The sequence below is a fragment of the Morganella psychrotolerans genome (genome assembly GCF_001676055.1).
GTDB lineage: Bacteria > Pseudomonadota > Gammaproteobacteria > Enterobacterales > Enterobacteriaceae > Morganella > Morganella psychrotolerans_B.
The window spans coordinates 57,672-115,342 of record NZ_LZEX01000012.1 but is presented as its reverse complement, the minus strand read 5'-3'; the positions used below and the strand labels follow the sequence as shown (position 1 = coordinate 115,342).

51 protein-coding genes, 6 tRNA genes and 3 pseudogenes (2 of these 60 cut by a window edge) are annotated in these 57,671 nt (G+C 49.1%); 25 read left to right on the top strand and 35 right to left on the bottom strand.

Going from position 1 to position 57,671, the window contains the following annotated elements; genetic code table 11:
• Positions 1-815 carry the 5' end (the start) of a bifunctional 2',3'-cyclic-nucleotide 2'-phosphodiesterase/3'-nucleotidase gene (locus AYY17_RS09050; RefSeq protein ID WP_067423103.1) on the bottom strand. The gene continues 1,138 nt to the left of window position 1, outside the view, so the window shows 815 of its 1,953 coding nt (coding positions 1-815); it begins with the start codon at positions 813-815; the stop codon falls past the left edge of the window.
• Between the two features lie 240 nt (positions 816-1,055).
• Here AYY17_RS09050 and modF point away from each other — a divergent pair, with 240 nt between their 5' ends.
• The 3 genes from modF (at position 1,056) to gpmA (ending at position 4,504) form a co-directional block, all read left to right on the top strand.
• Positions 1,056-2,507 (top strand): molybdate ABC transporter ATP-binding protein ModF, encoded by a 1,452-nt coding sequence (gene modF / locus AYY17_RS09045; RefSeq protein ID WP_067423101.1) that lies wholly within the window; start codon positions 1,056-1,058, stop codon positions 2,505-2,507.
• A 189-nt stretch (positions 2,508-2,696) separates the two neighbouring features.
• Positions 2,697-3,515: a CPBP family intramembrane glutamic endopeptidase gene (locus AYY17_RS09040; protein WP_067423099.1), complete on the top strand. Its 819-nt coding sequence runs from the start codon at positions 2,697-2,699 to the stop codon at positions 3,513-3,515.
• A 236-nt stretch (positions 3,516-3,751) separates the two neighbouring features.
• Positions 3,752-4,504: a 2,3-diphosphoglycerate-dependent phosphoglycerate mutase gene (gene gpmA, locus AYY17_RS09035; protein WP_067405483.1), complete on the top strand. Its 753-nt coding sequence runs from the start codon at positions 3,752-3,754 to the stop codon at positions 4,502-4,504.
• A gap of 71 nt (positions 4,505-4,575) precedes the next feature.
• Here gpmA and aroG read toward each other — a convergent pair whose 3' ends face one another.
• From aroG to pnuC, 3 genes are all read right to left on the bottom strand, one after another.
• Complete coding sequence (gene aroG / locus AYY17_RS09030; RefSeq protein WP_067405486.1) at positions 4,576-5,628, bottom strand: 3-deoxy-7-phosphoheptulonate synthase AroG; 1,053 nt, start codon at positions 5,626-5,628, stop codon at positions 4,576-4,578.
• A 197-nt stretch (positions 5,629-5,825) separates the two neighbouring features.
• Positions 5,826-6,755 (bottom strand): DUF808 domain-containing protein, encoded by a 930-nt coding sequence (locus AYY17_RS09025; RefSeq protein WP_067423097.1) that lies wholly within the window; start codon positions 6,753-6,755, stop codon positions 5,826-5,828.
• A gap of 170 nt (positions 6,756-6,925) precedes the next feature.
• Positions 6,926-7,627: a nicotinamide riboside transporter PnuC gene (gene pnuC, locus AYY17_RS09020; protein WP_067423095.1), complete on the bottom strand. Its 702-nt coding sequence runs from the start codon at positions 7,625-7,627 to the stop codon at positions 6,926-6,928.
• 226 nt (positions 7,628-7,853) lie between these two features.
• Here pnuC and AYY17_RS09015 point away from each other — a divergent pair, with 226 nt between their 5' ends.
• Positions 7,854-8,720, top strand: a complete 867-nt coding sequence (locus AYY17_RS09015) for an aminoglycoside 6-adenylyltransferase (protein WP_067423093.1) — start codon at positions 7,854-7,856, stop codon at positions 8,718-8,720.
• A gap of 67 nt (positions 8,721-8,787) precedes the next feature.
• On the opposite strand, the gene AYY17_RS09010 is transcribed toward AYY17_RS09015, so the two are convergent.
• The 10 genes from AYY17_RS09010 to AYY17_RS08965 form a co-directional block, all read right to left on the bottom strand.
• Positions 8,788-8,863, bottom strand: a tRNA-Lys gene (locus AYY17_RS09010).
• 165 nt (positions 8,864-9,028) lie between these two features.
• Positions 9,029-9,820: a cell division protein CpoB gene (gene cpoB / locus AYY17_RS09005; RefSeq protein WP_067423091.1), complete on the bottom strand. Its 792-nt coding sequence runs from the start codon at positions 9,818-9,820 to the stop codon at positions 9,029-9,031.
• A 9-nt stretch (positions 9,821-9,829) separates the two neighbouring features.
• Complete coding sequence (gene pal, locus AYY17_RS09000) at positions 9,830-10,324, bottom strand: peptidoglycan-associated lipoprotein Pal (protein WP_067370330.1); 495 nt, start codon at positions 10,322-10,324, stop codon at positions 9,830-9,832.
• A gap of 42 nt (positions 10,325-10,366) precedes the next feature.
• Complete coding sequence (gene tolB / locus AYY17_RS08995) at positions 10,367-11,659, bottom strand: Tol-Pal system beta propeller repeat protein TolB (protein ID WP_067400293.1); 1,293 nt, start codon at positions 11,657-11,659, stop codon at positions 10,367-10,369.
• 126 nt (positions 11,660-11,785) lie between these two features.
• Positions 11,786-12,871: a cell envelope integrity protein TolA gene (tolA, locus tag AYY17_RS08990; RefSeq protein ID WP_067423089.1), complete on the bottom strand. Its 1,086-nt coding sequence runs from the start codon at positions 12,869-12,871 to the stop codon at positions 11,786-11,788.
• 46 nt (positions 12,872-12,917) lie between these two features.
• Entirely contained in the window at positions 12,918-13,343 is a 426-nt protein-coding gene (gene tolR, locus AYY17_RS08985) for a colicin uptake protein TolR (protein WP_067423087.1), read from the bottom strand.
• Positions 13,344-13,357: 14 nt separating this feature from the next.
• On the bottom strand, positions 13,358-14,044 hold the full coding sequence (gene tolQ, locus AYY17_RS08980) for a Tol-Pal system protein TolQ (RefSeq protein WP_067400286.1): 687 nt from the start codon (positions 14,042-14,044) through the stop codon (positions 13,358-13,360).
• The gene (ybgC, locus tag AYY17_RS08975) at positions 14,041-14,433 is read right to left on the bottom strand and encodes a tol-pal system-associated acyl-CoA thioesterase (RefSeq protein WP_067400283.1); all 393 of its coding nucleotides are present in this window, start codon (positions 14,431-14,433) and stop codon (positions 14,041-14,043) included. The genes tolQ and ybgC overlap by 4 nt, the downstream gene beginning before the upstream one ends.
• 428 nt (positions 14,434-14,861) lie before the next feature.
• The gene (locus tag AYY17_RS08970) at positions 14,862-15,269 is read right to left on the bottom strand and encodes a hypothetical protein (RefSeq protein ID WP_067423085.1); all 408 of its coding nucleotides are present in this window, start codon (positions 15,267-15,269) and stop codon (positions 14,862-14,864) included.
• A complete protein-coding gene (locus AYY17_RS08965; RefSeq protein WP_067423083.1) occupies positions 15,256-16,644 on the bottom strand; it encodes an MFS transporter in 1,389 nt (462 codons plus the stop codon). The genes AYY17_RS08970 and AYY17_RS08965 overlap by 14 nt, the downstream gene beginning before the upstream one ends.
• A 91-nt stretch (positions 16,645-16,735) precedes the next feature.
• Between AYY17_RS08965 and AYY17_RS08960 the strand changes: the two genes are divergently transcribed.
• A complete protein-coding gene (locus tag AYY17_RS08960; protein WP_067423528.1) occupies positions 16,736-17,629 on the top strand; it encodes a LysR family transcriptional regulator in 894 nt (297 codons plus the stop codon).
• A 57-nt stretch (positions 17,630-17,686) separates the two neighbouring features.
• On the opposite strand, the gene ybgE is transcribed toward AYY17_RS08960, so the two are convergent.
• The 12 genes and pseudogenes from ybgE to sdhC form a co-directional block, all read right to left on the bottom strand.
• Positions 17,687-17,971 carry a cyd operon protein YbgE gene (ybgE, locus tag AYY17_RS08955; protein ID WP_067400276.1) on the bottom strand — a complete coding sequence of 95 codons (285 nt, stop codon included), beginning with the start codon at positions 17,969-17,971 and terminating at the stop codon, positions 17,687-17,689.
• Between the two features lie 5 nt (positions 17,972-17,976).
• Positions 17,977-18,084, bottom strand: a complete 108-nt coding sequence (gene cydX / locus AYY17_RS08950; RefSeq protein WP_067400274.1) for a cytochrome bd-I oxidase subunit CydX — start codon at positions 18,082-18,084, stop codon at positions 17,977-17,979.
• A 13-nt stretch (positions 18,085-18,097) separates the two neighbouring features.
• Positions 18,098-19,240 carry a cytochrome d ubiquinol oxidase subunit II gene (cydB, locus tag AYY17_RS08945; protein ID WP_067423081.1) on the bottom strand — a complete coding sequence of 381 codons (1,143 nt, stop codon included), beginning with the start codon at positions 19,238-19,240 and terminating at the stop codon, positions 18,098-18,100.
• A gap of 14 nt (positions 19,241-19,254) precedes the next feature.
• Complete coding sequence (gene cydA, locus AYY17_RS08940; RefSeq protein ID WP_067423079.1) at positions 19,255-20,817, bottom strand: cytochrome ubiquinol oxidase subunit I; 1,563 nt, start codon at positions 20,815-20,817, stop codon at positions 19,255-19,257.
• An 823-nt stretch (positions 20,818-21,640) separates the two neighbouring features.
• Positions 21,641-22,513, bottom strand: coding sequence for a succinate--CoA ligase subunit alpha (sucD, locus tag AYY17_RS08935; protein WP_067423077.1), 873 nt, complete (start codon positions 22,511-22,513; stop codon positions 21,641-21,643).
• Positions 22,513-23,679: an ADP-forming succinate--CoA ligase subunit beta gene (gene sucC, locus AYY17_RS08930; RefSeq protein WP_067423075.1), complete on the bottom strand. Its 1,167-nt coding sequence runs from the start codon at positions 23,677-23,679 to the stop codon at positions 22,513-22,515. Before sucC ends, sucD begins: the two co-directional genes overlap by 1 nt.
• Positions 23,680-23,846: 167 nt before the next feature.
• Complete coding sequence (gene odhB / locus AYY17_RS08925) at positions 23,847-25,058, bottom strand: 2-oxoglutarate dehydrogenase complex dihydrolipoyllysine-residue succinyltransferase (RefSeq protein WP_067423073.1); 1,212 nt, start codon at positions 25,056-25,058, stop codon at positions 23,847-23,849.
• Complete coding sequence (gene sucA, locus AYY17_RS08920) at positions 25,055-27,877, bottom strand: 2-oxoglutarate dehydrogenase E1 component (protein WP_067423071.1); 2,823 nt, start codon at positions 27,875-27,877, stop codon at positions 25,055-25,057. The genes odhB and sucA overlap by 4 nt, the downstream gene beginning before the upstream one ends.
• A 524-nt stretch (positions 27,878-28,401) precedes the next feature.
• Positions 28,402-29,119, bottom strand: a pseudogene (locus AYY17_RS08915) (succinate dehydrogenase iron-sulfur subunit).
• Positions 29,120-29,153: 34 nt separating this feature from the next.
• Entirely contained in the window at positions 29,154-30,920 is a 1,767-nt protein-coding gene (sdhA, locus tag AYY17_RS08910) for a succinate dehydrogenase flavoprotein subunit (protein ID WP_067400254.1), read from the bottom strand.
• A complete protein-coding gene (sdhD, locus tag AYY17_RS08905; protein WP_067400251.1) occupies positions 30,921-31,280 on the bottom strand; it encodes a succinate dehydrogenase membrane anchor subunit in 360 nt (119 codons plus the stop codon).
• The gene (gene sdhC, locus AYY17_RS08900) at positions 31,274-31,663 is read right to left on the bottom strand and encodes a succinate dehydrogenase cytochrome b556 subunit (RefSeq protein WP_067423525.1); all 390 of its coding nucleotides are present in this window, start codon (positions 31,661-31,663) and stop codon (positions 31,274-31,276) included. The genes sdhD and sdhC overlap by 7 nt, the downstream gene beginning before the upstream one ends.
• A gap of 661 nt (positions 31,664-32,324) precedes the next feature.
• Here sdhC and AYY17_RS08895 point away from each other — a divergent pair.
• Positions 32,325-33,614 (top strand): citrate synthase, encoded by a 1,290-nt coding sequence (locus AYY17_RS08895; RefSeq protein WP_067423066.1) that lies wholly within the window; start codon positions 32,325-32,327, stop codon positions 33,612-33,614.
• Between the two features lie 74 nt (positions 33,615-33,688).
• On the opposite strand, the gene AYY17_RS08890 is transcribed toward AYY17_RS08895, so the two are convergent.
• Positions 33,689-34,453 (bottom strand): AraC family transcriptional regulator, encoded by a 765-nt coding sequence (locus AYY17_RS08890; RefSeq protein WP_067423523.1) that lies wholly within the window; start codon positions 34,451-34,453, stop codon positions 33,689-33,691.
• Between the two features lie 105 nt (positions 34,454-34,558).
• Between AYY17_RS08890 and AYY17_RS08885 the strand changes: the two genes are divergently transcribed.
• Positions 34,559-35,704, top strand: coding sequence for a multidrug effflux MFS transporter (locus tag AYY17_RS08885; RefSeq protein WP_067423061.1), 1,146 nt, complete (start codon positions 34,559-34,561; stop codon positions 35,702-35,704).
• A gap of 52 nt (positions 35,705-35,756) precedes the next feature.
• Here the strand turns inward: AYY17_RS08885 and AYY17_RS08880 are convergent, their stop codons facing one another.
• The 4 genes from AYY17_RS08880 to seqA form a co-directional block, all read right to left on the bottom strand.
• Positions 35,757-36,500 (bottom strand): type 2 GTP cyclohydrolase I, encoded by a 744-nt coding sequence (locus AYY17_RS08880; protein WP_067423057.1) that lies wholly within the window; start codon positions 36,498-36,500, stop codon positions 35,757-35,759.
• A 132-nt stretch (positions 36,501-36,632) separates the two neighbouring features.
• Positions 36,633-36,845 carry a YbfA family protein gene (locus AYY17_RS08875; RefSeq protein ID WP_067400241.1) on the bottom strand — a complete coding sequence of 71 codons (213 nt, stop codon included), beginning with the start codon at positions 36,843-36,845 and terminating at the stop codon, positions 36,633-36,635.
• 372 nt (positions 36,846-37,217) lie between these two features.
• Positions 37,218-38,858 carry a phosphoglucomutase (alpha-D-glucose-1,6-bisphosphate-dependent) gene (gene pgm, locus AYY17_RS08870; RefSeq protein WP_067423052.1) on the bottom strand — a complete coding sequence of 547 codons (1,641 nt, stop codon included), beginning with the start codon at positions 38,856-38,858 and terminating at the stop codon, positions 37,218-37,220.
• Between the two features lie 76 nt (positions 38,859-38,934).
• Positions 38,935-39,495, bottom strand: a complete 561-nt coding sequence (gene seqA / locus AYY17_RS08865; RefSeq protein WP_067423050.1) for a replication initiation negative regulator SeqA — start codon at positions 39,493-39,495, stop codon at positions 38,935-38,937.
• 259 nt (positions 39,496-39,754) lie between these two features.
• Between seqA and AYY17_RS08860 the strand changes: the two genes are divergently transcribed.
• Positions 39,755-40,534, top strand: a complete 780-nt coding sequence (locus AYY17_RS08860; protein WP_067423048.1) for an alpha/beta fold hydrolase — start codon at positions 39,755-39,757, stop codon at positions 40,532-40,534.
• Positions 40,535-40,550: 16 nt separating this feature from the next.
• Here the strand turns inward: AYY17_RS08860 and AYY17_RS08855 are convergent, their stop codons facing one another.
• The gene (locus AYY17_RS08855) at positions 40,551-40,805 is read right to left on the bottom strand and encodes a hypothetical protein (protein ID WP_067423521.1); all 255 of its coding nucleotides are present in this window, start codon (positions 40,803-40,805) and stop codon (positions 40,551-40,553) included.
• A 309-nt stretch (positions 40,806-41,114) separates the two neighbouring features.
• On the opposite strand from AYY17_RS08855, the gene ybfE reads away from it, so the two are divergent.
• From ybfE to fur, 3 genes are all read left to right on the top strand, one after another.
• Positions 41,115-41,408, top strand: a complete 294-nt coding sequence (ybfE, locus tag AYY17_RS08850) for a LexA regulated protein (RefSeq protein WP_067400306.1) — start codon at positions 41,115-41,117, stop codon at positions 41,406-41,408.
• Between the two features lie 163 nt (positions 41,409-41,571).
• Complete coding sequence (gene fldA / locus AYY17_RS08845; RefSeq protein WP_067400230.1) at positions 41,572-42,102, top strand: flavodoxin FldA; 531 nt, start codon at positions 41,572-41,574, stop codon at positions 42,100-42,102.
• Between the two features lie 180 nt (positions 42,103-42,282).
• Positions 42,283-42,729, top strand: coding sequence for a ferric iron uptake transcriptional regulator (fur, locus tag AYY17_RS08840; protein WP_067400227.1), 447 nt, complete (start codon positions 42,283-42,285; stop codon positions 42,727-42,729).
• Positions 42,730-42,819: 90 nt separating this feature from the next.
• Here the strand turns inward: fur and glnS are convergent, their stop codons facing one another.
• Together glnS and nagE are read right to left on the bottom strand one after the other, a co-directional pair.
• A complete protein-coding gene (gene glnS / locus AYY17_RS08835; RefSeq protein ID WP_067423045.1) occupies positions 42,820-44,487 on the bottom strand; it encodes a glutamine--tRNA ligase in 1,668 nt (555 codons plus the stop codon).
• A gap of 173 nt (positions 44,488-44,660) precedes the next feature.
• A pseudogene (gene nagE, locus AYY17_RS08830) lies at positions 44,661-46,655 on the bottom strand (N-acetylglucosamine-specific PTS transporter subunit IIBC).
• 544 nt (positions 46,656-47,199) lie between these two features.
• Between nagE and nagB the strand changes: the two are divergent.
• The 9 genes from nagB (at position 47,200) to AYY17_RS08785 (ending at position 51,140) form a co-directional block, all read left to right on the top strand.
• A complete protein-coding gene (gene nagB / locus AYY17_RS08825) occupies positions 47,200-48,006 on the top strand; it encodes a glucosamine-6-phosphate deaminase (RefSeq protein WP_067423043.1) in 807 nt (268 codons plus the stop codon).
• A 43-nt stretch (positions 48,007-48,049) separates the two neighbouring features.
• The gene (nagA, locus tag AYY17_RS08820) at positions 48,050-49,213 is read left to right on the top strand and encodes an N-acetylglucosamine-6-phosphate deacetylase (RefSeq protein WP_067423041.1); all 1,164 of its coding nucleotides are present in this window, start codon (positions 48,050-48,052) and stop codon (positions 49,211-49,213) included.
• Between the two features lie 13 nt (positions 49,214-49,226).
• The gene (gene nagC / locus AYY17_RS08815; protein ID WP_067423039.1) at positions 49,227-50,462 is read left to right on the top strand and encodes a DNA-binding transcriptional regulator NagC; all 1,236 of its coding nucleotides are present in this window, start codon (positions 49,227-49,229) and stop codon (positions 50,460-50,462) included.
• An 86-nt stretch (positions 50,463-50,548) separates the two neighbouring features.
• Positions 50,549-50,671 carry a hypothetical protein gene (locus AYY17_RS22530; RefSeq protein WP_268873018.1) on the top strand — a complete coding sequence of 41 codons (123 nt, stop codon included), beginning with the start codon at positions 50,549-50,551 and terminating at the stop codon, positions 50,669-50,671.
• A tRNA-Met gene (locus AYY17_RS08805) sits at positions 50,662-50,738 on the top strand. Before AYY17_RS22530 ends, AYY17_RS08805 begins: the two co-directional genes overlap by 10 nt.
• 7 nt (positions 50,739-50,745) lie before the next feature.
• A tRNA-Leu gene (locus tag AYY17_RS08800) sits at positions 50,746-50,830 on the top strand.
• A gap of 38 nt (positions 50,831-50,868) precedes the next feature.
• Positions 50,869-50,943, top strand: a tRNA-Gln gene (locus tag AYY17_RS08795).
• Between the two features lie 40 nt (positions 50,944-50,983).
• Positions 50,984-51,060 (top strand) — tRNA-Met (locus AYY17_RS08790).
• A 5-nt stretch (positions 51,061-51,065) separates the two neighbouring features.
• Positions 51,066-51,140, top strand: a tRNA-Gln gene (locus AYY17_RS08785).
• 234 nt (positions 51,141-51,374) lie between these two features.
• Here AYY17_RS08785 and ubiF read toward each other — a convergent pair.
• The gene (gene ubiF, locus AYY17_RS08780; RefSeq protein WP_067423037.1) at positions 51,375-52,556 is read right to left on the bottom strand and encodes a 3-demethoxyubiquinol 3-hydroxylase; all 1,182 of its coding nucleotides are present in this window, start codon (positions 52,554-52,556) and stop codon (positions 51,375-51,377) included.
• A 204-nt stretch (positions 52,557-52,760) separates the two neighbouring features.
• On the opposite strand from ubiF, the gene miaB reads away from it, so the two are divergent.
• The 5 genes and pseudogenes from miaB to lnt all read left to right on the top strand — a co-directional run.
• Complete coding sequence (gene miaB, locus AYY17_RS08775) at positions 52,761-54,200, top strand: tRNA (N6-isopentenyl adenosine(37)-C2)-methylthiotransferase MiaB (protein WP_067423035.1); 1,440 nt, start codon at positions 52,761-52,763, stop codon at positions 54,198-54,200.
• A 51-nt stretch (positions 54,201-54,251) separates the two neighbouring features.
• Complete coding sequence (locus tag AYY17_RS08770; protein ID WP_067423033.1) at positions 54,252-55,334, top strand: PhoH family protein; 1,083 nt, start codon at positions 54,252-54,254, stop codon at positions 55,332-55,334.
• Positions 55,327-55,795: pseudogene (ybeY, locus tag AYY17_RS08765) on the top strand (rRNA maturation RNase YbeY). Before AYY17_RS08770 ends, ybeY begins: the two are co-directional and overlap by 8 nt.
• A gap of 70 nt (positions 55,796-55,865) precedes the next feature.
• Complete coding sequence (gene corC / locus AYY17_RS08760; protein ID WP_067423031.1) at positions 55,866-56,756, top strand: CNNM family magnesium/cobalt transport protein CorC; 891 nt, start codon at positions 55,866-55,868, stop codon at positions 56,754-56,756.
• A protein-coding gene (gene lnt / locus AYY17_RS08755) for an apolipoprotein N-acyltransferase (RefSeq protein WP_067423029.1) crosses the window boundary here: on the top strand, positions 56,753-57,671 show its 5' portion. Its footprint extends 635 nt past the window's final position; only the first 919 of its 1,554 coding nucleotides appear in the window; its start codon is at positions 56,753-56,755; its stop codon lies off the right edge, out of view. Before corC ends, lnt begins: the two co-directional genes overlap by 4 nt.

Sequence of the window (57,671 nt, the reverse complement as noted above, 5' to 3'; positions counted from 1 at the left end):
ATATCCGCAAAATCTTTCCCGGGGAATACCCCGTGAGAATGCCCGAACATAATGGCATTAATCCCCGGGATTTCGCTGAGATAATAAACCGAATTTTCTGCCATTGCTTTATAGGGCTCCTGCGAGAAGCCCGAATGCGGAATAGCAACGATAATATCCGCACCTTCCGCTTTCATTTGCGGGACTAATTTTTTAGCTGTTTCGGTAATATCATTAACCTGTACTTTTCCTTCCAGGTTTGCTTTATCCCAGATAAGAATTTGCGGCGGTACAAACCCGATATAGCCTATTTTCAGCGTATGCTCTTTTCCGTCACGGTCTTTTACCGGCGTATCAACAATAATATAAGGCGTAAATACATTCTTACCGGTTTTTGCATCAATCACATTGGCATTTACATACGGAAAGTCTGCGCCACTAATGGCTTTTTTCAGATAATCCAATCCGAAATTAAATTCGTGGTTACCAAAGTTACCGACCGTATATCCCATGGTATTCATTAACTTATGAGCCGGATGCGCTTCACCCTTATTCAGCCCTTTATTTACCATGTAATCTGCCAGCGGACTGCCCTGAATTAAATCCCCGTTATCCACTAATACCGAGTTAATAACTTCATTTTTTGCCGCTTTAATCAGCCCGGCGGTGCGCACTAACCCGAACTGTTCTGTCGGCTTGTCTTTAAAATAATCAAAATCAATTAAATTACTATGAATATCAGAGGTTTCCATCACTCGTAAATCTACTGTCGCGGCATTTACTGTACCGCTGACAAACAGCGCTAATACCGAATATTTCAATGTATTCCTGACCATAACATCCTCTTTCGGTTAACTGAGATAGTTTTTATCTGTGCCCGCCCGTTATTTTATTTTCAGAACATAGTGTCTTTTCCTGACCAAAAAGTATAACAAAAACAAAATACTGAATGATGATGATTCTGTGAGGAAGGTCTGCTTTTTATGATACGAAATGCAACGCCCGCGCCATCCCTTGACATCCCTCACGGTTCCGCTTATTTCTGGATGATAATTAATCTAATAAGGCCGACTGCTATGACACACCTGCGCATCACACAAGGGATCTTCCGCACAGGACCCGATTCTTCACTTTCCGTTCCGTCACTATACCTGGAGCGTGGTCAGCACCATGCTTTTATCGGTGCTAACGGCAGCGGAAAATCGACATTTGCACAGGCGCTGACCCGGGAGCTTGTGCTGCTTTCCGGGGAAATGACGTCTGCGTTTATCCATCCCGTCCGCGTGGCATTTGATACATTACAGACACTTGTTGATGATGAATGGAACCGTAATAATACCGATCTTATCGATAATAATGAGGCTGATAACGGGCGCACAACCGCAGATATAATTCAGTTGCTGCACAAAGATGATACACGCTGCCTGGCGCTGGCATCACAGTTTGGTATAACTGATCGCCTCACACGGCGCTTTAAATATCTTTCCACCGGCGAAACCCGCAAAGTTCTGCTGTGTCAGGCGCTGATGTCTGAACCGGATCTGCTGGTGCTTGATGAGCCTTATGACGGGCTGGATGCCGGTTCACGCATAATGCTCAGTGACATGCTTGCCACACTTGCACAAACCGGGCTGACCATCATTCTTATTCTTAACCGGTTCAGCGATATTCCGGACTTTATTACCCGCGCCGGGTTACTCGCAAACAGTGAATTGTCTGAACCGCAGGCATTGTCTGATGTTTTACAATCCCAACTGAGTCACAGTGAACAAAATGAACATCTCACACTGCCGGAGCGGGATAACCAGGCGACAGAGCGGCTCTCATCTGATCTTGCACGGGTTATTCTGAATCACGGCACCGTCAGTTATAACGATAAGCCGATTCTGCGCGATTTGACCTGGCAGGTACTGCCCGCAGAGCACTGGCAGATTACCGGCGAAAACGGCGCTGGAAAATCCACCCTGCTCAGCCTCATCACCGGCGATCACCCGCAGGGATACAGCAATGACCTGACACTGTTTGGCCGCCGCCGCGGCAGTGGTGAAACCGTGTGGGATATCAAACAGCATATCGGTTATGTCAGTAATAGTGTTCATCTGGGCTACCGCGTCAGTATTAATGTGCGCAATACGATTATTTCCGGCTTCTTCGATTCCGTCGGCCTGTATCAGAAACCCTCTGACCGGCAGATAAAACTGGCGGATGACTGGCTCGTCCTGCTCGGACTGATGTCGGTGAGCGAAAGCCCGTTTCACAGCCTGTCGTGGGGACAACAGCGGCTGGTGCTGATAGCACGCGCGCTGGTAAAACATCCGGCCCTGCTGATCCTCGATGAGCCGTTACAGGGGCTGGATGCACTTAATCGTCTGCTGGTTCTGCGCTTTATCGATATCATGATAAGCCGTGGTGATACTCAACTGTTGTTTGTCAGTCATCACAGTGAAGATACCCCCGCCTGCATTAACCGGCGGCTGGCGTTTATACCTGAGAATAATCACTACCGTTATGAAATCAATGAGGTATAACTCACTCATCAAACGGATGCTTTATTTCTTACCTTAAAAAAACATCCGTTATTTTCTTTTTTTTAATCAATTAATTATTAAGAATAATCTTAACCGGTCACTATTCTGCCGCTTTTTTTGCTGGTGTCCGGCCTCTGACTCTTTTACCCTGATGGCCCTTTTTAATCTTCTGATGTCCGACGGATATTCATGACCTGGTTTTTACTCATTTTATCTCTGCTTTTATTACAATTTAACCGGACGCTGTCACTGGCTGCCCTGCTTGCCACCACGGTCAGTGCGCTGTTTACCGGGGTGATGGACTGGCGCGCATTAATGACGCTCTGGGGTATTATTGCCATTGCAATCATCTACCCGCGCACCCATCAGCATCCGTGGCTGCGCAGGGGTCTTGCATTACTGGTTACTGCTATCGCCGCCGGTCTTATATTTCACCTGTTTCCGGGATTTCATAATCTGCATTATCTGCAACCCACACAGGCAGGACCGCACAGTGCGCCGTTTTCTTTCTGGCTCAATGCCGATAAAGCCCTGGTTCCGTTTGTTCTTCTGATTATCATCCCGCAGCTGTTTGTGACCACACCACAGAAGCGGGTGACACGCTTGCACTGGATCCTGCTGGTACTCTCTGTTCCGGCACTTCTGCTGCTGGCAACGGCCCTGGGCGGATTAGGGTTTGAGCTGCATTTTCCGGACTGGCTGCCGGTTTTTATCGTGGCGAATCTCTTTTTGGTTTCACTGGCAGAAGAAGCACTGTTCCGTGGTGCGCTCCAGCAGGTGCTCTCCCGCCGGTTGCCGCCGTATGCCGCGCTGTTTATTGCTGCCGCTGTTTTCGGGCTGGTGCATATCGCCGGAGGGCCGCTGCTGGTCGTGTTTGCCGCACTTGCCGGGGTAATTTACGGACTCGCCTGGATGTGGAGCGGACGACTGTGGGTTGCAACACTGTTTCATTTCGGCCTGAACCTGTGCCATTTGCTGTTTTTTACCTACCCGTTCAGGATTGGCTGAAAAAACCGTTTTCCTCCGGCTATTATACTTTGCGCAAACATTTATAGCGGAATCGATTCAGTTATAGTATACAATAGAGAGAAAACAGGACGGAAAGGTTGCTGTCAGCGCACTGCCCACAAAATTACTGTGCGGAAAATTTGCCGAAAGGCGGTACAGACCAATATAATGGGCAACGTGTCAGATCCGCTTCAATTCTGAAACCCTCTATTTGAAACACGACAGGAGTTTACGCTATGGCAGTAACTAAACTGGTGCTTGTACGTCACGGTGAAAGTGAGTGGAACAAAGAGAACCGCTTTACCGGCTGGACGGATGTTGAGTTATCTGAAAAAGGCCGTGCAGAAGCACAGGAAGCCGGTCAGTTACTCAAAAAAGAAGGCTTCTCTTTTGATTTCGCCTATACCTCTGTACTGAAACGTGCGATTCACACCCTGTGGAATATTCTGGACCAGGTTAATCAGCAATGGCTGCCGGTTGAGAAAAGCTGGAAACTGAATGAACGCCATTACGGCGCATTGCAGGGTCTGGATAAAGCGGAAACTGCCGCCAAATATGGTGATGAGCAGGTGAAATTATGGCGTCGTGGTTTTGCTATCACCCCACCGGCACTGGAAAAAAGTGATGAACGCTTCCCGGGCCACGATCCGCGCTATGCAGCACTGGCTGAAAGCGAACTGCCTGCAACAGAAAGCCTCGCCATCACTATCGATCGCGTGATCCCTTACTGGACTGATATTATCAAACCACGTGTTGCATCAGGTGAAAAAGTCATCGTTGCCGCACACGGTAACTCCCTGCGTGCGCTGGTAAAATATCTGGATAACATGAGTGAAGATGAAATTCTGGAACTCAATATCCCGACTGCTGTACCGCTGGTGTATGAGTTTGATGAAAACATGAAACCTATCCGCCGCTACTACCTGGGTGACCAGGATGCGATTGCTGCTAAAGCTGCCGCAGTGGCTAATCAGGGTAAAGCGAAGTAAGTTTTCTCTTCTCTGAGATATAAAAAAACCCTGACACTTCAACTGTCAGGGTTTTTTGTATGCCGGATATATTATTTACGGCGGGCTTTTACCGCATCCGCAAGTTGTTTAAGCAGGATTTCAGTATCTTCCCAGCCGATGCAGGCATCGGTAACACTCTTGCCGTACACCAGCGGTGCATCACCTTCGAGATTCTGATTACCTTCTGTCAGATGGCTTTCCACCATCACGCCCATAATCGCTTTTTCGCCCCCGGCAATCTGCTGCGCCACATCTGTACTGACATTCATCTGGCGCTGATACTGCTTGCTGCTGTTTGCGTGGCTAAAATCAATCATAATGCGCGGAGCCAGACCGGCTTGTGCTAATCCGTCTTTTACAATACTGACATCTTCCGCGCTGTAGTTCGGTTTTTTACCGCCGCGCAGGATAATGTGACAGTCGCCGTTACCCGTGGTATTCACAATTGCCGAGTGACCCCATTTGGTGACGGAGAGGAAACAGTGTGGTGAACCGGCGGCATTGATAGCGTCAATCGCGACTTTAATGGTGCCGTCCGTCCCGTTTTTAAACCCGACCGGACAAGAGAGCCCGGACGCCAGCTCGCGGTGAACCTGTGATTCAGTGGTACGCGCGCCGATAGCGCCCCAGCTCATCAAATCTGCCAGGTATTGCGGGGTGATCATATCCAGGAACTCACCCGCTGCCGGCAATCCTTTGTCATTAATATCAAGCAGCAGTTTGCGCGCAATGCGCAGGCCGTCATTGATAGCAAAGGAGTGGTCAAGATGCGGATCGTTAATCAGCCCTTTCCAGCCGACTGTCGTGCGTGGTTTTTCAAAATAAACACGCATAACAATTTCCAGCTCACCTTTCAGTGAATTACGCAGCGTCAGCAGACGATCTGCATATTCAGCGGCCGCTTTCGGGTCGTGAATAGAGCACGGTCCGATAACAACCAACAGGCGGTCATCCCGCCCTTCCAGTATTTCATGAATCGCGTGACGGGTCTGGCGAACGGTTGCAGCGGCAGTCATCGTCGCGGGAAACGACTCCAGTAACGCCACTGGTGGTAATAATTCCCGAATTTCTTTTATTTTTACATCATCGTTCTGATAGTTCATAACCCGTCTCTTCCGCTGTCCTGTGTGTTTATTGTGGTAATTTTAATCTAACCGCTCGTCAACAAGCTGTAAACAATTAGCTGCGCAGGAAACGAAATTAATTTTTCGCCCCGAAAATATTCAGATTAACAGGACAAACCGTTATTAAACAGAACGAAAACAGCGGCTTTATCAGCCGCTGCGGGTGAAAGGGTTCTTTATGACGCTAACCTGGTTCTGATCCGTTGAATCATCGTGATCAGCAAAACAATAATCATACCGGCGATAAGACCGAATACTAAATTAACGACCGGCGGGGTCATAAAGTGAATAAATCCGCCAAATGCCGGGAGATCAGCCCCCGTCAGGGCAAGCTTTTCGATCCAGTTATAAATAACCGGAATGCCATGGGTTAAAATACCCCCGCCGACCATAAACATGGCTGCCGTTCCCACCACAGAGAGTGTTTTCATCAGATAAGGCGTGGAGCTTATCAGAAAATTGCCTGTTTTCTTCAGAACTGCCATGCTCTTTTTCTGTAAATAAAATCCCAGGTCATCCAGTTTGACAATACCCGCCACCAGACCATACACCCCGACCGTCATAATGACCGCGATCACCGAAAGCACCACAACCTGATTGATAAAAGCGGATGTCGCGACAATGCCTAATGTGATGGCTATAATTTCTGCTGATAACACAAAATCCGTGCGTATCGCGCCTTTAACTTTACGTTTTTCAAATTCAGCTAATTCTTCCGGCGTCTGTAGTGTTTCGGCTTCTGCTGCATCCTGATCCTCATCCGCAGGCGTGTGCAAAAACTTATGTGCCAGTTTTTCTGCACCTTCAAAACATAAAAAAGCACCGCCGACCATCAGCAACGGGGTTACCGCCCACGGAGCAAAGGCATTAATCAGCAGCGCCAGCGGTACCAGGATCAGTTTATTGAGAAAAGACCCTTTGGCAACCGCCCAGACCACCGGTATTTCGCGCTCTGCGCGCACGCCGGTGACCTGCTGGGCATTCAGTGCCAGATCATCACCCAGCACGCCGGACGTCTTTTTGGCGGCCATTTTGGTCATGACAGAAACATCATCTAAAACGGCTGCAATATCATCAAGTAATGCGAGTAAGCTTCCACCTGCCACAGAAATATCCTTTTATACCCTTATTCATTCAAACTGCAGGTGTGTTGGCTGCGCAAAGCCCGCCGCCTTCCTGCATCCTGAATGACGTTGGTATATAGCTAAGTAATGGGTATCTGATAATAACCAGATACCCATCATTATAATTATTAGTTATCAGTCTGAAAATAAATTCAGCGTTTTTTCGCCGCTTTGATCCACATTCTTGAACCATTCAGCGCCACACCCAGTAAAATGATGTATTCCAGTGACAAGGCATATACCCCCTGCAGGTAATAAATCACCACACTGATAATGTTAATCACCACCCACAGCAGCCAGTTTTCCACCAGTTTGCGGGTCATCAGGATCATTGCCGCCACAGAGAGCACGGTCATTGTCGCATCCCAGAACGGGAAAGCATCCGGCGGCAGTACCGGCATAGCAAGGTTCGCTCCCGCCATATTCAGCATGCTGACCATACTCTGTGCCAGCCGGGTAAACACAGGATCAATAAAGCGGGCAAGCAATAAGATAGCGACCAGGCACACCACCGCCAGCACACCGGTTTTCAGCGGCGACATCCAGCGGATTTTCAGTTCCGCTTCGGCGTTGTCATTACGCCGGCTCCAGGCATACCAGCCATAGACGTTGGCAGCAAAAAAGAAGATTTGTAACAGTAAGTTGGCATAGAGCTGGATCTGAAAGAAAATCACCGCAAATAATGTGACGTTAATCAGACCAAACAGGTAGTTGATTGTTTTTTCCAGACTTGCCAGCCAGATACACAGCAACCCGGCAACCGCACCAACCGCTTCAATCCATGATAATGCATACGCTTCGTCTTTACCGAGCGGGATCACCATGAGAATATTATTGATATCAAAAAATTCCATTCCGCCACCTTATCTTAGGTATTTACCCTGTTGTTTGCAGATTTTAAGCCCACACACGTTTAGTTTAGTGTGTGTTTTTCTGTCACTTCAATGATGAATATCTCATGATAACAAATTTCGTTTAATATAATAAACATAGTAACGTTTTTTTAACCTTATTACTCCCGTTACGTTTAATTATGACGTACTATCAGCCCGAATATTAATTATATAAATGAGATGCGCAATGGAATCAATTGAGCAAATTCTGAACAACATTATCTCTTTTGCCCTTTTGGATCCCCGTATTGATGCGGTTATTGTGACCGGTTCAATGGCCGGAACCAATCAGGCAGACCGTTTTTCTGATATTAATACCGAATTGATTGGCAGTAATTATCAGGAATTAATACAGGATGACCGTTGGTTATATCGGTTCGGAAATCCGTTGATCATACAAAAAACACACGATACGGCCCGCCCGGCATGTCAGGTGCTGTATGAAAAAGGCCGTAAAGTCGATTTTATCCTGGCCGGACGTGAACGCATTGCACAGATGGTATCTCACGGGCTGGATCCTGTTTATCAGCGGGGTTATGCCGTTTTGCTGGATAAAACCGGGATCACCGGTAAATTACCAAACCATGCTGATCCTGCGACGATCATCAGCGTGCCCGGTGAAGAAATCTTTATGGCAAACTGGCAAAATTTCTGGCTGGAAGCGCCTCAGGTGCCGGTTTACTATCTGCGTAATGATTTGTGGAGTGCCCGTCTGCGGAATGTGGCGATGAAACAAAAGCTGGTGATGCTGCTGGAGTGGCATGTGCTGCTCAGAGAGAGCGAAACGCCACGTGTTTGGTACAAAGGGGAGCATCTCAGCCGCTGGCTGCCACCGGGCCTTTACGGGCGTTTTATGGCAACTCTGGATAATCAGGATCGGATGCATGCCGCCCGGGCCTATATGGCGATGCTTACGCTCTATCGCGATGTCGCATTGCAGGTGATTAAAGCACACCGGTTTGAAATTGATATTACATTAGCGGATAAGGTTATTGCGCTGGTTGCTGACAGACTGAATGCAGATGATTTATTAGCGCCGGTCACTGAAAAATAACAGGAAGCTGAAAATGACCTCCGGTGTCATACCGGGGGAGGAAAAACAGTGGGGAATAACAATTCGATGGTGGGGCGTACAAGATTCGAACTTGTGACCAATTGATTAAAAGTCAACTGCTCTACCGACTGAGCTAACGCCCCATACTCTCTGTCCAACGGCACGGTATATTACTGATTTATCCGTCAGGTGCAATGATTATTTCAAAAAAACTTGTTCAAACGCTTACAATTCACTCACTTAGCCCCGTTTGAGACATATTTTCTCAGTGCGGGGCTATTTTATGAACAACGGTACTGCCTGCCCGGTTATAAACCAGACAATTTTTTCTCAGCCAGTTTCGCGCCGCTTGAACCGGGATATTTCGCGATAACCTGCTGATAGATGGCTTTTGCCTTCGCTTTATCCCCTTTCTCCTGCATGATCAATCCGACTTTATAGAAGGATTCACCTGCTTTCTGAGATTTCGGCCAGTTTTTTACCACAGAAGCAAAGTACGCCACAGCGTCATCTTTTTTGCCTTTGTTGTAATTCATCTGACCTAACCAATAATTGGCATTAGGAAGATAACTCGACTTTGGGTAGCTTTGAATAAAACTCTGAAATGCGCCGATTGCACCATCGTAATCTTTGGTGTTCATCGCCATATTCACCGCGGCATTATAGTCATCTTTCTCATTGCCCTTACTTGCAGCAGCATCAGGTGCAGAGGTATCCGCAGGTACAGCGGCAGACGCAGAATCACCACCTGCAGATGATCCGCTGTCTGTTGATGCACCATTCGATGTGCCGCCGGAAAGAGTATCCAGCTGTGAGAAAAGTTCGCGTTGGCGCTCCGTCAACTGATTCAGTAAATACTGACTTTCCTGGATTTGCCCGCGCAGTGTATCGATATCGCGCTGGTTATCCATGACTTGTTGCTGGAGTTGAGTTAATAGCTGACCATGCGCATTGGAAATACGCTCGAGCTGTACGAGGCGGTCATCAGTGGAGCCTGAGCCGATATTGATGATGGGTGCCTGAGCAATAGCGGCCCAGGGGGCCGCTACACCTATCAATAACGACAGACTCACCATCAGGCGTCTGAAGTTACTTTTCATGTATATCTCTTAGTATACCAGTACTGCGCGACGATTTTTCGCGTAGTCAGCTTCGGTGTGACCCAGAACTGCTGGTTTTTCTTTACCGTAAGAAACGATAGAGATTTGTTCACCGTTCACGCCTTTACCCTGCAGATACATCTTAGCAGCGTTAGCACGACGTTCGCCCAGTGCGATGTTGTATTCCGGAGTACCACGCTCATCCGCATGACCTTCAACAGTCACTTTGTAAGACGGGTTGTTACGCAGGAATGCAGCGTGTGCGTCCAGCAGCTGTTGGAATTCAGGAGAAATGTCGTATTTGTCGAAACCGAAGTATACGATATTGTTGTTCTGAAGTTCCTGAAGTTGCTGGCGAGCCAGATCTTCAGCTGACATACCAGTGTTTGCGCTATTGTCGACAGTGCCCGCATCAGCCTGGTCGTTTTTGTTAGAACTACATGCAGCGACGGCCAGAACAGGTAAAGCTATCATCAGCCCTTTAAGCACTTTGTTAAGTTGCATCTCTTTGATCCTTTTATAATTTGCCATACATATTTTAATGCATCACAGATACGGCGACCAGGCAGGGAATTTAACCTGTCCGTCAGTCGCCGGAAGACGCGCTTTGAAACGCCCGTCGGTCGAAACCAGCTGCAATATAGTTCCCATACCTTGCGAGGAGCTATAAATAACCATAGTGCCGTTTGGTGCGATACTTGGCGTTTCATCTAGGAACGTATCCGTTAAAATCTGGAAATTGTTCGCTACTAGATCTTGTTTGGCGATATGCTGTTTCCCGCCGCCTGAACTGACCATTACCAGGAAACTACCGTCAGAACTGACGTCGCCGTTCTGGTTCTGAGTCCCATCCCAAGTCAGACGTTCGGGGGCACCGCCATTAATATTGACCTTATAGATTTGCGGACGGCCAGCCTGGTCAGATGTAAAGGCTAACGTCTGGCTGTCCGGCATCCATGAAGGCTCAGTATTATTACTACGACCATCTGTTACCTGACGCATCTGGCCTGAGCCGAGATCCATCACATACAGATTCAGACTACCGGATTTCGATAACGCAAATGCCAGTTTAGAACCATCCGGTGAAAATGCCGGTGCACCATTGTGACGCGGGAATGAAGCAACCTGGCGAACATTTCCGCTGGACAGGTTCTGGATAACCAGTGCTGAGCTTCCGCTTTCAAAGGTAACATACGCAATTTTTTCACCATCCGGTGACCATGCCGGAGACATCAGAGGCTCCGGTGAACGGTGAACCGTGAACTGGTTGTAACCGTCATAGTCAGACACGCGCAGCTCATAACGATAGCCGCCGCCGTTCTTCACTACCACATATGCGATACGCGTGCGGAATGCGCCACGGATACCGGTTAATTTCTCAAAAACTTCATCACTGGCAGTATGAGCTGCATAGCGCAACCACTGCTTTGTTACTTTAAACTGGTTCTGAGCAAGCACACTGCCCGGCGCACCAGAGGTATCAACTAACTGGTAGCTCACCAGATAATTACCGTCAGCACCCGGCTGAACCTGACCGACAACAACGGCATCAATACCCAGTGCTGTCCAGGATTCCGGAACCACTTCTGACGCGGTTCCCGGTAACTGAGGCATACGGGCCGGGTCAATCGGATTAAATTTTCCGCTGTTACGTAAATCAGCCGCAACAATGGCACCAATCTCTTCAGGTGCACTACCGCCACCCGCCATCTGGAAAGGCACAACACCAATAGGACGCGCTGAATCAACACCCTGTGTTATCTCGATACGAACTTCAGCCTGAGCAACTGCCGCCCACAGCATCAGAAAACCGAGCATATATTTAACTGCCTGCTTCATTTTCTCTCCCTTGTTGCGCCAATGCCCGCGTGAAATAGGTATTTTAACAAACGTTCATAACCAAAACCAGATACCACAGTAAAAACTATAACCTGATATATCGGGTTACTCACGCTGTATTACAGCTTATTCAGGCTTAAAGTCCAGTTTGGTATTCTTAAACTGCTGCCAGACCGATTTACTCGGCGGAGCAGGAATACGTGCCTGTTTAGCAGCCGCGAGAGCTGCCTGACATAAACCGTCATCACCACCAACCGCATTTACACTGATAAGAGTCCCCTTATCAGTAATATTAATTTCCAGCGTACAGGTTTTACCGCGGTACATATCCGCATTATAGAACTTCGCCTGAATCGCTAACCGGACCTGTGCGATATAACCGTTCATATCACCATCCGAGTTTGTTCCGCTCTTCTTGCCACCACCCTGACCGGCAGCGGATGCGCCGCCGCTTTCTGTTCCCGGGGCGTTGGATGCCAGTCCGCCGAGGAGGTCATCCACTTCATTGGCCTGTTTTTTCGCTGCGGCCTTGGCTGCTTTTTCTTTAGCTGCTTTTTCTTTGGCGGCTTTTTCTGCTTTAGCGGCTTCAGCTTTAGCTGCTTCTGCTTTTGTGGCTTCTGCTTTAGCGGCCTTTTCCTGAGCTGCTTTTTCAGCTTTCGCCTTTTCTTCTTCTGCTGCTTGCTGTGCAGCTGCTTTTTCATCTGACTTTTTCTTCGCCAGCGCCTGCTCTTTTATCAGGTTTTCTTTTTCAGCCTGCGCTTTGGCGGCGGCTGCTTCTGCAATTTTTTGCTCTTCTTTCGCTTTTTTCAGTGCGTCCTGAGCCTGCTTTTGCTGTTCTTCAGCTTCTTTTTTCTGATCGTCAACTTTTTGCTCAGTTTTCAGACGTTCTTCTTCAATCGCTTTTAATCGTTCCTGCTCGCGCGCCTCTTTCTGGCGTAATTCTTCTTCCTGCTGCTTCTCTTTTTTCTCGCGCTGCGCCTGAGCCTGTTTTGCGTTTGCCTGTTGTTGTTGCTGCTGATTGAAATTTTCAACCATCGCGTTCGGATCAACCATAATAGCGTCAATCACCTGCCCGCCTTCACCGCCGCCCGTCAATCCCGATTTGGTAACAAATGATCCCCAAATCACCAGCGCAACCAGCAGAAGGTGCAACACAACAGATGTGATGACAGAACGATTTAATTTATCTTTACGCTCTTTCAGCTTTCTCACGCTTAATTCCCTAACACACTGAGTGAAAACAACGGCATAACAAACCTTACATCGGTTTCGTCATCAGACCTACAGATTTCACTCCGGCCTGTTTCAGAATATTCAGACCATTAATAATCTCTTCATAAGGCACATCTTTGGCACCGCCGACCAGGAAAATCGTTTTCGGATCTTCCGCCAGGCGTGCTTTTGCCTCCGCAATAATTTGTTCTTCCGGCAGTAATTCCAGGCGATCCTGTTTTACCACCAGGGTATATTGCCCTACTCCTGATACTTCCAGAATAATCGGTGGATTATCATTGGTCGATACCGCCTGAGAATCGGAGGCATCAGGGAGATCCACTTCCACACTTGAACTGATTATCGGCGCCGTTGCCATGAAGATAAGCAACAACACGAGTAACACGTCCAGTAAAGGAACAATGTTAATTTCAGATTTCAGCTCCCGCCTGCGTCTGCGTTGACGTGCCATAGTAATCTCCTGCCTTATTTCTTATCAGCAGATGCAAACGCCTGACGGTGTAAAATCCCCAGAAACTCTTCGCTGAAGTTATCGTAGTTCTGTTCTAATTTATTCACACGGTTATTCAGACGGTTGTAAGCCATTACCGCAGGGATTGCCGCAAACAAACCAATTGCGGTTGCAATCAGTGCTTCTGCAATACCCGGTGCCACCATCTGTAATGTTGCCTGTTTTACCGCACCTAATGCGATAAAGGCGTGCATAATTCCCCAGACTGTCCCGAACAGACCGATATACGGGCTGATGGAGCCGACAGTTCCCAGGAATGGAATATTATTTTCCAGGTTTTCCATTTCACGGTTCATCGAGATACGCATTGCACGCGCAGCACCGGTTTCAACCGCTTCCGGTGAGTGTACATTTGCCTGATGCAGGCGGGCGAACTCTTTAAAGCCGGAGTGGAAAATCTGTTCTGTGCCGCTTAATTCGTCACGACGCGCCTGGCTCTCTTTATACAGACGGGACAATTCGATACCTGACCAGAATTTGTCTTCAAACGCTTCCGCTTCACGCGTCGCGGCATTCAGGATTTTAGTCCGCTGAATAATAATCGCCCACGATGCAACAGAAAAGCCCAGCAATACCAGCATGATAAATTGCACGAGGTAACTTGCTTTCAGGAATAAATCCCAGATATTCATGTCAGTCACTGCTTAAACTCCGCGACAATAGACTCGGGAAGCGCTATCGGCTTCATTAAAGAAATATTCACGCAGGCGACAAGTACCTCTGCGCGACATAAAAGAGTTCCGTTTTTATGCATAAGTGTTTGCGTAAATGTCAGGGACGCGCGGCGAATCTCTGTAATCGCGCTCTGTACCTCTAACAGGTCGTCTAACCTTGCCGGATGATGATAATCGATAGTTAATCTGCGGACTACAAATCCAATCTGTTCTTCCAGCAGTCGCTGCTGGTGAAAGCCCCGTGCCCGTAACATTTCAGTTCTGGCCCGCTCAAAAAACGCAGCATACTGCCCGTGGTACACAACACCACCGGCATCAGTATCTTCGTAGTAAATCCGTATTGGCCAACTAAACATTGAATATCCCGCAACTAACTCTTATCAGCAGACTTGCCCTGCAAACTATACGTGAAGACCAAACGTATTGAAAATGCTTAGTACGTAAAGATAAGAAAAGCCCGTTTGTCCGCGCGCTAATCATACTCGCCTTTATGCAACACGCAAGCTCATTCAGAGGTTGCCGTGAAAAAATATTTTGTTACGAATTACAACACGTTAGCAGCGTTACTTTTGCCTTTCAGTGCTATCATTAAACACTTATTAAAAGACATTTATCCTCACTAATACGCAAAAATCCGGATAATTCCGGATTTTTATGCTACCGATTTATTTACCCGATATTCTAACTTATTGTAATATCTTAAATAAAATCCGTTTATCTTTATTTTATAAAAACGGTTTTTTTATCCTGTATTACGGGTCAAAATACCCGGAACTTACGCCGGTTATGATACCAGCGGTGTTTCGTGCAGATAATGCCACTGCCACATTTCGTCATTATTTTTAGTCAGGATCACCACAGAACGTCGTACGGTAGTCACCCCGGAGAAGTGCTGAGTTTCAAGATAACGCATAACGAGTGTATTTTCTGTCCGCCGGACACACTCATAATCTGACGTTTCTATCGGCGTACCCTGTTTTTGTCCCTGCATCCGGGTAAATACCGCCACCACGGTGTCATGATCAGCAACCGCCCCGCTAATCCCTGTCATAGAGAAATCACCGGTAAAATGCGTCAGTAAAGTGTGCAGTGCTGCTTTACCTTCCTCACCCGGTGTGGTGAAAACCTGATAAATCAGTTCGTGAACAATATTGATACTATTAACAGCCTGCTGAATGTCAGGATGGTTCATGAGATGTCTCCGTGGCAGAGTCTGCCGGTTTTAATGATGTGCGGTAGCGTACGCGGCATAAAAAAATAAGCGGGATAAGCCCGGCCACTGCCGCACACAGGAATGTCATTTTAAATGCGTTTTCCGGGATGATGATATTCAGGGTCTGATACAGCGTCATTAATAGTGCCGCACCGATGCTGAATACGATTTGCCGGTTAATATTCCAGATAACACTGGCTTTGGTCAGCTGTGCATCGCGAAAATCATACAGCGCCGTGGTCTGGGCGCAGTTAGCAGCTATCCCGCCGCCGGTTCCGGTAAGAAGATAGATAAGACCAATAAACCAGAGTGGTGTATTCACATCAGTCAGGGCAAACAGGGCTATCCCGCCGCTGTGCAATAACAGGCTGATGAAAAAGAGCCGCCCTGCGCCGGCTTTATTGTAAAGCGCTCCGCTGACCAGCATCGACACCAGCGCTCCCGCGGCATACAGCAGCATAAAGGCACCGGTGACGCCGGTTGTCAGGTTCAGAACCGTTGTCAGGTAAAAAATAGCCAGAATATTTACCCCGGTAAACACACCGGGCACCGCATAATAGACAGCGACAGATAACCACAACCGGGTATTTTTCAGCAGAGAAAGGTCAATAATCGCCTGCGGATCCCGTTGGTAATGGCGATAATAGAGCCGCGCACTCAGCAACATCAGTGCCGCAAGTGCCAGCGCACCACTGATATTGTGATACTCACCATAGAGTGACAGCGCAATCAGCAGCGATGCCAGCACAATACTGACCAGCAAAAGCCCTTTGAGATCCGGCGCCGGGCATGTGGCTGTTTTCGGCTCCTTTATCCAGCACCACGCCAGCAGCGCTGTAAGCAGTGCAAACGGCGCATTGACATAAAACACCGGACGCCAGCCGGCCACATCAACTATCAATCCGCCCAGCATCGGTGATAACGCCGGGGCAATCAGAGCGATCATCATAATAATAGTGGAAATTTTACTGCGCTCATGTCCCTGAAAATACTGAAACGTCAGGGACTGCCCGACAGGGATCAGCAATCCGCCTGCCACCCCCTGCAAAAACCGCCAGGTGATCAGAGATGAAAAAGAATCCGCCCCGCCCGCCAGTACAGCAGTGACTGCAAACAGCAGCATCGAGAAGGTCATCAGTTCGCGGATCCCGAAACGGTCAGCCAGCCAGCGGCTCAGCGGAATGATCAGGGTCAGCCCGAGAATATAGCTGTTCGCCACCCAGGTAACGGAAAGCGATGAAACCTGCAACGATTCCGCTATAGCCGGTAATGTAATGGCAGACATAAAAATGTTGATGCAATCAATAAAAAAGCCCAGTAAAAAAATCAGGGCGACGCGATAACGATAGGTCATAGTTTCCTCCGGTCAGCAGTGTAAAAGTTGTTGACCTGCGGCGTCTATGCGTCAATATAAACAATATTGTTTGATCAAATTAAACAAACTTATGCTGACATCTGTTGAAAAAATTAATACCTTTATATATGTAGTGGATACCGGGTCATTCACCCGTGCGGCAACCCGCCTGAATTTAAGCAAGTCGATGGTGAGCCTGCATATCAAGGCTCTGGAAACAGAGCTGAACACCACACTGCTACACCGGACAACGCGCCAGTTTACCCTGACGGAGTCCGGTCACGCGCTGTATCAGCAGTTCAGGCCGCTGTTACAACAGTTTGATAATGCGCTTGATGCCGTAATGGCGGGTACGACTCAGCCACAGGGCACCCTGCGTTTCAGTGCCACAGCCGAATTCGGCGGGCAATTTCTGCTGCCGCAGCTTCCGGCATTCCGGATGCAGTATCCGCTTATCCAGCTGGATTACCGGGTCGATCATACTCTGAGTGATTTGATTGCCCAGAAACTGGATGTGGTGCTCAGGCTCGGCACACTGAGCGACAGCGGGCTGCGTTACCGCAGGCTGGCTGATTTTCCGGTGTGCTATGTGGCAACACCGGACTTTATCGACCGCTATCAGGTAACGGATAACAGCGATCCCGCTTTACTACCGTTTATCGCCAACAGTAATTTGTTAAGTCAGAGCGCCTGGCGTCAGCATCTGCCGGCCCCGGACAATACCGCGTTTGTGTCCAATTCTATTCAGGCTATCCGCACCATGACACTGGCACATCAGGGATACAGCCTGCTGCCGGTCTGGTATATAAGAGAGCAATTGATGCAGGAAGAATTAGTGCCGGTCTTCAGACAGCGGGATATGCCGGATCAAAGCATCAATATGGTATTCCCGCCTGCAGCACATCTGCCACAGAAGGTGCGGGTATTTATCGACTATTTTGTCGGCTATTTCAGTGAGAATGCAGAACAGTTGCGCTATCCGTGAGACAGACAAAAAAAAAGCCGTTCAGATGAACGGCTTTTTTAATGAAAAACGACTTTATCAGATAAAAAAGTGATAAAGGCCGTAAGCCAGGATCACAATGGCGGGAATGGGATGAAAGATAATCTTCCAGACTGCGCGTTTCGGATGAAAAGCAGTGCCGAAAACTGCACCGCTGCATACGGCCCAGATCATCAGCAGCCCCTGCCAGATTTGCAGTGAACTGGTATTCGCCGCAAAACGCGACGGATCCCAAATCACACAAAATGCCAGCCCCAGCGCCATGATGAGGACAAGGGCCCGTAAGGGACCCTTATCCAGTAGTTGGTAAGATTTATCCAACATACGTCTTATTCGCCTGACGCGGCTTTGTCTTCGTGGTGCTCAATGGCCAGTGCTGCAATAATTGCGACACTACATGCCAGGAGCGTTCCGAGGATCCATGCAAAATACCACATATGCGTCTGCTCCTTAGTACAGTGAATGTTTGTTGTCTTCGATGAAGGATTTATCCAGGCGACCCGCCATCTTCACGTAACACCAGATGGTGTACAGAAGAACAGTTGGTACAAAGATAATCGCAACAACAGTCATTACCTGAAGGGTAAACAGGCTGGATGTTGCATCCCACATAGTCAGACTGACGTTCGGATCAATGCTTGAAGGCATGATGAACGGGAACATGGCTGTACCACAAGTCAGGATCACCCCGGCAATAGTCAGTGCAGAGAATACGAACGCAAATGCACCTTTATCCAGACGGGTGAACAGAACCACCAGCAGAGGAGAAACCAGACCGATAGCCGGCAGGATCCACAGGATTGGATGCGCTGTAAAGTTCGCCATCCATGCGCCCGCTTCCTGAACCACTTCTTTCGTTACCGGGTTGGAAGGACCGAAATGATCCAGGTCAGATACGACACGGAAACCATCGATACCGCCCCACATCAGCCACGCACCGGCCACTGCGAACAGAACAAATGTCAGCAATGCGGTAATAGTGGTTGCTTTGCGCACACGCAGGTGTAAATCACCGGTGGTACGCATCTGCAGGTAAGTTCCGCCGTGAGCCACAATCATCATCAGACTGATTAAGCCGGCTAACAGACCATACGGGTTCAGAAGACCGAAGAAGCTCCCTGCATAAGAGACCTGCAGATAAGAGTTAACTTCAACCGGCACACCCTGTAACAGGTTACCGAACGCCACACCGATGACTAATGACGGAACGAAACTGCCGATAAAGATACCCCAGTCCCACATACCGCGCCATTTTGGTGATTCCAGTTTTGAACGATAGTCAAAACCGACCGGACGGAAGAATAATGCCGCCAGGACCAGAATCATTGCGATATAAAAGCCGGAGAATGCAGCAGCATAGACCATCGGCCATGCAGCAAACAGTGCGCCACCTGCGGTGATCAACCATACCTGGTTGCCGTCCCAGTGCGGTGCTATCGCATTAATCATGATACGACGTTCCGTATCATCTCTGCCGATAACCCGCAACAGAACACCCACACCCATATCAAAACCATCAGTTACAGTGAAGCCAATCAGCAGCACGCCGATCAGTATCCACCATACAAACCGTAATATTTCATAATCAAACATAAGTGGGCTCCTGTTTACTTAGCGTCTTGCGCCGGTAACGTTTCAAAGTGATAACGGCCGGTTTTTAAGCTGCTTGGACCAAGACGTGCAAACTTAAACATCAGGAACATTTCAGCAATCAGGAATAATGTGTACAGACCGCAGATCAGCGCCATAGAGAACAGAATGTCTCCGGCTGCCAGATTCGACGTTGCGTATGCTGTTGGTAATACTTCACCCACAGCCCATGGCTGACGGCCATATTCAGCAACGAACCAGCCTGCTTCAACACCAATCCATGGTAACGGAAGGCTCAGCAGTGATGCACGCAGCAACCATTTGGATTTACCAACACGGTTACGCAGAACACTCAGGAACGACAGACCCAGCACGATAAGCATCAGACCACCTGCGGCAACCATAAGACGGAATGCCCAGAACAGTGGTGCAACGCGCGGAATAGAGTCTTTTGCCGCCTGTTTAATCTGCTCTTCTGATGCATTACTGACATCATCAGTGTAGCGCTTAAGCAGTAAACCATAACCGAGATCTTTTTTGCTCTGATTGAATGCATCACGCACAGCAGCATCAGTATTACCCTGACGCAGTTGCTGTAACAGATCATAAGCCGTCATACCATTACGGATACGGACTTCATGCTGCACCATCAGGTCACGCAGACCAATCACCGGTGTATCAATTGAGCGGGTCGAGATAATCCCCAGCATATACGGGATTTCAATAGAGAAACTGTTCTCCATTTTGTCCTGGTTAGGGAATGCGATCACGTTAAATGAAGCCGGAGGCGGCTGAGTATGCCATTCGCCTTCAATCGCCGCCAGCTTGGTTTTCTGCACGTCACCCATTTCATAACCGGACTCATCGCCCAGAACAATAACGGATAACACAGCAGCGATACCAAAGCTTGCCGCAATAGCGAAAGAACGTTTTGCAAAAGCAAAATCGCGGCCTTTCAGCATATACCAGGCACTGATAGACAGGACAAAAACAGCACCTGTACAGTAACCTGCGGCAACGGTGTGCACGAATTTAACCTGTGCAACCGGGTTGAGAACCAGCTCAGAGAAACTCAGCATTTCCATACGCATGGTTTCAAAGTTGAAATCAGATGCAATAGGGTTCTGCATCCAGCCGTTCGCAACCAAAATCCACAGCGCAGAGAAGTTAGAACCAATAGCCACTAACCAGGTTACCATCAGATGCTGTTTCTTACTGAGACGATCCCAGCCGAAGAAGAACAGACCAACAAATGTGGATTCGAGGAAGAATGCCATCAGACCTTCGATTGCCAGAGGCGCACCGAAGATATCACCAACATAGTGAGAGTAGTATGACCAGTTAGTCCCGAACTGGAACTCCATAGTCAGACCTGTAGCAACACCCAGGGCAAAGTTAATACCAAATAACTTACCCCAGAACTTTGTCATATCTTTATAGATTTGCTTACCGGACAGGACATACACCGTTTCCATGATCGCTAACATAAAGGACATACCTAACGTTAGCGGTACAAATAAAAAGTGATACATCGCTGTTAAGGCAAACTGTAATCTCGACAGTTCGACAATATCAAACATCTTGACTCCTTGCTCCTAGCAGGAAGACACCGACATGCGGCAACCCAAGCTTTCCTGAAGAAAGAAAGCAACATAACTACCAGCAATAAATGCCTCTAAATGCAATAACAAATTAGTAACAAAAAAAAACACCTAAATAGACACCCTAATAATAGTACGCTTATATTTGCACACAATAAACCGCTTTTGCGTGATTCAGATTGGAATTCTGATGATATATCAAATAATGCACATGGTAGTCGTTTTCGGCTATTTTGATCTGAACCAACTTAAACAAATTCCGAAAATAACACCAGTGCAATAGATTGATTTATGTCAATTTTCCAAGCCAATGTTAAACAATATCGTACATATATTGTTTGCGTTACTTTATTGTTAAAGTAATGTTCACGCAAATATAACCAAACTGAAAAATAACAATAATAAACGCACTTTTAATTAACGTTTTATTTTCATTAAAATTCCTGGTTAATTCCATTACCGGGGTAATTCAATAATAAATAAATTATCACTAAAACTGTTATTGCTCTTTTGTATTAAGATACTAATCCGTCCATTTAGGACGATAAAAACAAGTATAAATCAATATGATAAAAAACGCCCTTTTATACCTGAGACTGTTTGTGTTGTAAACGACACAACCGAGGTTCTGAGATAATTGAGAAAATGACTGAAAGTAACAAGAACAACCGAAGGGGATCAGGACAAGTCATAAAACGATTAAAAAAGTACCGACTCCCCTTCCCGGGGGGCAGATCAAAAAACAACCTGAACCTCTATTTCACGGTTCAGGTTGCAGTATAATAAATGGTCAGGTACGCAATTACTTATTAAGAATAGCTTTCACTGCCTCACCGATATCAGCCAGGCTGCGGACTGTTTTCACACCGGCAGCTTCGAGAGCGGCAAATTTTTCATCTGCAGTTCCCTTCCCGCCGGCAATAATCGCTCCGGCGTGCCCCATTCGTTTGCCTTTAGGTGCAGTTACGCCTGCGATATAAGCGACAACCGGTTTCGTGACGCTCTCTTTAATAAAGGCAGCAGCTTCCTCTTCCGCACTGCCGCCGATTTCACCGATCATCACAATAGCTTCTGTCTGCGGATCATTCTGGAACATGCGCAGGATATCAATAAAGTTAGATCCCGGAATCGGGTCGCCACCGATCCCCACACAGGTAGACTGCCCCAAACCGGCATCCGTCGTCTGTTTTACCGCTTCATACGTCAGTGTACCGGAACGGGACACTATGCCCACTTTGCCCGGCAGATGGATATGACCCGGCATAATCCCGATTTTGCACTGTCCCGGAGTAATAACACCCGGACAGTTCGGACCGATCATCCGGACACCCGCTTCATCCAGCTTCACTTTGACCGTCAGCATATCCAGGGTCGGGATCCCTTCGGTAATAGTAATAATCAGCTTAATACCGGCATCAATGGCTTCCAGAATGGAGTCTTTGCAAAAGGGTGCCGGTACATAAATAACCGATGCGGTCGCACCTGTGCTCTCTACCGCTTCACGTACAGTATTAAAGACCGGCAGGCCTAAATGAGTGGTGCCACCTTTACCCGGTGTCACACCACCGACCATTTTGGTGCCGTAGGCAATCGCCTGTTCAGAGTGGAAAGTCCCCTGGCTGCCTGTAAATCCCTGACAGATAACCTTGGTATTTTTATCGATTAAAATAGACATTATTTCGCTCCCACTGCTGCAACAACACGTTCCGCAGCATCCGTCAGGCTGGTTGCCGCAATAATATTCAATCCGCTTTTCGCCAGTTTTTCAGCGCCCAGCTCTGCATTATTACCTTCCAGACGCACAACAACCGGCACATTGACACCAACGTCTTCAACCGCGCCGATAATACCGTCTGCAATCAGGTCACAGCGGACGATTCCGCCGAAAATATTAACAAATACCGCTTTAACATTTTCATCGGACAAAATAATTTTAAAGGCTTCTGTAACGCGCTCTTTGGTCGCGCCGCCGCCGACATCCAGGAAGTTAGCCGGCTCGCCGCCGTGCAATTTAACAATATCCATGGTGCCCATTGCAAGACCTGCGCCATTCACCATACAGCCGATATTGCCGTCCAGCGCGACATAGTTCAGTTCCCACTGCGCAGCCTGTGCTTCACGGGCATCTTCCTGAGACGGATCATGCATTTCACGCAGTTCCGGCTGGCGGTACAGTGCGTTACCGTCAACGCCTAATTTACCATCAAGGCAGATAAGCTGCTCATCTGAGGTGATAACCAGCGGGTTTATCTCCGCCATCGCGAGATCCCGCTCCAGGAACAGCGTCGCTAATCCCATAAATACGTTAGTAAACTGGTTAACTAACTTTCCGGTTAAGCCCAGTTTAAATGCCAGCTCACGCCCCTGATACGGCATAGGACCTGTCAGCGGGTCAATCACCGCTTTATGGATAAGCTCAGGTGTTTCGTGAGCCACCGTTTCAATCTCAACGCCGCCTTCCGTTGACGCCATAAAGACCACACGACGCGAACTACGATCAACAACCGCGCCCAGATAGAGCTCTTTAGCGATATCTGTCGCACTTTCCACCAGTATCTGATGAACCGGCTGACCCAGCGCATCTGTCTGATAGGTTACAAGGCGCTTGCCTAGCCACAGCTCGGCAAATGCACGAATTTCTTCTTTGGTTTTTACCAGTTTCACGCCACCCGCTTTACCGCGGCCTCCGGCATGAACCTGACATTTGACGACCCACGGACCGCCGCCTATTTTTGATGCTGCTTCTTCTGCTTCACGGGGTGTGGAGCAGGCGTAGCCTGCCGGTGCAGGTAATCCATACCGCGTGAAAAGTTGTTTTGCCTGATACTCGTGTAAATTCATGATGTTCTATCCATTATTTTGTCTGATGAGAGCGGACTCTCTTATTGTTGTTGCCTGGATAGCGCCGGTTTCCCGGCGCAGGGACACAGATTCACTAATGCGAGTTCAGCCGGGCGGGTTTTAGCGCGATGCCGCCCGGATGAGTTAAAGCTCAAAAATAAAGAACACTACACGTCAAGCAGTAAACGGGTCGGGTCTTCTAACATCTCTTTAATAGTCACAAGGAACCCGACGGATTCCCGCCCGTCAATCAGACGATGGTCATAAGAAAGAGCCAGATACATCATCGGCAGGATAACCACCTGACCATCGACGGCCATCGGGCGATCTTTAATAGCATGCATCCCCAGAATCGCACTCTGCGGCGGGTTGATGATCGGCGTTGACATCAGTGAACCAAACACACCACCATTGGTGATGGTAAAGTTACCGCCGGTCAGATCTTCCACTGTCAGCTTACCGTTCTGACCTTTAACAGCCAGTTCTTTGATGCGTTTTTCAATCTCAGCCATGCTCAGCGCATCAGCATCACGCAATACCGGTGTAACCAGCCCGCGCGGTGTGGAGACCGCAATACTGATATCGAAATAGTTGTGATACACAACATCAGTGCCATCAATAGATGCGTTCACTTCCGGATAACGTTTCAGCGCTTCAACCACGGCTTTCACATAGAACGACATAAAGCCCAGGCGCACACCATGGCGTTTTTCAAACGATTCGCCGTACTGCTTGCGCAGATCCATCACCGGTTTCATGCTGAGTTCGTTAAAGGTTGTCAGCATTGCAGTACTGTTTTTCGCTTCCAGCAGACGCTCCGCCACACGCTTACGCAGACGCGTCATCGGCACACGTTTTTCACTGCGGTGTGACAATGCAGCCTGAGAAACCGGCTCAACAGCCGCGCTATCAACACCTTTCGGCTGTTGTGCCAGATGTTTTTCCACATCTTCGCGGGTCAGACGACCGCCGACACCACTGCCGGCAATATCGGCGGCATTCATGCCGTGCTCAGCAATCAGACGGCGGACAGCCGGGCTTAATGCATCATTTGATTCTTCATCCAGCCCGGCATTCTGACGCTGCGCCGGAGTGGACTGCACTTTTTCTTTCACTTCAGCCGGTAAGCCGGTGCTGTCGCCAAGACGGATACGCCCCAGCAACTGTTTAGACAGCACTGTCGCGCCTTCGTCTTCCAGCACGGCTTCCAGAATACCGGCATCAGAGGCGGGTACTTCCAGCACCACTTTGTCTGTTTCAATTTCCACCAGCACTTCATCACGTTCAACACGGTCACCCGGTTTTTTGTGCCACGTTGCAACAGTGGCATCGGCGACAGACTCGGGGAGCTCGGGAACCAGAATTTCTATGCTACTCATTTCTTATCCTTAGTTGATTCAACGTTCAGTGCATCATTCACCAGATCTTGTTGTTGCTGCTGGTGAACAGACGTATAGCCCACGGCCGGAGATGCCGAGGCCGGACGACCCGCGTAGCGCAGTGCTGCACCTGCCGGGATCGCCTCACGGAAATTATGCTGGCAGCAGTACCAGGCACCCTGATTCAGCGGCTCTTCCTGGCACCAGATGAAATTCTTCACATGCGCAAACGGCGCGAGAATTTCATGAATATCGTCATGCGGGAACGGATAGAGCTGCTCGATACGGATCAGCGCAACATCTGTCTGATTATTTTTCCGGCGCTGCTCTAATAAATCGTAATAGACTTTACCGGAACACAGCACCACTCGCTTAACATCCGCAGGATTGAGCTTATCGACTTCATTAATAACCGCTTCAAAGCGGCCTTCGGCTAACTCTTCCAGAGAAGAAACCGCCAGCGGATGACGTAACAGTGATTTCGGTGACATAACAATCAGCGGACGGCGCATACCGCGCAGTGCCTGACGGCGGAGCATGTGATAAACCTGCGCCGGTGTTGACGGAATGCACACCTGCATATTCTGCTCTGCACAAAGTTGCAGATAGCGTTCCAGGCGGGCACTGGAGTGCTCCGGTCCCTGACCTTCGTAGCCGTGCGGCAGTAACATCACCAGCCCGCACATTCTGCCCCACTTCTGTTCGCCGGAGCTGATGAACTGGTCAATAACAACCTGCGCCACGTTGGCAAAGTCACCGAACTGGGCTTCCCAGATAGTCAGACCACGCGGATCTGTTGTTGCATAGCCATATTCAAAGGCCAGAACCGCTTCTTCAGACAGAACCGAGTCCCAGACATTAAAGCGCCCCTGAGCATTATGAACATTCATTAACGGCACATAACAAGAGCCGTTGGCCTGATTATGGATGACCGCATGGCGATGGAAGAAGGTTCCGCGCCCGGCATCTTCACCGGACAGGCGGACAGGCACACCTTCATCTGCCAATGTGGCATACGCCAGAGTTTCAGCGCCGCCCCAGTCAAATAATTTTTTCCCTTCCGCCATCTCTGCGCGGTCAGTATAAATTTTCTCAACACGTGGGTGCATCTGCACTTCTTCCGGCACGGTACTGATACGACGGGCCAGATCCTGCAAACGTTTCAGTTCGACTTTATTGGCGTAATCGTCATTCCAGTCATGATTAAGGTACGGCTCCCACGTCAGAGACGCTTTACCGATTTCACGCCACTCTTCAACCACACAGTCTCCGCGATCCATAGCATCACGGTACATATTGACCATTTCAGTCACATCACCGGCGGTCACAATGCCTTCTTCAATCAGTCTGTCGCCGTAGATTTTACGCGGCGTCGGGTGCTGTTTGATTTTCTGGTACATCATCGGCTGGGTTGCACTCGGCTCATCCGCTTCGTTGTGCCCGTGACGACGGTAACAGACCAGATCAATCATGACATCGCGGTTAAAGGTATTACGGAAATCCAACGCCAGACGGGTAACAAATGCCACTGATTCCGGGTCATCCGCATTCACATGGAAAATCGGTGACTGCACCATTTTCATTACATCAGTACAGTATTCGGTGGAACGGGTATCTTTCGGGTTCGAGGTAGTGAAACCAATCTGGTTATTGATAACAATACGGACTGTTCCGCCCACTTCATAACCGCGCGCCTGTGACATATTCAGGGTTTCCTGAACAACCCCCTGACCAGACACCGCAGAGTCACCGTGAATGGTAATCGGCAGTACCATTTTACTCAGGCTTTGCGGGAGGCGGTCGCGACGGGCACGAACAGAACCGATAACCACCGGACTGACAATTTCAAGATGAGACGGGTTAAATGCCAGTGCCAGATGAACCTGTGCGCCTTCTGTGGCGAAATCAGAGGAGAAACCCTGATGATATTTCACGTCACCGGTGCCCAGATGGTCTTTGTGCTTACCGGCAAATTCATCAAACAGGTCTGCCGGTTTTTTACCGAACAGATTAATCAGCACGTTCAGGCGACCACGGTGCGCCATTCCCAGAACGACCTCACGGGTATCCTGTTTACCGGCATGGCGGATAAGATCTTTGAGCATAGGAATGAGGGAATCCCCGCCTTCCAGAGAGAAACGTTTTGCTCCCGGGAATTTTGCCCCGAGATAACGCTCCATCCCTTCAGCCGCGGTCAGATCTGACAGAAAACGCCGTTTTTCATCCGCACTGAACTGCTTGCTGACAACCACGGATTCCAGGCGCTGCTGGAGCCAGCGTTTCTCTTCGGTATTCGTGATATGCATGTATTCGACGCCGACAGCGCCGCAATAAATACGTTTTAATTCGTCGTACAGCTCACTCAGCTTCATGGTCTCACGACCAACAGCAAATGAACCGATATTAAAGGTTTCGTCAAAATCAGCTTTGGTCAGATTATGGAATGCAGGATCCAGATCCGGAACCGGCTCCTGTTTCCACAGACCGAGCGGATCGAGATCTGCATTCTGATGACCACGGAAACGGAATGCGTTAATAAGCTGGAGAACTTTAACTTGCTTGGAATCCATCGCCGGATCGCTGACGGAGGTATTATAGCGGGTTGAATCTTTCGCCAGACGACGGAAATAGTCGCGGGTTTGCGAGTGAGGTTGTTCTGTAACATCCGCTTTCGGCAGTGAATCGAAAATTACCCGCCAACTTTCATCGACGGAGGATGGATCTTTCAGATAGTCTTCATAGATGTCTTCTATGTAAGCCTGGTTTTCTCCAGCCAGAAAGCTGGAATCCAGCCAGTCCTTCAGTGCGCCGTTCTGCATTGTGATCCCTTAAGCTTAGAGCTTTATCCCCTTTATCTTCCGGGCTGCAATGTACCGGCTGCGCTGCATGTCCGGAAAACATATAACGATATGTTCTGCGGATTGTCTCGTCTGCCGCCTGCACCCTGAATGACGTTGGGTATAGTTTTCGCCGTGATAACTAATACCGCGATATAGTGCGGTGCGTAATGGATTCCCGGGTCGTGCGTGTGCATCTTCTGTTCTGAGTATCCCTGAGGAACCTTTAGCAACGGCTGGCCGTTGCTGAAAATCCCTGTGATGTCTATTACCATACTTACATTTGAATCAAAAAACTCACATCTTAATCACAATTAACTACATTTTTTTCCGCATCTAACACTTACTGCGATAGATTATACCTATTGTTACACGTTGGTAAAAGATGCCTGACAACAGGCATCTTATTATTATCAACCATTTATACCCTTATTCATTCAAACTGCAGGTTCGTTGGTTTCGCTCTGCCTGCATCTTGAATGACGTTGGGTATAAACAAAATAAAATTATGCACTGCGTTTAAGTAACATTGATTTAATATGCCCGATTGCTTTTGTCGGATTCAGTCCTTTCGGACAAACACTGACGCAATTCATGATGCCGTGACAGCGGAAAACACTGAACGCATCACTGATATCATCAAGACGGGATTCTGTCTCAGTATCACGGCTGTCAATCAGAAAACGGTACGCAGCTAATAAACCGGCAGGGCCGACAAATTTATCCGGATTCCACCAGAACGACGGGCAGGATGTTGAGCAGCAGGCACACAGAATGCATTCATACAGACCATCCAGCTTTTCACGCTGCACCGGTGACTGTAAGTGCTCACGCGCAGGCGGGTTTTTGCTGTCATTAATCAGATACGGACGAATTTTTTCATATTGTGCATAAAACTGCCCCATATCCACCACAAGGTCACGCACAACCGGCAGACCAGGCAGCGGGCGGATCACCACTTTTTTTGCCGCCTTTCATCAATACTGACAGTGGCGTGATACAAGCCAGACCGTTTTTGCCGTTCATGTTGATCCCGTCCGAACCACACACACCTTCACGGCAGGAACGGCGGAATGACAGAGTCGGGTCCTGCTCTTTCAACTGGATTAACGCATCCAGCACCATCATGTCGCGACCTTCTTCCACATCCAATTGATAATTCTGCATGTGAGGTGCGTTATCAACATCCGGGTTATAGCGATAAACTGAAAATTCAACATTCATAGTATTCTCTCCGCAATTGCCTTATCACCACACATCAGTAAGTCCGAATTTTCGGCGGGAACGGATCACGCAACTTAGGTTGCATATTCACCGCACGGCGTGTCATGGTTTCGGATTGCGGCAGATACAGGGAATGACACAGCCAGTTCGCATCATCGCGATCCGGATAGTCAAAACGGCTGTGCGCGCCACGGCTTTCAGTACGGAAATTTGCGGCCACCGCTGTGGAATAGGCTGTTTCCATCAGGTTATCCAGCTCCAGGCACTCAATACGCTGGGTATTGAATTCAGAGGAAGTATCATCCAGACGCGCATATTGCAGACGCTCTTTGATGGTCTTCAGCTCTTCCAGCCCTTTCGCCATAGCATCCCCTTCACGGAATACCGAGAAATTATTCTGCATGCATGATTGCAGTGCTTTGCGGATCTCAACAGGATCTTCACCGGAACGGGTATTGTTCCAGCGGTTCATGCGGGTCAGCGCTTCTTCCACATCTGACTCTGCGGCATCGCGCATAGCGCCCTGCTCCAGAATCGACTCTTTCAGATGCAGACCGGCAGAACGACCAAACACCACAAGATCAAGCAATGAGTTTCCGCCGAGGCGGTTTGCACCGTGAACAGAAACACAGGCAATTTCACCGACAGCAAACAGACCCGGAACCAGTACATCCTCACCCTGTTCATTGACTGTCAGCACCTGACCGGTAACCTTGGTCGGGATGCCGCCCATCATATAGTGACAGGTAGGAATGACCGGGATAGGCTCCTTCACCGGATCAACATGCGCAAATGTCCGTGACAGTTCGAGAATACCCGGCAGGCGGGATTCCAGAACATCTTTACCCAGATGGTCGAGTTTCAGTTTGGCGTGCGGACCCCACGGGCCATCACAACCACGGCCTTCGCGGATTTCGATCATAATGGAACGGGCGACAACATCACGGCCGGCAAGATCTTTGGCATTCGGCGCATAACGCTCCATAAAGCGTTCACCGTCTTTATTGAGCAGATACCCGCCCTCACCACGGCACCCTTCTGTGACCAGTACCCCGGCACCGGCAATCCCGGTCGGGTGGAACTGCCACATTTCCATATCCTGCAACGGCACCCCGGCGCGGACTGCCATACCAACACCATCACCGGTATTAATATGAGCATTGGTTGTGGACTGATAAATACGTCCTGCGCCACCGGTCGCCAGAATCGTCGCTTTCGCTTTGAAATAAACAACTTCACCGGTTTCAATACAGATAGCGGTCGTGCCCATAATGGCGCCATCCTGGTTTTTCACCAGATCAAGGGCATACCATTCGGAAAAAATAGTGGTGTGATTTTTCAGGTTCTGCTGATAAAGCGTGTGTAACAGTGCATGACCAGTACGGTCAGCGGCAGCCGCGGTACGCGCCGCCTGTTCACCGCCGAAATCACGGGATTGCCCGCCGAACGGACGCTGATAAATCGTGCCGTCATCCAGACGGGAGAACGGCAGCCCCATGTGCTCAAGTTCCAGAACCGCTTCCGGCCCGGTTTTACACATGTACTCGATAGCGTCCTGGTCGCCGATATAATCCGACCCTTTCACCGTGTCATACATGTGCCATTCCCAGTTATCAGGATGGGTATTTCCCAGCGCAACCGTAATACCGCCCTGGGCAGATACCGTATGAGAACGGGTCGGGAAAACTTTGGATAGCAACGCACAAGACAGGCCGGACTGCGAAATTTGCAGGGCTGCGCGCATACCTGCGCCACCCGCGCCGATTACAACGGCATCAAACTCTCTGACAGGTAAGCTCATTTATACACCCCACACGATGATTGAACCGTAAATGACATAGGATAATAGTGCAATAATAACAATGAATTGCAGTATTAATCGCAGGCTCAGGCACTTAACGTAATCCGTCAGTACCTGCCATAATCCGACCCACGCATGGGCAAGAATGGCTATCAGTGTCAGTGTAGTGAAAACCTGAGTGAATGAAGAGGCAAAAAAGCCGCGCCAGACTTCATAAGTAATATCAGCGGTAAACGCGACAAAACCGATGATGTAGAATACATAAAGCGTAATCACAATGGCGCTGGCACGCAGAATTAACCAATCCTGAATACCGCTGCGACCCAGCGTGGTTGCACTGTTTTTTGAATTTGTCACCATACCAGAACCCCCGCCAACACAGCTAAAATCACAGCCAGAACCATGGAAATCTTCGCGGATGAAATACCGGCAGCCAGTGTTTCATCAACAAAACCAAAATCCATTAACATGTGACGAATGCCCCCACAGATGTGGTAAGCCAGTGCGGTGAGAATGCCCCAGAGGATAAATTTCGCGAAAAAACCACTCATAATATCAGCGGCTTCTCTGAAACCTTCCGGTGATGACAGCGACAGCCCTAACAGCCACAGCAGAATCGCTACAGCAATGAAAGTGATGACGCCGGAGGCACGGTGTAAGATTGAAGCGATTGCAGTAATCGGAAAATGGATCGTCTGCAAGTCTAAATTGACAGGTCGTTGTTTTTTCACAATTTTGCCCACACAGCTTTTTATTATTTTTCCTTCCTCCGGACCGGGGCGGAAATCAGACAGCGCAGGGAAAGTACGAAAAACACTTAAGTAAAATACACATCCGTAATGTTTTACAAAAGTAATCATTCAGTTACGCTGGGTGCTCCTGCTTCGGGGTATTCCGGAGACCTTGGGGCAGTATATTGGCTTCACAATATGATTACAATTCCCATACAAAATGTTTGGTCAGATTTAGCCAGAACAGTGAATAAGATCACGGTTCACACAATAAAAACGTCCATTATTATTACTTGTGACATTCTGACAACAATTGACTTACATCTTGTGGTTAAATGTGAATATTAAAACGACGGGTACCGGCAAGAAAGACTTCCCGTAAGTGCAAACTTATGCAAAAGTGTTATCTGCAAAAATAACCCGGCATCTTGCCACACAACATTATTTTTATCGCAGCACAATGCTTCATTAACAATCTGATAACCAACAGCGCGCCGTACCGGATAACGTAACACCAGGTAGGGTATCCTCAGGACAGAGGCTGCTGTAATTATCGAAATGATTGTATGCCCAACGTCATTCAGTATGCAGGCAGGCTGACCGTAGCCAACGAACCTGCAGGTTGAATGAATAAGGGTATAAAATAAATAATAAATGCGCTAAGGAGACCTACATGTCTAATATAAAGGCGGAGCTGACAATCAACGGTATCAAGGTAACTGATCTCGATGTCCTGACTCCTACCCTCGGTCAGTCTGTGATCGATGTCAGGGCGCTGGGCAACCAGGGTTACTATACCTTTGATCCCGGCTTCACCTCCACCGCGTCATGTGAATCAAAAATTACATATATCGATGGTGATGAAGGTATCCTGTTACACCGCGGCTTCCCGATTGAAGAGCTGGCGATGAAATCTGATTACCTGGAAGTGTGCTATATCCTGCTGTACGGCGAAGCACCTGACCAGAAAGAGTATGAAACGTTTAAAGAGACGGTAAAACGTCACACCATGATCCATGAGCAAATCACCCGCTTATTTAACGGGTTCCGCCGTGACTCTCACCCGATGGCCGTTCTGTGCGGTGTTACCGGGGCGCTGGCGGCGTTTTACCATGACTCTCTGGATGTAAACAACCCGCGTCACCGTGAAATTGCCGCTTACCGCCTGCTGTCCAAAATGCCGACTGTTGCTGCAATGTGCTATAAATATTCAACCGGTCAGCCATTTGTTTATCCTAAGAATAATCTCTCCTACGCCGCTAATTTCCTGCGCATGATGTTTGCCACACCTTGTGAAGAGTATGTGGTCAATCCGGTGCTGGAACGCGCGATGGACAGAATTCTTATTCTGCACGCGGATCATGAACAAAATGCATCCACATCAACGGTACGGACCGCCGGTTCTTCCGGTGCCAACCCGTTTGCCTGTATCGCTGCCGGTATCGCATCCCTTTGGGGACCTGCACACGGCGGGGCAAACGAGGCCTGCCTGCGCATGCTGGAAGAGATCCAGACAGTGGAGCACATTCCTGCCTTTATTGAGCGTGCGAAAGATAAAAATGACTCTTTCCGCCTGATGGGCTTTGGTCACCGCGTGTATAAAAATCATGACCCGCGTGCCAAAGTAATGCGTGAAACCTGCCATGAAGTCCTCAACGAGCTGGGGCTGAATGACAGCCTGCTGGAAGTGGCGATGGAGCTTGAGCGTATCGCACTGAACGACCCGTACTTTATTGAGAAAAAACTTTACCCGAATGTGGATTTCTATTCAGGTATCATTCTGAAAGCACTGGGTATTCCGTCAAATATGTTCACGGTGATTTTTGCTATCGGACGCACCATCGGCTGGATTGCCCACTGGAGTGAGATGCACGACGACGGTATCAAGATCGCCCGTCCGCGTCAGCTCTATACCGGCTACACTGAGCGCCCGTTTGAGTCTAAAGTTAAAAACCGTCAATAATAGCAACAAGACAAAAATACCGCTGATAAAACCCTCTTTGGAGGGTTTTTTATTCATAATTCTCTTATTTCTATTCATTTACCCATATAATCGCCGGGCGTTTTCCCTGTCATTCCCCTGAAGAATGAAACAAACGCACTGTCACTGGTAAAGCCCAGTTCCTGAGCGATATAGCTGTAACGGTACTTTTTAGCCAATAGTTCAACAGATTTAATCAATCTCCACTGCTGACGCCACTGCTGATAACTAAGCCCGGTTTCGCGCCGGAAAATCCGTGTAATGGTTTTTTCACCCGCGCCACAGCGACCCGCCAGTTCATTCAGCGGCGGCGGTAATGTGTGTATATCCAGCCCGCTCAGCCGCCTGTCTGCCGGTAACGGCAACCGCATCGGCTCCCGTCCGGCAAGCGCCAGTTCATCAAGAAATACAGCCAGTAAATGACGCAAACGAGGCTGCGCCCAGTCACTGTCAAACGCCAGTTGTGCAAACAAGAACAGAATTTCCCGCAGTAACGGCGAAATATCCATAATTTCACAGGTTGCCGGTAATTGTGCGCTAAGCTGTGCATCCGGATAGAGTGAGCGGTAGCCCACCGCCTCAAACATCTGCACACGGTGCGGCATTGCCGGCGGGATCCACGCAACCCGTGTCGGTGGCAACACAGATAACGTATTCGTCAGCGTGATCCGGATAGCGCCCCGCTCCGTAAACAGAAATTGTCCCCGCTGATGCTGATGAAAACCGGAGTCATGCTGTGCCGCCATTTCAGCCGCGATGCCGACAAGCGGTGCTGCATGCAGATCAGCATTAAACGGGTCATGTTGTTTCAGCCACGCCATATTGTCCCTTTTGATGAATAAACTGTCCTTATTATTATAATAAGACATCTATCCTTTTGCTAATCTCTGCTCCGCTCATTTCAGTGACAACAAAAGGAAACCAAAATGACAATACAAAAACCGGCATTAGCCCTGATGGTTGCGCTGATGATGTTCCCGCAAATAGCAGAAACGATTTACAGCCCGGCACTGACGGATATTGCACAGGGCTTCAGCATCAGCGCGGCACAGGCGGGACAAACATTATCACTGTACTTCTTTGCCTTTGCCGCCGGTGTGGTCACCTGGGGGCGTTTATGTGATACCGCCGGACGCAGACGTACCATGCTGAGCGGATTAGTGCTCTATGCAGCAGCGTCGGTCGGCGCTGTCTTCACACAGGAGTTCAGTATATTGCTGATACTGCGGATGCTGTCCGCATTCGGCGCTGCGGTAGGCTCTGTCGGCACACAAACCATAATGCGCGACAGTTACCGGGGTGATGAACTGGCAAACGTATTTTCCGTTATGGGAATTGCGCTGGCCATCAGCCCGGCGCTGGGAATGTTCAGCGGTGCGGTACTCACCGGTTTTGCGGGTTATCAGGGGGTATTTTCCGGGCTGGCGTTACTGGCGCTCATCCTGCTGGCATGGACCGCTGTTACATTACCGGAAACCCGCCCGGCTCACGTTACACTGATTTCCCTGCAGGAAACGGCAGCCCGGATGCTGAGTGATCGGTTTATTCTGCGCAATGTGTTATTAATCGCTTTCCTGAATATCAGCCTGTTCAGCTATTACCAGTTAGCTCCGTTCTGTTTCAGCAAGCTGGGATTCACGCAGCAGGAATTCGGCTACAGCGGATTACTCATGGCGGCAGGTGTGGCCGTCGGCTCTGCCACTAACCGGATATTGCTCAAACGCGGATGGCACAGTCATTCTCTGATCCGCCTGGCGTCAGTCATTGGTATTATCAGTGCAGCCGCAGTCTGGCTGCTGCAAAATACTATCCTGTTTGTTCTGCCGGTGACCGGTGTTGTTACCGCTTACGGGATTGCGGTCCCGAATATCCTCGCAAATGTGTTACAGGATTACCGGGATCGTGCAGGCACCGCCGGTGCATTGCTGGGACTGATGTATTATCTGCTGATTGGCGCAGGCCTGGCACTTTCCGGGTTCATCCAGCACCTCGGATGGACGTTATTTCTTTGTGCCGCCGGGACACTGCTTTGTGCGCCACGCAAGGCTGTTCAGGTAACGCAGGCCGGGTAATACACAACAAAAAGCCGATCATCTGATCGGCTGAATATTACTGACTGAATAGTTACGCCGGATTCGGAATATCCACAAATATCACATCCAGCCCTTTTTCATTTTTCAGCCACTCACCGAGTGCGCGGATCCCGCCACGTTCCGTGGCATGATGTCCGGCGGCAAAGAAATGCAGCCCCATTTCACGGGCAATATGAATAGTCTGCTCCGAAACCTCACCGGTTACGAAACCATCCACACCTGCGTCTGCCGCCATCTGAATAAAGCTCTGACCACCGCCGGTGCACCATGCCAGCTTTTTAATCTGTGCCGGGGCATTATCCCCGCAATGCAGAATCTCACGACCTAACCCCTGCTGTAACCGCTGTGCCAGCGCTTCTCCGGTCACAGGTACAGAAAATTCACCGCAGGGAACTAATTGATCCAGTTGTCCCGTTACCGTTACGCCCATCAAATCAGCTAATTGCGCGTTATTACCGAGCACCGGATGCCCGTCCAGCGGCAGGTGGTAACCGTATAAATTGATATCATTACACAACAGTGTTTTGATCCGGCGCTGTTTCATACCACGGATAGCAACGGGTTCATTTTTCCAGAAATAGCCATGATGTACCAAAACAGTGTCTGCATTCAGCCGGACAGCTTCATCCAGCAGCGCCTGGCATGCGGTCACACCGGTAACAATGCGTTTTACCGTTTTCCGCCCTTCAACCTGTAACCCGTTAGGGGCATAATCCTGATACTCATGAACGGCGAGTTTTTCATTAATAATCTGTTCTAATTCAAGATGATTCATGCTTTTTATCCTGTCCTGACGAATAGGTTTACCATACCTGTCACAGAAAATAATAGCAATTTACAGATAAAAAAACGCCCCGCGATAATATCGCCGGGCGCCTCTTTGCTGCCGCCGGTTAATCTGCCGGTATCAGTGCTGCTGCCCGCTGTTCAGCGTCATGTCTGAACGGGCCAGCCAGACAGGCTTATTGCTCGTCTTGGACCACACACGATACAGATAACTCCAGAAGCGGGCGCGATCCCGGTAAAACAACATAAACGGGAACGCCAGGATACCTAAAGTGACTACACCGGTACGGCGCAAGAGAACCTTATGCAACGGATATGCTTGATATGTTGACATTGAGACTCCCCTTTTTACGGATTATCGCAACATGCGCTAATCCTGAATATGATCAGCTCTTATAATAACCTGTTTGCTTAAACTTTACCACTCATCCGACCACTACCAAGCGCAGTGATACGCACAAAATGCCACTTCCCTGTAATTATGTTGCGCTATTGTTATTTATTTATCATTTTATCAGCATTTCACTCTGAAGAAAGAAAACCTGACTTATCAGTTAATTCATTACAGACAAGGTAATTGATAATGATTATTAATAATACGAATTATTTATATCCGGGCATTATCTGCCGGATCCTGTCGTTTTGCGGACATAAAAAAACGCGGAGAGGTATGCCCGGCTCCGCGCTTTTCAACATCAGCAAGTAATCAGTCAGCTATCACCTGATTTACTATCTCAATCGCTTCTTTTTCAATCTGAGCCAGATGTTCCGGTCCGCGAAAACTTTCACAATAGATTTTATAGGCATCTTCTGTGCCGGACGGACGGGCCGCAAACCAGCCCTGCTCACTCATTACTTTCAGACCGCCGATAGATGCACCATTGCCGGGTGCGGTTGTCAGACGGGCGGTAATCGGATCACCGGCAAGAGTATCTGCTTTTACCATCTCAGGTGACAATTTTGATAAGCGTGATTTTTCATCATAACTGGCGGCAGCCTGAATACGGCTGTAACACGGGGAACCAAATTTTTCAGCCAGCTCATCATAGTGCTGCTGCGGGTTTTTACCGGTCACGGCAGTCAGTTCTGCGGCTAACAGACAGAGAATAATGCCGTCTTTATCCGTTGACCATGGTGTACCGTCAAAGCGCAGGAAAGATGCCCCCGCGCTTTCTTCGCCGCCAAATCCCAGCGTGCCGTTATATAAACCGTCAACAAACCATTTAAACCCGACCGGGACTTCGATCAGTTCGCGCTGCAAATCCGCCACAACGCGGTCGATCATCGCGCTGGATACCAGGGTTTTCCCGACATTCACTGAGGCAGGCCAGTCCGGACGGTGTTGAAACAGGTAATTGATCGCAACCGCCAGATAATGGTTCGGATTCATCAGCCCCTTGGGGGTCACAATGCCGTGGCGGTCGTAATCAGGGTCATTGGCGAATGCCAGTGAAAATTTATCCCGCATACTGAGCAGCCCGTCCATCGCCCATTTTGATGAGCAATCCATGCGGATCACGCCGTCATGATCCAGCGGCATAAAACGGAAGGTCTGATCAACCTGGTCATTGACCAGCTCAATATCAAGATCATAAAAATCGCGGATGCGCTTCCAATACTCAATACCGGCACCACCCAGCGGGTCAACGCCAATTTTAAGTTTCGCGTTACGGATAGCATCCATATTGACCACATCACTGAGAGAACAGACATACGGGTCTATCAGATTAACGGCACTGACCAGCGGGCTGCGTAATGCATCACTGACCGGCATCTGTTTTATCTGATCAAAATGTCCTGCCAGCAGATAATTAGCGCGTTTTTCTATTACCGAGGTGAGATCAGTATCAGCAGGACCACCGGTTGGCGGATTATATTTGATACCACCATCTTCAGGCGGATTGTGCGACGGGGTGATAACAATACCGTCGGCTTTATCCGCATGTGTGCGGTTGTAAGTCAGAATCGCATGAGAGACCGCCGGAGTCGGAGTGAAACCATTGTTTTCCTGAATGATTACACGGACACCATTTGCAGCCAGTACAGATAATACGGTCAGGAAAGCCGGTTCAGATAAGGCGTGAGTGTCTTTGCCCACATAACACGGACCGCAAACACCCTGCTGCTGCCGAATTTCAGCGATAGCCTGCGTCACCGCCAGGATATGCGCTTCATTAAAGCTGCAACGCCCGGCACTGCCACGGTGCCCCGAAGTACCAAACTTCACCTGCTGGGCCGTGATTGCCGCATCAGGTATAAAGGTATAATACTGAGATGTAAGCTGCGCCACATTGATTAAATCAGACTGTTGCGCAGGCTGACCAGCCCGCGGATGCGTGTGAGCCACTGTGTCATTCTCCCTGAATATGCCGTTACCGGCCGCTACTCATGCTTTTTACAAAAACAGGCGGATAAAATACCCCTTACAGGGTATTACAGACTTTCTCTACCGTATTTACCGGGAAGCCCATTCCCTGCATGATCTGCTCGATCATACTCTGTTTTCGTTGTGTATTTGTGTTAGTGATAACCCAGAACGGGGTACCCGGAATATGCCGTGGTTTGCTGGTTTTGCCGCTTGCCAGCAGTGTGTGCTCATCACCGGCAAAGTAAACGCGGGTGCGGCCATGCAGTTCATCCGTACTTTTCTGAAAGCTTAGCGGATCAATACTGTACAGCGCAGAGAGCACCAGCATAAAGCGATCGATTGTTTTCTTTTTTTCCGCGTAGCTGTCAGATAACAGCAATTCACGCACCGCACGAACAGGATCCTGAGGGGCGATTTTCACCGGACGGGATGCGGCAGCCGGCGTCTTATTGTCTGAGCCGTCAGCGGTGGCGCTGACTGGTGCGCTGCTGACATCCGGTGCCTGCGGCCCTAAATTCAGCATACGGCGTAAAATTACCGATGCACTTTCACCAATGTGCTGTGTATGGCCTGCAATATAACGATAAAGCTCTTCATCTACGTCGATTGTTTTCATTTCTACCCGGTTCTTTTATTCGTTAACGCGAAACGCTTCATTATAAGATAGAAAACCACAAAACAAAACAAGTAAAATTTCAATAACTTAAACTAAAAACATCCGGTTATATTCCTCCTCCTCATTTAAAAAAATAAATCAGTAAGTTATCGTTTTCAGACACTATTTTCCTGCAGATACATCTTCGCAACATCTTGGTTTCCCCGTACAGGCATGTCATCATACCGGGTATGTCTTGCTTTGCGGATCCGCTGTTATTATGAAATTACCTGCATTACTGCATTATGAAATGTTTACGCCTGAAATATCACAATCTGCCACTCCGGTTGTCCTGATCCACGGATTATTTGGTGATTTGCATAATCTGGGCGTCCTCGGGCGGGAGCTGCGCACCACACATACCGTCGTGCAGATTGATGTCCGTAACCATGGTGATTCACCGCGCGCACTCACAATGAGCTATGCTGAAATGGCGCAGGATGTACTTGATCTCATCACTTCACTGGCATTTGAAAAAGTCATTGTTATCGGGCATTCCATGGGTGGAAAAATAGCGATGGCGATGGCAGCACTGGCACCGGAAACAGTAAAAGCCCTTGTGGTGATTGATATGGCACCGGTCGCTTACGGAGTACGCCGTCATGATGAAATCATCGCAGCACTGGAAGATGTGACCGCAGCGGGTGTCACAACACGCCGGGCAGCCACATCGGTAATGGAACAGCGTATCAAAGAAGACGGTGTGATCCCGTTTTTGCTTAAATCTTTCAGTCAGGGAGAATGGAAATTCAACCTGCCGGTCATAAAAGCACAGTATGAATCTATAATCGGCTGGGAGCCGCTGCCCGCGCTGAATGTTCCGTTGCTGCTTATCCCGGGCGGAAAATCATCCTATGTTAAACCTGAGTACCGCGAAGCCATTATGCAGCAGTTTCCGCAGGCAACCGCGCATGTTATTGCCGGATGCGGACATTGGGTTCACGCCGAAAAACCGGATGCAGTACTGCGGGCCATCGGCCGGTTTCTGGAAAAAATCTGACCGCAGAAACAAAATCTCAGTGGCGGAAACTCACCAGCTGATTTTCCGCACCATTTTCCTGCCACCAGGAAACCAACAGCTTTACATGGTATTTCACTTCATGGCCCGGCAAATCAAAACAAAGATCCAGTAAAAAACAGCCGGATAAAATAAAGACCGTATACTGCAGCGGCCAACTGATCATTCCCAAAAACCGCAATACCCGGCTCTGCAGCACTGCTCTCCTGCGCTGAATACTATGTGATTCGTGCTGTCCGGTGATGCGTTCCATGCGCGTTTCCCTGCGGTTCGCCTGTTGAAAATACATACTAAGCAAAGACCGGCGACAAAAACACTCCGTTATCCTGAGCAGAAAACTCCTTTTTTCCTAATATATTCATCAGGATAATTATCCAGGCGGTTTCATTGATTCCATTATTCGTGCCTGTGTTGCTGTTTATCTCTGCAAGCCCCTTATGGCGGGATGTTAAGCAATCTGCCTGAAATCACAGAGAACAATGTGCTAAGCGGTAGCGATATACAGGGCGGCGGTGTATCATTGCGCGTTTATCATCGTTATCCGCCTTTTCGTAGTAAAATTATGGCCAAAGAACAAACAGATCGTACCACCCCGGATTTGTTCGCAGATGAACGCCGGCCCGGGCGACCGAAAACAAACCCGCTCTCCCGCGATGAGCAACTGCGTATCAACAAACGCAACCAGTTACGGCGCGATAAGGTCAACGGATTGCGCCGCGTTGAACTCAAACTGAGTGCAGATATCGTGGATGCCTTAAATGAGCGGGCGTATGAGGAAAATGTAACCCGGGGTGAGCTGATAGAACAGATTTTGCTCGAACACCTTCAACGTTTAAATCTGTGTACTAAGTTGTGAGACGACACACGGTTGTGAGACGACGTACCACACAAATTTGACAGACTTCAAATACTGTTTTCGTCAGAATGGTATTTACAAAGATGAAATAGTTATAATTTCTGCTTGTTGTCGCTGCGGCGTCCTTTTGCAGGCACAGAGATTTTCGATTAAGAGGCTAGTTATGGCAATCACAGGTATATTTTTCGGTAGTGACACCGGGAACACAGAAAATATCGCTAAAATGATCCAGAAATCACTCGGTGATGATGTTGCCGACGTCCGCGATGTTGCCAAGTGCAGCAAAGAGGACATTGAAGGCTATGATTTCTTACTGCTCGGTATCCCGACATGGTATTACGGTGAAGCACAGTGTGACTGGGATGATTTCTTCCCGACACTGGAAGAAATTGATTTTGAAGGGAAAATAGTTGGTATTTTCGGCTGTGGTGACCAGGAAGATTATGCTGAATACTTCTGTGATGCCATGGGCACTATCCGTGACATCATTGAACCGCGTGGTGCCGTGATTGTTGGCCACTGGCCGACTGAAGGCTATCATTTTGAAGAGTCGAAAGGTCTGGCAGATGACACGCATTTTATCGGACTGGCTATTGATGAAGATCGCCAGCCTGAACTGACCAACGAACGCGTTGCAAAGTGGGTTGAACAAATCCGTGAAGAGATGGGCCTCAACGAGATCCTCGCAATTTAAGTATTTCCCTTAAATTGCGAATGATAATCCGGCTTATTTATGTAATGATATTACAATCCGATCCGGTATCGGTCAGGCGAATCGCACCTGACACTAAATGATAGCCGGACATTGTGTTCAGCCGTTGAGCGCATTCACTGCGCATACGCTCACCCGCGACAATATAGGACTATAATCCGCATGACAGATAACAATAAAGCATTGAAAAATGCAGGACTGAAAGTCACACTTCCCCGCCTGAAAATTCTGGAAGTGTTGCAGGATCCGACGTGCCACCACGTCAGTGCGGAAGATCTCTATAAAAAACTGATTGATATCGGTGAAGAGATTGGACTGGCAACAGTCTACCGCGTACTCAATCAGTTTGACGACGCAGGTATTGTCACCCGCCACAATTTTGAAGGCGGAAAATCTGTTTTTGAACTGACTCAGCAACACCACCACGATCATCTGATCTGTCTGGATTGCGGAAAAGTCATTGAGTTTAGTGATGAATCTATTGAGTCACGCCAGAAAGATATCGCGCAGCGCCACGGTATCAAACTCACCAACCACAGCCTGTACCTGTATGGTCACTGTGCAGATGGTGACTGCCGTTCAGATGAAGGCATTCATAACGAGAAGTAATATCTCCGTTATATGCTGTTTCAGATATAAAAAAGCCGTTCATCTGAACGGCTTTTTTTATAATTCAATAATTATAATACGTTATCCGTATTATTTACTCTCAATTTTTGCCCAGGTATCGCGCAGACCTACTGTGCGGTTAAACACCGGACGATCTGCTGATGATAATTTAACATCGGCACAGAAATACCCTTCACGCTCAAACTGATACGGCTTCGCACTGTCAGCGCCTTTCAGTGATGGCTCAACAAAACCCTGACGAATAACTAATGATTCCGGATTCAGAACAGACAGGAAATCATCCTGTGCGCCCGGGTTTGCCACACTGAACAGACGGTCATATAACCGAATTTCCGCCGGTACAGCATGCTTCACGCTGACCCAGTGAATAACACCACGTACTTTGCGCCCGTCTGCCGGGTCTTTATTCAGCGTTTCCGGGTCGTAAGTACAGAAAATCGTTGTGATATTGCCTTCGCTGTCTTTTTCCACGCGCTCCGCTTTGATAATAAACGCATTACGCAGACGGACTTCTTTATTCAGTACCAGGCGCTTGTACTGTTTGTTTGCTTCTTCACGAAAATCAGCACGGTCTATCCAGATTTCACGGCTGAAAGGCACTTCACGGCTGCCCATCTCCGGGTTATTCGGATGATTAGGCATGGTTAATATAACATCGCCTTCCGCCATGTTTTCAATCACCAGTTTCACCGGATCAATCACTGCCATTGCGCGCGGTGCGCTGTCGTTCAGATCATCACGGATACAAGATTCCAGTGCCGCCATTTCGACATTGTTATCCTGCTTGGTGACACCGATACGACGACAGAATTCACGGATAGACGCAGCAGTATAACCACGGCGGCGCAGACCGGAAATAGTCAGCATGCGCGGGTCATCCCAGCCCTCAACAAATTTCTCTGTCACCAGCTGGTTCAGTTTACGTTTTGACATCACCGTGTATTCGAGATTCAGACGGGAAAACTCGTACTGACGCGGATGGCAGGCAATCGTAATGTTATCCAGAACCCAGTCATACAGACGGCGGTTGTCCTGGAATTCCAGTGTACAAAGTGAATGCGTGATCCCTTCCAGTGCATCAGAAATACAATGGGTGAAATCATACATCGGGTAAATGCACCATTTATCACCGGTCTGGTGATGTGTGGCAAATTTAATACGGTAAATAACTGGGTCGCGCATCACGATAAAGGAAGATGCCATATCAATTTTGGCACGCAGACAGGCTTTTCCTTCTTCAAAGCCGCCATCACGCATTTTTTCAAACAGCGCAAGGTTCTCTTCCGGGGTGCGGTCACGGTAAGGGCTGTTTTTACCCGGCTCTTTCAGTGAGCCACGGTATTCGCGGATTTGCTCTGCACTTAATTCACAAACGAATGCCAGACCTTTATTAATTAACTCAACGGCATAATCGTACAGTGAGTCAAAATAATCAGAGGAATAACAGACTTTTCCGCTCCACTGAAAACCGAGCCATTTGACATCATTTTCAATAGAATTAACGTACTCGACGTCTTCTTTTGCCGGGTTGGTGTCATCAAAACGCAGATTGCATTGCCCCTGATAGTCTTTCGCAATGCCGAAATTCAGGCAGATAGATTTTGCGTGACCAATATGCAGGTAACCATTCGGCTCAGGCGGAAAACGTGTGTGAACCGTGGAGTGTTTTCCGGTAGCCAGGTCTTCGTCAATAATCTGGCGGATAAAATTTGTCGGGCGGGCATCAGCCTCGTTCATTATCATAATCCTCAATGCAATATGCGCAGTAATAACTTGTTATCATCTAATATGCTGCGCTCATATACAACCACTTGATCACGTAAATATCAGCAGAACGGACAGCATCGTACAAAAAACGAATAAAAAAACGGGAAGCCGAAGCCTCCCGTTATTATCATAACTGCAATCACTTATTTCATGACATGATACAGCACAGACTCATTCGCTTTAACCAACCCTTTCGCCACTATTTCTACCGTATCGTAATCATCGATATTACTGATGATTACCGGGCTTATCATAGATTTGGCATGTTCATTCAGATACGCCAGATCCAGTTTCAGCACCGGGTCGCCGGCAGCAACCTGTGCGCCCTCTTCAACCAGGCGGGTAAAGCCGTTACCTTTCAGCATCACCGTATCAACACCGATGTGAACGATAATTTCTGCGCCCTCATCTGTTTCCAGACAAAATGCATGGTTAGTATCGAAAATTTTCACCACCGTACCGGCAGCCGGTGCCAGAACAAGCTCACTTTCCGGTTTAATCGCCAGACCATCACCGACCACACGCCCGGAAAATGCTTCATCCGGCACATCGGATAAGTCCACCACTTCACCGTCAAATGGCGCCACCAGGCTCAGAACAATTTTTCCGTTCCCTTTTGCAGACGCTTTACTTTCTGCCGGCGCAGCGAAGTGGCCTGAGCCGCAGGAACCGGGCCGTCTTTGAGTACATCACGCATCGCACTGGCGATAAGTTCTGCGCGTGTGCCGACAATGACCTGCACACTCTCTTTATTCAGGCGGATAACCCCTGAGGCACCAATCTGCTTCGCATACGCATCACTCACCAGTGCAGAATCTTTTACATTCAGACGCAGTCGGGTAATACAGGCGTCAATGCCGGTCAGGTTATCTGAACCGCCGATTGCCGCAATATACTGACGCGCTTCGCTGTGAATAGATTTTTTTCTCATCTTTCGCGCTTGCAGGCGTACTGACATTCTCACTGTAACCATCGATGGTATCGTTTGTGGCCATCGCCGCTTCACGCCCCGGGGTTAACAGGTTGAATTTTTTGATAACAAAACGGAAAACAACATAATAAAGTGCGAAGAAAACCAGTCCCTGCGCAATCAGCATATACCAGTTGGTCGCCAGCGGATTACGTGAAGAGAGCGCCATATCCACCAGCCCCGCACTGAAGCCGAAACCGGAAATCCACTGCATTGATGCCGCAATGAACAACGAAATACCGGTCAGGAATGCGTGGATGACATACAGCACCGGCGCCACAAACATAAAGGAGAATTCAATCGGCTCGGTAATACCGGTAAAGAATGCCGCAAATGCCCCCGCCAGCATGATACCGGCAACTTTTGCTTTATTTTCCGGTTTCGCGCAGTGATAAATCGCCAGCGCAGCGCCCGGAATACCAAACATCATGATCGGGAAGAATCCGGCCTGATAACGCCCGGTTATCCCGGCAATCGCGCTGCCCGAATCAATCGATTGCTGACCGCCCAGGAAGTTAGGGATATCGTTAATATCAGCCACATTGAACCAGAATACTGAGTTCAGCGCGTGATGCAGACCAACAGGAATTAACAGGCGGTTAAAGAAGCCGTAAATCCCCGCACCCCATGCGCCCAGGTCCTTAATGCTCTTACCGAATGATACCAGCGCATCATAAATAAGCGGCCAGACATACATCAGAATTGCAGAGACCAGGATCATCACGAAAGAGGCCAGAATCGGCACCAGACGACGTCCGCTGAAGAAGGAAAGTGCCATCGGCAGCTCAACACTGCTGTAACGGTTATACAGTTCAGCTGAAATAACACCGACCAGGATACCAACAAACTGATTGTTGATTTTACCGAATGCCGCCGGTACTTCCGCGGCAGGGATGCCCTGAATCATACCGACTGTTGCGGTAGAACACAGCGTTGTCACCACCATGAAGCTGACAAAACCGGTCAGTGCAGCCGCACCGTCTTTGTCTTTTGACATACCATAAGCGATACCGATAGCGAACAGCATCGACATATTATCGATGATAGCCGCACCGGACTTGATCAGGAAAGCGGCGACAACATTATCCGCACCCCAGCCCGTCGGGTCGATCCAGTATCCGACCCCCATCAGAATTGCCGCAGCCGGCAGTGTGGCAACCGGCACCATCAGTGCACGACCGATCCGCTGCAAATAATTCAATATACCCACTCACTCCCCCTTGCCGCCCTGTTGAGCGGCTTTTTGTTTTACAGCATTATTATTGCGGCCAATTATGATTGGCTCGCATTTATTTTATTACAGCTTATTTTACTGCCAACTATACGTATCAGTCTAAAAAGTTTATTTTGCATCGCAAATTAAATAGCTATGATTTGTGATTTAAGTCACCAATATTCGTTATCATATGGTTAAAATGCTGGCGATCACTCAAAACTTATTTTAAGATGAAAAATATCTTTTTATCCGGCGGTCTCAGTTTCCGTGACTAATAAATCACGGGTATTCATGCTATAGATAAAGCAGGAATTATCTTCCTGAGACAACAGATACCTGAATCCTATATACCCAACGTCATTCAAGATGCAGGAAGGCGGCAAGGGAAGATAGACGGGGAGCATAGATAAACTATGTGACCCGGCTATCTGAGTACCGCCAACGAACCTGCAGTTTGAATGAATAAGGGTATAAATTCTAATAAGGCAGAACTGATATGCGTTTAATCCCTCTTGCCCGCCCGCAGGATGTCGGTCAGTGGTCAGCGCAATATATTGCTGACAAAATTAATGCGTTTAAACCCACCGCAGAACGCCCGTTTGTTCTGGGCCTGCCGACAGGCGGAACGCCGCTGGCGACTTATAAGGCACTGATTGTACTGCACCAAACCGGTGTTGTCAGTTTCCGGCACGTCGTCACTTTTAATATGGATGAGTACATTGGTCTGCCGGAATCACATCCGCAGAGCTATCACTCATTTATGCATGAGAATTTCTTTAATCATATTGATATTCCGGCAGAAAACATCAATCTGCTCAATGGTAATGCACCGGATACCGACGCCGAATGTGCCCGCTATGAAGATAAAATAAAAGCATACGGCGGCGTGCAGCTCTTTATGGGCGGCGTGGGTAATGACGGACATATCGCCTTTAATGAACCGGGCTCTTCTCTCGCCTCACGCACCCGGGTCAAAACACTGACTCCGGAAACCCGTATCGCGAACTCCCGTTTCTTTGACAATGATATCAATAAAGTCCCGAAATACGCACTCACCGTGGGTGTCGGTACACTGATGGATGCGAAAGAGCTGCTGATCCTCGCAACCGGCCATAATAAAGCCATGGCGGTACAGCAGGCGGTTGAGGGCTCTGTCAACCATATGTGGACTATCACCTGCGTGCAGATCCATCCGAAAGCCATTGTGGTGTGCGATGAGCCCGCGACTCTGGAACTCAAAGTGAAAACGCTGAAATATTTCTGCCATCTTGAGTCTGACATTATTACGCAATTTTCTGAATAACTGATGCTGACTGCCCTTCCGGGGCAGTTTTCACGGAGGTCTTATGTACGCGTTAACCAATGCTGTTATTTACACCGGTCATGATCGTCTGGAAAACCACGCGGTTATTATTGACGGAGAGTTAATCCACCGGGTGTGTCCGGAAAATGAACTGCCGGCAGATATTGAGAAAAAAGATCTGGGCGGAGCCACCCTTTCCCCGGGCTTTATCGATTTACAGGTTAACGGCTGCGGCGGCGTACAATTTAATGATAACGAAGCGGATATCAGTGTCCGTACGCTTGAGATTATGCAGAAAGCCAATGAGCGCACCGGCTGCACCAGTTTCCTGCCGACGCTGATAACAAGTCCGGACGCATTGATGAAACTGAGCATCAGTACCATGCGTGAATACCTGAAAACCTATAAGAATCAGGCGCTCGGACTGCATCTCGAAGGCCCGTACATCAATCCGGTGAAAAAAGGGACTCATAACCCGGCCTATATCCGCAAGCCGGATGCCGCCATGATTGATTTTCTGTGTGAGAATGCTGATGTCATCACCAAACTCACCCTGGCACCTGAAATGGCAGACCCTGCGGTTATCCGCAAATTAACAGATGCCGGAATTGTCGTCTCATCCGGACACTCGAATGCGACCTATGAAGAGGCCCGCGCCGGATTTGAAAGTGGCATTACGCTGTCCACTCACCTGTTTAATGCCATGCCGTATATTTCCGGTCGCCAGCCCGGATTAATTGGTGCTATTTATGATACCAGCGAAATATACGCCGGAATTATAGCTGACGGATTGCATGTTTCCTGGCCGAATATCCGCAACAGCAAGGCACTCAAAGGCGATAAGCTGATATTAGTCACCGATGCAACCGCTCCGGCGGGTCTTGATCCGCAAACCAGCGGTCTGGATCATTTTATATTTGCAGACAAAACGATATATTATCGTGATGGTTTATGTGTTGACGAAAACGGCACATTAAGTGGTTCCTCATTAACCATGATCCGCGCAGTACAAAACTGTGTTCAGCACGTCGGAATCGCGCTGGATGAAACACTGCGCATGGCCACGCTCTATCCGGCACGGGCAATCGGTGTTGAGGACAGACTTGGAAGCATAAAAGCCGGCAATATTGCCAATCTGACCGCCTTTACCGCCGATTTTTCCATCTGCATGACAGTGGTTAACGGGAAAGAGGTCACAATATCGTGAGTAAAATACGCCGATGGGTAACGGAAATCCGCAGATAGGAAATATTGATTTAGTCAAGCAGCTCAACGGGGCGGTGGTGTATCGCCTGATAGACCAGCTCGGCCCCATTTCACGTATTCAGATTGCCGAGCACAGCCAGCTGGCACCGGCAAGTGTCACAAAAATTACCCGTCAGCTCCTGGAGCGCGGCCTGATAAAAGAGGTGGATCAACAGGCATCCACCGGCGGGCGCCGCGCCATCTCTATTATTTCAGAGCACCGCGCCTTTCAGACTATCGGCGTGCGTCTCGGGCGCTTTGATGCCACCATTGCCCTTTATGATCTCAGCGGACGTGCCATTGCTGAGCACAATACGGCACTGAATGTTATTTCTCAGGATGATGCCCAGGCGCAGCTCATCACGCTTATCGATACGTTTATTCAGACCCACCAGCGGCGTATCCGCGAACTGATTGCGATTGCGGTTATCATGCCCGGACTTGTCGATCCTGAACGCGGCATAGTCCGCTATATGCCGCATATTACGGTTGATGAATGGCCACTGACAGATAACCTGCATCAGCATTTTCAACTGCCCTGCTATGTCGGTCACGATATCCGCAGCCTGGCGCTGGCAGAACACTACTCCGGCGCGACACAGGACTGCGCTGACTCCCTGCTTGTGCGCATTCACCGCGGCACCGGTGCGGGGATCATTCTCAATCACCAGATCCTGCTGAACCGGCGCGGAAATTTAGGTGAAATAGGTCATATTCAGATTGATCCGCTGGGTGAGCGCTGTCACTGCGGCAATTTCGGCTGTCTGGAAACGGTGGCATCAAATGCGGCAATAGAAAACCGGGTCCGTCATCAGCTGGCGCAGGGCTTTAAAAGCGAACTGACACCGGAAACCTGTACCATTGATGCTATCTGCCTCGCCGCAAACCGCAACGATCCGCTGGCAACAGAAGTGATAAAACAGGTAGGGAATTCGCTGGGAAAAGCCATTGCCATCATGATTAACCTGTTTAACCCGCAAAAAGTGGTGATTGCCGGGGAAATTACCGCGGCAAGTGCGGTTTTACTGCCGGCACTGCAAAGCTGCATTAACACCCAGGTACTGAAAAATTTCCGTGAAGATCTGCCGGTGGTGATTTCACAATTACCGTCTAATTCAGCAATCGGGGCATTTGCTCTGATAAAACGGGCGATGTTATACGGCGAATTGCTTCAGCATATTCTGGAAAACAAACCACCTGCGACAGAGTGAATACAAGGTGCGTCAACCACGAAAAAATGCGTCAACTCTGTGATTTTATCCTGTTTTTTGTTCTCTTTCTCTGCAAAGTGATTATTATGCAGGCAAACAAACGGATTCCGTCAAAATATCTGCAAAAAGAAGTTGACGCTTTTGCCTGTAATCCGCATAATGCGCCCCGCAACGCCGATGAAGGTCACGCGAAAAAGATGGCTATGTAGCTCAGTTGGTTAGAGCACAACACTCATAATGTTGGGGTCACAGGTTCGAATCCCGTCATAGCCACCATCTTTTTGCGGGAGTGGCGAAATTGGTAGACGCACCAGATTTAGGTTCTGGCGCCGCAAGGTGTGCGAGTTCAAGTCTCGCCTTCCGCACCATTCTCGTGATGTTCGTTGTCGTTTTATTGTATTTCAGGTGGGGTATCGCCAAGCGGTAAGGCACCAGGTTTTGATCCTGGCATGCCCTGGTTCGAATCCAGGTACCCCAGCCATTTAATCTGAAAACGATGTCAGAAGTAAGAAGTACGGGATGGCTATGTAGCTCAGTTGGTTAGAGCACAACACTCATAATGTTGGGGTCACAGGTTCGAATCCCGTCATAGCCACCATTTTTTGGGGTATCGCCAAGCGGTAAGGCACTGGATTCTGATTCCAGCATTCCCAGGTTCGAATCCTGGTACCCCAGCCAAATTCTGAAAGCCCGTCTATGACGGGCTTTTTGCTTTTCTGAATCCGGAAATTTGTTTTATCTGTTTTCTGATGTACAACGCGCGACAGCAGGCAAAACAAACGAAAAGCATGTGCGCCATGGATGGCGCACCTGAGCGCACAGGGACGTGTTTACAGCGACTTTTCGTTTTTGCCTGCTGTCAGGCAATCCCCGGAGCAGAAGAAATTCTCCGGCTCCGCCTGAATCCGATACTCAAATCCCCAGCGCGTACTTCAGTGCTAATTTCTTCAGCGGAGTGGCCCGTTGTGCTACCGTCAGTGCCAGATTACGCAACGGCTGCAATCCCGGCAGCGTATTACTGAACGCCAGATAAAATGCATCCATCCCCGCCTGCATAAGCAGGTTATCCGGACGGCGGCGGCGCTCATAACGTTTCAGAACTTCTGTACTGCTCCAGTCCTCACAACATGTCCGCGCATTAATTAATACATCCAGCAACGCATCCACATCCCGGTATCCGAGGTTTACTCCCTGTCCGGCCAGCGGATTAATGGTATGTGCCGCATCACCAATCAGGGCAATACCATCCTGAACATAATGCGCTGCATGATGGCGCACCAGCGGAAACGAACCGGCAGCCAGAGGTGTAACCTCACCCAGCCGTGCCGGAAATGCTGTGCGGATCTCGTCCTGCAATTGTGCCATCGGCAACTTACTGAGCTGTCGGATGCGGGCGGGTGAGTCATACCAGACCAATGACGCATATGAATCAAACAACGGCAGAAACGCACGCGGGCCCGACGGGAAAAACTGCTGCCAGGTGAGATCCTGCTGCGCTGCGTGAGTATCAACCGAAATCAGCATACAGGACTGACGGTACTGCCAGCCACGGCTGCCGATGCCGGTCAGCGTTCTGACCTGTGAGCGCGCACCATCAGCACCAATTACCAGGCGGCTGCTCATCTGCTCCCCGCTGTCAAACGTCAGCAACCACTCTCTGCCCTGCTTTGTCATAGTCTGTAACTGCGCCGGACACAAGCAGGTGATGCGTTCATGTGCGGTGACTTTCTCCCACAGCGCCAGTTGCAGTATCCGGTTTTCCACCATATACCCAAGTTCGGGTAACCCGAGGCTCTCTGCGGTAAAGGTGACTTCAGATCCCGGCGTTTCATAGGTTTCCAGTGTCCGGTACGGTACACAGCGCATCGCGCGGATTGCATCCCACACGCCAAGTGCGGCTAATAATTCAACTGACGCCCTGCTGACAGCGGAAATCCGCACATCAGGCTGCGCCTGTGCATCAAAAGGCGCGGGAGCCTGCAACTCTGCAACTGTGACACGAAAACCGGCCTCAGCCAGCCCCAGGGCGCAAGCGGCACCAATCATACCCCCGCCGACGACGGTGACTTCAGAATGTGTTATCGGGTTATCCATGAGATACCTACTTTAATACGTTGATTTTTTGTTCAATTGCCGTAAATTCACCGGGAAAGATGAAGATCCGTGCTGCCGGGTCTGGTCACCGGTGTGTCAAATGAATACAATATCGACCATTGGTTCTGTCAAAACCTGATTGGATACGCACAATGCTTTTCAGTGTTGCGGGTATTATTTCACTGAAAACAGCGGATTGAGAAAATGTCGACGAGTAAAAAACTGTATATAAAAACCTGGGGCTGTCAGATGAATGAATATGATTCATCCAAAATGGCAGACCTGCTGGAAAGCACCCACGGCTACACTTTAACAGACAACTCTGATGAAGCCGATATTCTCCTGCTAAATACCTGCTCTATCCGGGAAAAAGCACAAGAGAAAGTCTTTCATCAGCTCGGTCGCTGGAAAAACCTGAAAGACAAGAATCCGGACATTATTATTTGTGTCGGCGGATGTGTTGCGTCACAGGAAGGGGATTTTATCCGCCGCCGCGCCCCTGCGGTTGATATTGTTTTCGGCCCGCAAACCCTGCACCGACTGCCGGAAATGATCAACAAACTCAGAGGCGATCGCAGCCCGATTGTTGATATCAGCTTTCCGGAAATCGAAAAATTCGACAATCTGCCGGAACCGCGTGCTGACGGCCCTTCTGCGTTTGTGTCTATCATGGAAGGCTGCAATAAATACTGCACATTCTGTGTGGTACCTTACACCCGTGGTGAGGAAGTAAGCCGTCCGTGTGATGATATTCTGTTTGAAATCGCGCAATTAGCCGCACAAGGCGTGCGCGAGGTTAACCTGCTGGGGCAAAACGTAAATGCCTACCGCGGACCGGCATTCGGTGGCGGAATTTGCAGCTTTGCCGAGCTTCTCCGCCTGGTTGCCGCTATTGACGGTATCGACCGTGTCCGCTTTACCACCAGCCATCCGATTGAATTTACAGATGATATTGTTGCTGTGTATGAAGATACACCGGAACTGGTCAGCTTCCTGCATCTGCCGGTACAAAGCGGATCAGACCGTATTCTGACTATGATGAAACGCGCCCATACCGCACTGGAATACAAAAGCATCATCCGTAAAGTGCGCAAAGCACGCCCGGATGTGCTTATCAGTTCTGATTTTATCGTCGGCTTCCCGGGCGAGACAGAAGATGATTTCCAGAAAACTATGCAACTGATTGCCGATATCAAATTTGATATCAGCTACAGCTTTGTTTACTCCGCACGTCCCGGAACACCGGCGGCAGATCTGCCGGATGATGTCAGCGAAGATGAGAAAAAACAGCGCCTGTACCTGTTACAACAGCGTATCACCCAACAGGCGATGAGCCACAGCCGTCAGATGCTGGGAACCGTTCAGCGTATCCTGGTGGAAGGTACGTCCCGCAAAAACGTGATGGAGTTATCCGGACGCACTGAAAGCAACCGCGTGGTCAACTTTGAGGGAACTCCTGAGATGATCGGCAAATTTGTGGACGTTGAAATTGATGACGTTTACACCAATTCACTGCGCGGAAAAATTATCCGGACGGAAGATCAGATGAACCTGCGTGTTCATGAAACACCGGCATCCGTTATCGCCCGTACCCGCAAAGAAGACGAACTGGGTGTGGGTACATATCAGCCAACCACACATTAATCATGATTACGGGCAATTATTCCTGCCCGTAATAAAAAACAGAGAGATTCAGTGACAGATACCTATACATCACCTTCACAGGTTGCCACACAGGAAATATTCCTTGAGCCCGCAGAAAATGCGCGCCTGCAAAGCCTGTGCGGACCGTTTGATGACAACATCAAACTTCTGGAGCGCCGCCTGGGCACCGAAATCAGCCGCCGCGACAACCGTTTCCGGCTGACCGGCAAACCACACTGTGTCAAAGCTGCTGCCGCTATTTTGCGTCAGCTCTATGTGGAAACCTCGCCGGTGCGCGGCGTTATCTGTGATATCGACCCGGAGCAGGTTCACCTGGCGGTCGCAGAAAGCCGTGTGCTTGAGCAGAACGACGAGCACGTTCCGGATTACGGCAAAGCCGTTAATATCAAAACCAAGCGTGGCGTGGTCAAACCCCGCACGCCGAATCAGGCGCAATATATCGCCCATATTCTGGATCATGATATTACCTTCGGTATCGGACCTGCCGGTACCGGGAAAACCTATCTGGCGGTTGCCGCCGCCGTAGATGCACTGGAGCGTCAGGAAGTGCGCCGCATCATGCTGACCCGCCCTGCTGTTGAAGCCGGTGAAAAGCTCGGGTTTTTGCCCGGCGATCTCAGCCAGAAAGTCGATCCTTACCTGCGCCCGCTTTATGACGCACTGTTTGAGATGCTCGGCTTTGAAAAAGTGGAAAAACTGATTGAGCGCAACGTGATTGAAGTGGCCCCGCTGGCCTATATGCGCGGACGCACACTGAACGATGCCTTTATTATTCTCGACGAGAGCCAGAACACCACCATCGAACAGATGAAAATGTTCCTGACCCGCATCGGCTTTAATTCCAAAGCGGTCATTACCGGGGATATTACCCAGATTGACCTGCCGAACGGCAATAAATCAGGACTGCGCCATGCGATTGAAGTGCTGGCAGATGTTCCGGAACTGAGCTTTAACTTCTTCCACAGCGAAGATGTGGTGCGTCACCCGATTGTGGCAAAAGTGGTTATTGCCTATGAAGCGTGGGAAGCCGCAGATCAGAAACGCAAACAGATACTGAAACAGCAGCGCGAAACTGAACGCGCGCAGGCGCAGCAGGAACAATCTCATGAGTAACCCGGTTTTGGATTTACAAATCGCCTGCGAAAATGCAGACGGAATGCCCGCTGAAGCCATGTTTCAGCGCTGGATTGATGCCGTGCTGCCGATGTTTCAGGCAGAAAGTGAAGTCACTATCCGTCTGGTGGATGAAGCAGAAAGTCATGAGCTGAATCTGACATATCGTGGTATGGATAAACCAACCAATGTGCTCTCTTTTCCGTTTGAAGCACCGCCGGAAATTGAACTGTCGCTGCTGGGTGATCTGATTATCTGCCGTCAGGTGGTTGAACGCGAAGCCGCCGAACAGGAGAAAACCGAAGAAGAGCATTGGGCGCACATGGTCATCCACGGTTGCCTGCATTTACTGGGTTATGACCACATCGAAGACGATGAAGCCGAAGAGATGGAAGGGCTGGAAACGGAAATCTTAAAAAAAATTAGGCTATTCTGACCCTTATATCACAGAAAAAGCATAGTCAGAGGTGCCGTTTATATGCTAAATATGACGGCAACTTTTATTGAACCGGGGAATTAAAAAAAACCGCCATGAGCGACGACCATCCATCGGGTAGCGATACACCGAACCAAAAGAAAGGCTTCTTTTCTCAGTTGCGTCAGCAACTGTTCCACGGCGAACCAAAAAGCCGTGAAGACCTCGTAGAGGTCATCCGTGATTCCGAACAAAACGCACTGATCGATCCCGATACCCGTGACATGCTCGAAGGGGTGATGGATATTTCAGATCAGCGGGTTCGCGATATCATGATCCCGCGCTCACAAATCGTGACTCTCAAACGCAATCAGACACTCGACGAGTGCCTGGATGTGATTATTGACTCCGCCCACTCCCGCTTTCCGGTAATAAGCGAAGACAAAGATCACATCGAAGGGCTGCTGATGGCGAAAGATTTACTGCCGTTTATGCGCAGTGATGCCGAAGAGTTCAGTATTGATAAAGTGCTGCGCCATGCTGTTGTTGTGCCTGAAAGTAAGCGGGTGGATCGCCTGCTCAAAGAGTTCCGTTCCCAGCGCTATCATATGGCGATTGTTATCGATGAATTCGGCGGGGTTTCCGGGCTTGTCACCATTGAAGACATTCTGGAGTTAATCGTCGGGGAAATTGAGGATGAGTATGATGACGAGGACGATGTGGATATCCGTCAGCTCAGTCTGCATTCCTACTCAGTCCGCGCCCTGACGCAGATAGAAGATTTTAACGACGCATTCGGTACACACTTCAGTGATGAAGAGGTGGATACTGTCGGCGGGCTGGTTATGCAGGCATTCGGTCATCTGCCGACACGCGGTGAAACGATAGAAATAGATAACTATATGTTCAAAGTTGCGATGGCGGACAGTCGTAAAATTATCCAGTTACATGTTAAGATTCCGGACGATGCTCCCATCCCGACTTTAGATGAAGATAATCTGACATGATGAAATCGTCTCATGGTTTACGCCAGTGGCCGCGTTTGCTGCTGGCGCTTGTTTTCGGGGCCGGCGGAACGCTGGCCTTTTCGCCATTTGATATCTGGTTCTTTGCGCTGACAGCGCTGACCGCCCTGCTGCTTTTAACCCTGAACCGGACGGCAAAACAAGCCTGTGCTATCGGCTTTGCATGGGGACTGGGTTTATTCGGCAGCGGTGTTAACTGGGTTTATGTCAGTATTGCTGATTTCGGCGGTATGCCGGAAGTGGTCAATCTGTTCCTGGTCGTGCTGCTCGCAGCCTATCTCTCGCTCTACCCGATGCTGTTTGCCGGCTTGCTGGTAAAATGCTTCCCTAATGCCACACTCTGGCGCCTGGTGATCGCAGCACCCGCTTTATGGCAACTGACTGAATTTTTACGCGGATGGGTGCTGAGCGGCTTTCCTTGGCTGCAATTCGGTTATACCCAGATTGACGGACCTATGCGGGCGCTTGCGCCGCTGCTCGGCGTCGATGCTATTACCTTCCTGCTGATGATGATAAGCGGCCTTGCCGCGCTCACTGTGGTCAAACGCCGTGTATGGCCTTTGATCCCGGCGCTGGTGCTGCTGTTTGCCCCGTGGCTGGCGAGACATTATCAGTGGTATCAGATGAATAATGACCCGACACAGGTCGCGCTGGTACAGGGTAATATCGCACAATCCCTGAAATGGGAATCCGGCATGCTGGATAAAACGCTGGGAATTTATCTCAAAGAGAGCCGCCCGTATTTCCGGCCTGACACGCTGATTATCTGGCCTGAATCCGCTATTCCGGATTTTGCTGCCAGTCAGACGGCGTTTCTGGAGCAGCTTAACGGGCTGCTGACGCTCAGTGGCGCTCACCTGATAACCGGTGTGGTGGATGCAACCCGCAAAGGAGACA

Excerpts from the sequence above, each read along its gene's own strand:
- cydA (WP_067423079.1), bottom strand. The coding sequence starts at position 20,817 with ATGTTTGATATTGTCGAACTGTCGAGATTACAGTTTGCCTTAACAGCG.
- AYY17_RS08875 (WP_067400241.1), bottom strand. The coding sequence starts at position 36,845 with ATGTCAACATATCAAGCATATCCGTTGCATAAGGTTCTCTTGCGCCGT.
- gpmA (WP_067405483.1), top strand. The coding sequence starts at position 3,752 with ATGGCAGTAACTAAACTGGTGCTTGTACGTCACGGTGAAAGTGAGTGG.
- sucD (WP_067423077.1), bottom strand. The coding sequence starts at position 22,513 with ATGTCTATTTTAATCGATAAAAATACCAAGGTTATCTGTCAGGGATTT.
- nagC (WP_067423039.1), top strand. The coding sequence starts at position 49,227 with ATGGGTAACGGAAATCCGCAGATAGGAAATATTGATTTAGTCAAGCAG.
- AYY17_RS08965 (WP_067423083.1), bottom strand. The coding sequence starts at position 16,644 with ATGACCTATCGTTATCGCGTCGCCCTGATTTTTTTACTGGGCTTTTTT.
- aroG (WP_067405486.1), bottom strand. The coding sequence starts at position 5,628 with ATGAACTATCAGAACGATGATGTAAAAATAAAAGAAATTCGGGAATTA.
- AYY17_RS09040 (WP_067423099.1), top strand. The coding sequence starts at position 2,697 with ATGACCTGGTTTTTACTCATTTTATCTCTGCTTTTATTACAATTTAAC.
- fur (WP_067400227.1), top strand. The coding sequence starts at position 42,283 with ATGACAGATAACAATAAAGCATTGAAAAATGCAGGACTGAAAGTCACA.
- pal (WP_067370330.1), bottom strand. The coding sequence starts at position 10,324 with ATGCAACTTAACAAAGTGCTTAAAGGGCTGATGATAGCTTTACCTGTT.
- AYY17_RS08860 (WP_067423048.1), top strand. The coding sequence starts at position 39,755 with ATGAAATTACCTGCATTACTGCATTATGAAATGTTTACGCCTGAAATA.
- ybgC (WP_067400283.1), bottom strand. The coding sequence starts at position 14,433 with ATGTTTAGTTGGCCAATACGGATTTACTACGAAGATACTGATGCCGGT.
- AYY17_RS08855 (WP_067423521.1), bottom strand. The coding sequence starts at position 40,805 with ATGGAACGCATCACCGGACAGCACGAATCACATAGTATTCAGCGCAGG.
- cydX (WP_067400274.1), bottom strand. The coding sequence starts at position 18,084 with ATGTGGTATTTTGCATGGATCCTCGGAACGCTCCTGGCATGTAGTGTC.
- nagB (WP_067423043.1), top strand. The coding sequence starts at position 47,200 with ATGCGTTTAATCCCTCTTGCCCGCCCGCAGGATGTCGGTCAGTGGTCA.
- ubiF (WP_067423037.1), bottom strand. The coding sequence starts at position 52,556 with ATGGATAACCCGATAACACATTCTGAAGTCACCGTCGTCGGCGGGGGT.
- seqA (WP_067423050.1), bottom strand. The coding sequence starts at position 39,495 with ATGAAAACAATCGACGTAGATGAAGAGCTTTATCGTTATATTGCAGGC.
- tolR (WP_067423087.1), bottom strand. The coding sequence starts at position 13,343 with ATGGCACGTCAACGCAGACGCAGGCGGGAGCTGAAATCTGAAATTAAC.
- ybfE (WP_067400306.1), top strand. The coding sequence starts at position 41,115 with ATGGCCAAAGAACAAACAGATCGTACCACCCCGGATTTGTTCGCAGAT.
- cpoB (WP_067423091.1), bottom strand. The coding sequence starts at position 9,820 with ATGAAAAGTAACTTCAGACGCCTGATGGTGAGTCTGTCGTTATTGATA.
- modF (WP_067423101.1), top strand. The coding sequence starts at position 1,056 with ATGACACACCTGCGCATCACACAAGGGATCTTCCGCACAGGACCCGAT.
- glnS (WP_067423045.1), bottom strand. The coding sequence starts at position 44,487 with ATGAACGAGGCTGATGCCCGCCCGACAAATTTTATCCGCCAGATTATT.
- cydB (WP_067423081.1), bottom strand. The coding sequence starts at position 19,240 with ATGTTTGATTATGAAATATTACGGTTTGTATGGTGGATACTGATCGGC.
- corC (WP_067423031.1), top strand. The coding sequence starts at position 55,866 with ATGAGCGACGACCATCCATCGGGTAGCGATACACCGAACCAAAAGAAA.
- odhB (WP_067423073.1), bottom strand. The coding sequence starts at position 25,058 with ATGAGTAGCATAGAAATTCTGGTTCCCGAGCTCCCCGAGTCTGTCGCC.
- AYY17_RS08890 (WP_067423523.1), bottom strand. The coding sequence starts at position 34,453 with ATGGCGTGGCTGAAACAACATGACCCGTTTAATGCTGATCTGCATGCA.
- AYY17_RS08960 (WP_067423528.1), top strand. The coding sequence starts at position 16,736 with ATGCTGACATCTGTTGAAAAAATTAATACCTTTATATATGTAGTGGAT.
- AYY17_RS08895 (WP_067423066.1), top strand. The coding sequence starts at position 32,325 with ATGTCTAATATAAAGGCGGAGCTGACAATCAACGGTATCAAGGTAACT.
- sucA (WP_067423071.1), bottom strand. The coding sequence starts at position 27,877 with ATGCAGAACGGCGCACTGAAGGACTGGCTGGATTCCAGCTTTCTGGCT.
- miaB (WP_067423035.1), top strand. The coding sequence starts at position 52,761 with ATGTCGACGAGTAAAAAACTGTATATAAAAACCTGGGGCTGTCAGATG.
- nagA (WP_067423041.1), top strand. The coding sequence starts at position 48,050 with ATGTACGCGTTAACCAATGCTGTTATTTACACCGGTCATGATCGTCTG.
- AYY17_RS08970 (WP_067423085.1), bottom strand. The coding sequence starts at position 15,269 with ATGAACCATCCTGACATTCAGCAGGCTGTTAATAGTATCAATATTGTT.
- AYY17_RS08885 (WP_067423061.1), top strand. The coding sequence starts at position 34,559 with ATGACAATACAAAAACCGGCATTAGCCCTGATGGTTGCGCTGATGATG.
- AYY17_RS09015 (WP_067423093.1), top strand. The coding sequence starts at position 7,854 with ATGGAATCAATTGAGCAAATTCTGAACAACATTATCTCTTTTGCCCTT.
- AYY17_RS08880 (WP_067423057.1), bottom strand. The coding sequence starts at position 36,500 with ATGAATCATCTTGAATTAGAACAGATTATTAATGAAAAACTCGCCGTT.
- sdhD (WP_067400251.1), bottom strand. The coding sequence starts at position 31,280 with ATGGTGACAAATTCAAAAAACAGTGCAACCACGCTGGGTCGCAGCGGT.
- pnuC (WP_067423095.1), bottom strand. The coding sequence starts at position 7,627 with ATGGAATTTTTTGATATCAATAATATTCTCATGGTGATCCCGCTCGGT.
- fldA (WP_067400230.1), top strand. The coding sequence starts at position 41,572 with ATGGCAATCACAGGTATATTTTTCGGTAGTGACACCGGGAACACAGAA.
- ybgE (WP_067400276.1), bottom strand. The coding sequence starts at position 17,971 with ATGTTGGATAAATCTTACCAACTACTGGATAAGGGTCCCTTACGGGCC.
- AYY17_RS22530 (WP_268873018.1), top strand. The coding sequence starts at position 50,549 with ATGCAGGCAAACAAACGGATTCCGTCAAAATATCTGCAAAAAGAAGTT.
- sdhA (WP_067400254.1), bottom strand. The coding sequence starts at position 30,920 with ATGAGCTTACCTGTCAGAGAGTTTGATGCCGTTGTAATCGGCGCGGGT.
- sucC (WP_067423075.1), bottom strand. The coding sequence starts at position 23,679 with ATGAATTTACACGAGTATCAGGCAAAACAACTTTTCACGCGGTATGGA.
- tolB (WP_067400293.1), bottom strand. The coding sequence starts at position 11,659 with ATGAAGCAGGCAGTTAAATATATGCTCGGTTTTCTGATGCTGTGGGCG.